Raw genomic sequence first — 57,671 nt, 5'->3', positions numbered from 1 at the left:
TTTGTGAGTCTCGTCATTTCTCCGACTTTTATTTCCAAATACATGAAACTGCTCTAAATAAATATTTCTCAACCCTGTTCTTTCTTCCAGAATTCTCTGAGCAGCATCTTCCAAATCCTCATCCATGTTTATAAATCCACCTGGAAGAGCATAGTAATTGGTGTTTTTATACTTCAAAAGTAAGACTTTAAGCTGGTTATTATGGAAGCCCAACGTCACACAATCAATCGAAACACTTGGCAAAAGGCGTGGTTTACTCTCCCAATATTCTTTAAGGTCAGTATTTTTAGTCATAAGAGTTTAGGTTTATACAAAAATAAAGAATTATTTGTAATATTCAAAGAAAGCACCTATCATTGTATCAAATTGGTACAATAACTATATCACCTAAAATCCAACAAATCCTTTAAAAAAGCCTATTTGTCGAGTACTTTAGATGATGTGCCGATTTCTGTATTTTCAAAAAAATCTTATTTGCATTTTTGTTTATTCAAACATCTTCAACCATTTACTCCGAACACATGAATCTAAGTTTACCCTATCTAAAGAAAATGAAACAAATCAAAAAAGCCTTGCCGTGCATCTTTGCGGCACTCACTGCCATAAGCAGCTTCGAAGTAATGGCTCAAAAAGCCCCCGACGAAAATCGCTTTACAAAAGTAGTTTTGGGCGAAAAGCTCGACGAGCCAATGGAAATGACTTTGCTAAAAGACGGACGAGTTTTGTTTGTAGAACGCAAAGGTGCATTGAAACAATACAGTCCAGAAACTGGCGAAATCAAGACCTTGGCAACCATTCCTGTTAATACAAAATATACAAATGCAAAAGGCGTAAAACGTGAGGCAGAAGAAGGTTTGATGGGTTTGATTCATGACCCCAATTTTGAGCAAAATCACTGGATTTATATGTATTATGCAGACCCTGACGTAAACCAGCACGTATTGGCTCGTTGGGAATTGCGTGGTGAAGAACTCGTGGCAAGCTCAAAAAAAATAATTTTGAATGTGCCAACCCAACGTGAAGAATGTTGCCACACTGGCGGTGGAATGGTTTTCGATAAAGTAGGAAATCTTTATTTGACTGTAGGTAATAACACTTCAAACAGTGGAACTCCAGGCTACGCAAACCTTGATGAAAGAAAAGGTTGGGAATATTGGGACGACCAACGTGGAGCAGGAAATACAAACAGCTTAACGGGAAAGATTTTAAGAATTAAGCCAGAAGCCGATGCAACTTACTCAATTCCAAAAGGAAATCTATACGAAACTTTGCCAAACAATGGCGATGGTTTAGTAAAAAAAGAAATCTACACAATGGGACACCGCAACCCGTGGAGACCTACGATTGATAGCAAAACTGGCTATTTATATTGGGGAGAAGTTGGCCCAGATGCTTCGGTTGACTCGGAGCAAGGCCCACGTGGATATGACGAATTTAACCAAGCTCGTAAAGCAAGCAACTTCGGTTGGCCATATTTCATCGGTGATAACAAAGCCTATGCTGATTGGGATTTTGAAACGGGCAAACCTCGTCCAAACTCTACTTATGACCCAGCAAAACCTGTTAATGATTCGCCAAACAACACTGGTCTAAAAAACCTTCCTCCTGCTCAAAAAGCATTCATTTGGTATCCGTATGGTATTTCCGAAGAATTTCCGTTGGTTGGAAGTTCGGGGCGTAGTGCAACGGGTGGACCAGTTTTCCACAAAGCCGATTTCCCTACTGGAAAAAGAGTTTTCCCTGACTATTACGAAGGGAAATGGTTAATTGTTGAGTTTATGCGTGGCTGGATTATGTCAGTAACGATGGACGAAAACGGCGACTATAAATCAATGGAACGTTTTATGCCAAATACTGATTTCGGTAGTGCCATTGACATGGATTTTGCACCAGATGGAGATTTATATGTGCTTGAATATGGCTCAGCTTGGTTTAGAGGTAACGACAATGCCAAACTGGTAAAAGTAGAATATAATGGCGGTAATCGTATGCCTAAAGTAGTGGCTAAAGCCGATAATCTGACAGGTTCTGCACCATTGAAAGTCAATCTTTCATCGGCTGGTACAAACGACCCAGATGGGGATAAACTGACATACTTATGGGAAGTAAAAAGCAAAGCAGGCAAAAAAGTTTTCAAAACTGAAAATGCAACTGTATTGCTTGATAAAGCAGGAATTTATGATGTAACGTTGAGCGTAAAAGATGGCAAAGGTGAAGAAAACAGCGAATCGCTCGAAATAAAAGTTGGAAACGAACCGCCAGCAGTAGCTTTTAATATCAAAAAAGGAAACAAAACTTTCTATTTCCCAAATAAACCAATCGACTATGACGTGACGGTTTCAGATAAAGAAGATGGTAGCTTGACAAACGGAAAAATCAAACCAGACCAAGTAGCCGTAAGTATTGATTATATGCCAATTGGCTACGATAAAATCGAGGCTTCACAAAATCACCGTGGCGTTGATGCAGTAGCATTTGCTTCTATGGGCGAGCGTCTGATGGCCAAAAGCGACTGTAAATCTTGCCATATTGTTGATGTAAAATCAGTTGGGCCGAGCTTAAAAGATGTAGCAAATAAATATAAAGGCGATAGCAAAGCAGTTGAATACCTTTCAAAGAAAATCATCAATGGTGGTGGTGGTGTTTGGGGCGACCACGTAATGGCGGCTCACCCACAAATTTCGACAGCCGAAGCAAATATCATGGTTGATTATATCTTGAATATCAACGAGCCAAAAACGGCTAAATCAATGCCAACACAAGGTAGTTATTCTACCAAAATACCTGACGGTCAGAAATCAAACGGAACGTATATTTTGCGTGCAGCTTATAAAGACAAAGGCACGAAAGTGATGAAATCGTTAGCTACCGAAGATGTAGTTGTCTTGAAAAACCCAACATTGAACCCAGAATTAGCCGATAAATCGAAAGGAACACAGTTGGTAATTACCCCAGGACGCTCTTTCTCAATGGTTGGTGATAAATCTTATTTGGGTTATACAAATGTTGATTTAACAGGCATCAACGAAATTGAAGTTACTGCTCAAGCACAAACACGTGTAGGTGCAGCAGGTGGTGTTATCGAACTTCATCTCGACTCGCCAACGGGTGCTTTGATTGGAACAAGCGATAAAATTGAACCAAGAGAAATGCGAATGGGACCGCCACCAGCTCAACCAGCAGCCTCGACAACTGGCGTTCCAGCCGCTGGAACGCCAGCCACAACACCACCAGCTCGTCCGAACATGAATAGCAAACTAAAAATAAGCGTTCCTCAAAATGCAGGTCAACACGATGTGTATTTGGTTTTCAGAAATGATAAAGCAAAAGATACGCAAATCGTAATGGCTGTATCGGCAATTGAGTTTAAAGCCAGCGAATAATAAACCCTAAGATAAATACAGTACCGAGAATTGGGCCTAAAAACCCAATTCTCATTTTTCAAGCCTCCTCCTCCCACCCTTCCAAAGCAAAAATTACGAACAAAACTTTAATTACTAACAATAATGATGCAAAACAGACGAGAATTCCTTAAAAACACAGGAGCTTTAGCACTTGGTGGTTTGATGCTACCAAACTTAGCTGATGCTTTTATTGACCCTAAAAAAGTAAAAAACTTTGGTGTTCAACTCTTTACCACAATGTCAGTAATCGACAAAGACGTTGAAGGAACTTTAAAACAAATTGCCGATATCGGTTATAAAGAAATCGAATCGGCATTTAGCATGAAAGGTGGTTTTTATGGCATGAAACCTAAAGAATTTGCCAAATTAGTTTCAGATTTAGGAATGTCGTGGCAAGCACACCATGTGAATGGAGCTCCATTCAACCGTCCAGCACCACGCCCGTCGGCGGATGGAAGCCCATCACCAGCTCGTCCAGCTATGCCACCGATGAAAAACTTACTCAATAACACACAAGAAATTGTTGATGAAGTAGCCGAAGGTGGAGCAAAATATTTGGTTTGTGCCAGTATTCCTGTCAATAAAATGGAGGAGATAAAGCTTTCGCTCGAAATTCTTCAAAAGGCAGGCGAAGCTGCCAAGAAAGCAGGCCTAACTTTTGTTTTCCATAATCACACAGCCGAGTTTGAAACCATTGAAGGTCAACGCCCTTTCGATATGATGGCTTCGCAAATTAGTGCCGATTTACTTAAATTTGAACTTGACCTTGCTTGGGCAACCAAAGCAGGTGTAAATATTCCGGAATTATTCCAAAAACACCCAGGTCGTTTCCCTCTTTTCCACATCAAAGATTTGAATAAAGAAACTCAACGACCAGTAGAAGTTGGCACTGGATATATCGACTTTAAGCCAATTTTTGCAGCAGCCAAAACTGCAGGTGTAAAACATTATTTCGTAGAGCAAGACGGAGCTCCATCTCCAGTAAATAACCTTACAACCAGCTTCAATAATTTGAAGAAAATTGTAGCGTAATTTTATATAACGTATTATCTCCCCTCCTTTTTTCAAGGAGGGGAGACCGACGCTCGGTGGCAAAATTCTGACAAAGTCGAATTTTGACGGGGTGGTTTATTCTTAGTTCAAAACTTTTAAACTAACTCTACGCTAATTAATCAGGCACCCCTCCTTGAAAAAAGGAGGGAAAATATAGACTCAAAAATCTCCATCTATTCACCCTATAAAAAATATCAAAATGAAATCAAATCGTAGAAATTTCATTCAAAAATTAGGTCTAAGTGCGACTGGCTTGGGTACCGTAGGCTTAGGCCTTGGTTCTACACTTACTTCTGAAGCTAAGGGTTTTAAACCTAAAGAGAAAGAAGACGAACAAGTGCTTTTTGTTGGTGATAATATTGCGGTTGCCAACACTCAATATGGTAAAGTAAGAGGTTATATTTTGCGAGGAATCCATACATTTCTGGGAATTCCTTATGGAGCAGATACTTCGGGCGAAAACCGTTTTATGCCTCCCCAAAAACCAAAACCTTGGACGGATATAAAACCAGCAGTTTGGTGGGGAAATTCTGCTCCACAAATCATGGAAAAACGCTACGCCAACGAGTACGCTTCGTTTGTTGACCACTGGAACTATGATGATGTAAGTGAAGATTGTTTGAGAATCAACGTCTGGACACCAGCACTTGACTCGAAAAAACGTCCTGTAATTGTATGGCTACACGGAGGTGGATTTGTAAACGGAAACGGCATTGAGCAAGATGGTTACCACGGCGAAAATATCAGTCGTTTGGGCGATGTAGTTTTCTGTTCGCTTAATCATCGTTTGGGAGCTTTGGGCTTTACAAACTTAGCCAAAGCAGGTGGTGATAAATTAGCTGCTTCAGGCAATGTAGGTATGCTCGATATTGTGGCAGCTCTCGAATGGGTTCGTAATAATATTGCCAATTTTGGTGGCGATGCTGGCAATGTAACCATTATAGGGCAATCGGGAGGTGGTGCAAAAGTTTGTACGCTTACTGCCATGCCATCAGCAAAAGGCTTATTCCATAAAGCGGTAGCATTGAGTGGTTCTTCGCTCAATGGTTTATCGAAAGAATATTCTGAAAAACTGGGCGAAATGGTACTAAAAGAAGCGGGTTTAGGTCTGGATGAAATAGGTAAATTACAGCAAATTCCGTGGAGAGAGTACATTGAAATTGCCAATCGTGCTGCCACCAAAATGGCCGATGAAGCCAAACGCATGAATCTTGCTCGTGGAGGTTTTGCTCCAGTTGCCGACGGGCGTTTCTTAGATGAAGGTACATTTTATGCAAGCAATTCGCACTTTTCGGCCGATGTACCTATGATTATCTGTACCACTTTCAATGAGCAATCTCCGAGTAGAGTTGATTCTTCACTCGAAAATATTGCCCTTAATGATGTAAAAGAAAAACTCAAGTCTCGTTTTGGCGAAAAAACTGGTGAAATTGTAGATAGTTACGCCAAGGTTTTCCCTGATAAAAAACCTGTGGAAATTTGGTCAATGGTAATGAGTAATCGCAAAGGTGCAATTGCCACAGCCGATGCAAAAGCCAAACAAAAAGCACCTGTGTATTTAGCATGGTTTGGTTTCCAACCTCCACTCTTTGATGGTCGTATGCGAGCATTCCACTGCGATGATATTTGTTTTTGGTTCTATAACACCGATCTTATGCTTACTCACACAGGCGGTGGAGCAAGACCAAGAAGACTTTCAGAAAAAATGGCAAAATCATTCTTGAACTTTGTTCGCACAGGAAATCCAAATGGTGGAGGATTGCCAAATTGGGCAAGATATACTTCCGAAAAAGGTGAAACCATGATTCTGAATGATGAATGTATTTTGAAAAATGACCCTGACCGTGAAGCAAGAAAGGCTTTGAGTTAGGATAAATCTTAGTAAATTCTATCAAATTATTCATTGCCGTCTGCTTTAGCTGACGGCAATGAATTAAATAAATGAATTAAAAAATTAAACATAATTATTAAAAAAACTGTATTTAGCATAAAATACCGACAATAAATCTACTATATTTGATTTTTATTCAACCTCATATTACTATACAATGAAACGTTTTCTTTGGCTATTTTTATTGATAGGCTCTTTCGCTACTTATGCCCAGCAAGGAACTATTAAAGAAAGCCTAAAAATCAAAAGTAGCACCCTCGGCAAAGATGTTGAGTACAGCATTTATTTGCCTGCCGACTACGACAAAACCAATCGTCAATATCCAGTTCTTTATCTACTTCACGGCTACACTGATGACGAAACTGGTTGGACTCAATTTGGCCAAACTCCAGAAATTGCCGACCGCACCATCAACAGTGGCGAAGCTCCACCAATGATTATCGTCATGCCAGATGCTGGTGTGAGTTGGTACATGAATACTTTCGATGGCAAAACCAAATTTGAAGATTTCTTTATCAAAGAATTTATTCCTTACATCGAATCAAACTATAGAATTCGTGCAAAAAAAGAGTTTAGAGCAGTAGCTGGCCTTTCGATGGGAGGTCTCGGAACGCTGCTTTATGCAACCAAACACCCCGATATGTTTGTAGCGGCAGCTCCACTTAGTGCTGCTATCTGGACTGATGAAGAAGTTGTTACACAAAATGCTGATATTAATCGCTGGAATAACGTTTTTGGTGATTTATATGGCAAAGACTTAAAAGGGAAAGAGCGTCTGACCGACCATTACTACAAAAATGCTCCAATAAAAATCGTAGAAACAGCCAATACTGATGATTTGAAGAAAGTAAAATTCTACATTGATTGTGGCGATGATGATTTCTTAATAAAAGGCAATATGGCACTTCATGCCATGATGATTGACAAGAAAATTCCGCACGAATTTAGAGTACGTGATGGCGGGCATACTTGGTCATACTGGCGTACTGCATTGCCCGAAGTTCTGAAGTTTGTAGGAGACACCTTTCACCGATAAATCTAACTTTGGATGATATAATAAGTTCATATAACCTAATTCTAAAATTCACTCATTCAATCACCCTATCATTACAAAACAAAACTTATATATATGAATCGTAGAGAAGCCATACAGAGAGTAACTTACCTACTGGGGGGAGTTTTATCAGCACCATTAATGGCAGGTGCTATGGGAGAAGTGCTCAACACTGGCGAAAGTGTTGCTGTAACAGCCGACCAAACAGCTTTATTGGCCGAAGTTGCCGATATTATTATTCCAACTACTGGCACACCAGGAGCAAAAGCAGCTGGTGTTGAGAAGTTTATTGTGCGTGTCATGCGTGATTGCTACGAAAAAGCCGACCAAGAAAAATTCTACGCTGGTTTAGCAAAACTTGATGCCGATAGCCAAGCCAAATTCGGTAAAGGTTTTGTAGCCTTGCCTCTCGACCAAAAAAACGAGATGGTCAAACAAAGTACAGTTGATAATAAAGCATTCTTCTTGACTATGAAAGGCTTAACCGTAACGGGCTATTTTACCTCAGAAATCGGAGCAACGCAAGCATTAGAATATCTCCCAATTCCAGGTAAATTCGAGGCTTGTATTCCTATCAAACCAGGACAAAAAGCTTGGGCAATATAATTAGATAAGAGATTCGAGATAGGAGATTTGAGAGTAAAAACTCCGCAATTTATCATGTCTCGTATCTCAAATCCAGTATCTCACATCTATCATCTCAAATAAAAACAATGGCAAACTTAAATATAGATTTAATCAAAGACCAAACTTACGATGCCATCGTAATTGGCTCGGGAATTTCGGGCGGATGGGCAGCTAAAGAACTGACAGAGAAAGGAATGCGAGTATTGATGCTCGAAAAAGGCCGCCAACTCGACCACGTAACAGGCTACGAAAATGCAATGAAAGCTCCGTGGGAAACCCAATACAACGGTCGCCTAACAATTGCTCAAAAAGAAAGTCACCCAAAACTCGCTCGTGATTATCCGTACAACGAAATGACCGAAAAGTATTGGATGAATGACTCTGATGCATTATACAAAGAAGTAAAGCGTTTCGACTGGTATAGACCAAATATTGTTGGAGGAAAATCAATCATGTGGGGGCGTCAATCATATCGTTTGAGCGACCTTGATTTTGAAGCAAACTTAAAGGAAGGTATTGCCATTGACTGGCCAATTCGCTACAAAGACGTTGCTCCTTGGTATTCTTATGTTGAAAAATTTGCAGGTATTTCGGGCGAAAAACTTGGCTTACCGCATTTACCTGATAGTGAGTTTTTGCCCCCAATGGAAATGTATTGCGTTGAAAAAGAAGTACGCAAACGTATCGAAAAAAACTTCCCAGGACGTGTAATGACCATCGGACGTGTAGCTAACCTATCGGAAGCTCGTAAAGAGCAACTCGGTGTTGGTCGTGCAGGATGTCAGTACCGAAACAAATGTTCATTAGGCTGTCCTTATGGTGCATATTTCAGTACACAATCTTGTACATTGCCTCCTGCTGCAAAAACTGGTCGCCTAACACTTCGCCCCGACTCTGCTGTTAAAGAAATTTTATTCAACGAAAAAACTCAGAAAGCCACAGGCGTTCGCATCGTTGATACCCAAACGATGGATGTTCGTGAGTTTTATTCAAAAATTATCTTTGTTTGTGGTAGCACAATTGGCTCAACGGCCTTGATGCTCAACTCTACTTCTAACCGTTTTCCGAATGGTTTTGGTAATGATTCTGGGCAATTAGGTCATAATTTGATGGACCACCATTTCAAGATTGGTGCTTCGGGTATATGGGAAGGAGATTTGGATAAATATTCGTATGGCCGTCGTGCCAACGGAATCTACGTGCCACGTTACCGCAATATTGGTTCTGATAAACGTGATTATTTACGTGGATTTGGCTACCAAGGTGGTGCAGGTTCGGGTCGTCAAGGCTGGCAACGAAATGTAGCCGAATTAGGCTTTGGAGCAGATTTTAAAGAAGAACTCACAAAACCAGGCCCGTGGACAATGGGCTTGAGTGGCTTCGGTGAAACACTTCCATACTACGAAAACCACATGTATCTTGATAAAAACGAAAAAGATAAGTGGGGAATTCCGTTAGTAGTTTTTGATGCCGAATTGAAAGAAAACGAGAAGAAAATGCGTGTTGATATGCAAAACGATGCGATTGAAATGCTCGAATCGGCAGGTGTGAAAAACGTAAGGGGCAATAATGCTGGCTCATTTTTGGGTATGGCCATTCACGAAATGGGAACAGCCCGCATGGGTCGTGACCCTAAAACTTCGGTCTTGAATGGCAATAACCAAGTTTGGGCAGCGAAAAACGTTTTCGTAACTGATGGCTCGGCAATGGTTTCGGCTTCTTGCGTAAATCCTTCACTTACATATATGGCACTCACCGCTCGTGCGGCCGATTTTGCAGTAAAAGAGTTGAAGAAAAAGAATTTGTAATAGATTCTTCTAATATTTTAAGGAAGCCTTCGCTTTGAGCGAAGGCTTCCTTTTGTTTTGGACATTAGTAAGTTAAAAGTTAAATTTGAGATAATTTCATAATCAAAAATCACACGCATGAAGTTTTTTAAGATAGTAAGTTATTTTTCATTTATTAGTTTATTATTCACGCTAAGCTGTAAAAAGCAATCAGAAGGAGAAAAATTGGCTCAAACTTATTGTGCTTCGTGCCACCTTTTTCCAGAACCAAACTTACTCGATAAAAATACTTGGAAGAATAATGTCTTGCCAGTAATGGCTCAACAACTGGGCTTACAAATTGTCAACGGCGAAGCATACCCAGATATTCAGAAAGGTGATAATGGAAAATTTGAGAGCGTAGCCAGTATCACGCCCGAAGAATGGGCAAAAATTGTGGCTTTTTATGGAGAAAATGCTCCCGAAAAATTACCCAGCCAAGGTCGTGAAGCAGTTTCTGCTATCACTAACTTGTTTTCAGTAAAACCCATTGCTATTCCTCAAAGTAGCTTTCCATCGCTTACTTACATAAAAATTGATAGTGCAAATCAGCAAATCTATGCTGCCAGTGATTCGATGTTGAGTATTTTTGATAAGAAAACCGCCACTATCTTAGCTCAAAAAGTAAAACAAACCATTGTTAACATTGATTTTGGAAATACGCTTCAGAAGGCAGGAAATCGAGCTGGTTTCTTGACAAATATCGGCATCTTAAACCCAAATGATTTAGCCAAAGGCTCGATTCATAGCTTTGATTTTGATGGGAAGACCAATTTCAAAAATACAAGAATACTTCTTGAAAATCTTACTCGTCCCGTACAAAGTATTTCTATTGATTTAGATAAAGATGGACTCATCGACCAGCTCATTTGTGGCTATGGAAATAAAAACGGATCTTTAGTTTGGAATAAAAACGTAGGTAGTAACAAATTTCAAGAGCAAATAATCAGACCGTTTCCAGGTGCCATAAAAGCATATATTGATGATGTAAACAAAGATGGTTTGCCTGATATTTGGGTGCTTTTTGCTCAAGCACAAGAAGGTATTTTTCTGTTTACGAATAAGGGAAGAGGGTCGGGAGGCGTTCCTCTTTTCGATACTAAAGAGATTTTACGTTTCTCGCCTGTTCATGGTTCATCTTTTTTTGAATTGGTTGATTTGAACAAAGATGGCTACAAAGATATTCTCTACACCAGTGGCGATAATGCCGATTATACCACGCACGTACTCAAGCCTTATCACGGCGTTTATGGCTATTTGAATGATGGCAAAAACAACTATAAACAAGTATTTTTCTACCCAATCAATGGCTGTTTTAAAGCATTAGCTCGTGATTTTGATAAAGATGGAGATTTAGATATTGCTACGATTGCTTATTTTCCTGACTTTAAAAACCAGCCAAAAGAAGGCTTTGTTTACCTCGAAAACAAAGGAAAATTTGCTTTTTCGGCTACATCAATAAAAGAAGTAAATGCAGGAAATTGGCTCGTAATGGACGCCGCCGACCTCGATGCAGATGGTGATGAAGATATTGTACTGGGCAATTTCGACCGCAAAAAACGTGGAGCAATAAACGAATCTAAAAAAGATACTGCGGTATTGGTTTTGATGAATAGGTTGAAGTAAAAAAATTGTAGGAACGTCCAAATTGGACGTTCCTACGGGCGGTCTATCAAGTAAATATTTTCATCAAGCCAATAACTCCTTCGCATAAGCTATACATTTAGCAACTTCTTTCACGGCATTTGAGCCTTCTGGAATTTCGTATTCTAACTCAACCGTTGCTGGAAACTTGTATTTCTTAGTTTTCATCAAAGTCAAAATTTCTCTGAGTGGTGTATCGCCTTTGCCCCATGCCAAGTTTCCTTTGCCATCAGCCGTGCGGTCTTTGATGTGCATACTCGTAATGCGGTCATGTTTTGCTTCGATTAATGCCAATAATGACTCTTTTGTATTCTTTCCACCTACTGCAATATAATGTCCACAATCAAGGTTGAGCGAGTTATACGGTGATTGGCTCAGGGCTTCGTCCCAAAGTGTATCTGTTGCCTGTAAGTGAGCATGATATCCCACATAAACCTTATGTTTTGAACCAAAATCTCCCAAACGCTTGGTTTGAGCCGAGTCAGTTGGCAATTCTAAAGTTACCGATGTTGCTCCAAGAGCTTTGGCAGCCTTCATACCATATTCAATTTCAGCATCTGAGTTATTAACGCCAAAAGCATTGGGTTTGAAAGCATAAATCGTTACGCCAGCGTCATTAAATTTCTTACGAACTTCTTTAAACTTATCCATCGAGGCAGTTGCACGCCATGCAGCAACACTTTTATTATATTCAGCCATTTGAGCTTTTTGCTCTTCTGTCATTTGTGGGCGTTGTGGTGGTTGGCCAGCAGTTTGGCGTGGCGGAGGCCCCATTCTAAACGGATTCGGATTTTTAGGTTTCCCTGCAAAATCTTCGGCAGGGTCGCCCATCATTTCGATAGCACTAACACCAGAATCAATACAAAACTGCAATAATTGGTCAATATCGTGCGGCATACTTCTAAATGAGTATGTAATCGCTCCAATCTGTACGCCATTAAATTTTGAATTAGGTTTATCGAGCCAATTAGTAGAGCGTTTGTTCAACACCAAGCCAAGTGTGGCCATCGGTGCAATTGCCATGAAATCACGGCGAGAAAGTTGATTTTTCATAGTAAAGTTATAAGTTTTGAATAGATAGTAGAAACAAAAACTGCTGCAAGTCTAATGACTTACAGCAGCAAGGTAATTTTTTATTTCAAATTTGATAAAAATTCTACCACATCACGAATTTCTCGTTTTGAAAGTAAACTGCCCATTGGCGGCATACTCGATGGCATATTTTCTCGTTTGGCAATGCGTGAAACTGGAATCACCAAAGGCTCAGCATCGGAAGTAGTGATTACTAATTCTTCGGCATTTTCTTTGGCGAGTGTTCCTGTTACCTCTTGACCGTCTTTTAGTTTTAACGAAACTGTTCCGTAACCAGGCGAAAGTCTCGCACTTGGCTCAATGAGTGCTTGCAAGATTTGCTCACGGCTCAATGTACCACCGATTTTAGATAAGTTTGGTCCAACCGACGCACCTTCACCACTCATATTGTGGCAACGTACACACTGAGCCGTAGAATTATTATTAAAAATATTGCGTCCGATGTTTCGGTTTCCACCAAAAAGAGATTCCATGTACTCGTCCATCGGCGATGCACCTGGCTTAATGGCCGCAATTTTGGTTTTAAGTGCATCCGAACCCGAAGCCTCAACTGCCTCTTTCAGTTCCAACGAAACATTTGGCGATAATTGTTTTTCTTTCAATTGGTCAATCAAGCCCGATAAAACTTCTTGTGTTTTATCAATCGTTAATTTACCCAAAACCATCAAAATTTGTTGTTGCTCTCTAATGCTTCCTTTCGTAAAAATTGTCTTCACAAGTTCAGGCAAGCTCTCTTTTGTTACATTATTGTTGTTCAATAGACTCAAAGCTACAGTTCGTACGCTTTCATCTTTATCGTCCATTCCTTTCTTGATTGCGGCTTCTAAATCTGAATATTTGAGTTTATTTAAGGCAGGTAAGATAGCCGCTCTTACTTTGGCATTATCAGAGGTATTGTAGATATTAGCCAATTCGTTGTTGTATTCGGTAATATTCAACTCTGCCAATAAACCAGCCATCGTAACGAGCGTTTCGGCATTGGTTTCTTTCAAGAAATTGCCGATAAATGGCTGAATTTTAGTTTTCACCAAAGCTCCATCACGCACCAAAATGCCACGATAGCGACCATCAACTCTATCCAAAACCGATGGATTTCCCCAAGTTCCGAGCGTAGCCAATGCCTCAGCTTTGATATTATCTTTAATATCGGTGCGAGTAGAGAAAGCAATCAATAAATCAAGTTCTTTTGGCGAACCCACACGCAAAGCCGCATTGATGGCACGGCGAAGCAATGGTTCTGATGTAAAACGAGTTTCGGCCAAAGTTGCTGCCAACGCAGGTAAGGCCGCAGGAATTGATAAATCGTCGTTGATTCCACGAGCCGCTTCGGCTACGATGTATTCGTCTTTATCATTTAAGAAAAGAGCGATGTTATCGTTTTTCATTCTGCGTAAAACCAAAACTGCTGCTGTGCGAAGTGCTTTACTTGGGTTATTAGCCAAAGCCACGATTGGCTCAACTTTTCCGATGCGAGAAAGTGCCAAAACTGCCGCATGACGTAAGTAAACGTCTTCGTCATTATTAGCGTCGAGCATCTGAATCAAAGGAGCAACGGCATCTTGGTAAGCAATTCTACCTAAAGCCTCGGCTGCATAAAACTGAATTCTTGGATTTTTACTTTTCAATAAAGGCACTAATTCACTACCTGTGTTTTCGAGTTTTACATCTCCGATGATTTTTGCCGCTTGAGCGATAATTTCCTCATCTTTATCTTTCAATAAGGGCAATAATGGCGAAGCAAAAGTTTTGTTTTGACGAGTCAATTGTCCAACTCCCCAAATGCCATGAATACGAGCAAGCTGACTGTTTGTTTGGGCAATGGCTTTGGTGAATTGAGCAAAGCCTTTTTGTCCACGACTTGCGAGTTCAAACTGTGCTTTTTGACGGACACGCATATCTACATTTGAAAGTTGGTCGTAGAGTGCAGCATCGGTTTGAGCTGTATAATCAAGCTGAATGAGGCGTTTTGTTTCTTTTCTGAGTGCTTCAAGGTCATTTTTTTCTTTCGTTACATCCAATTTCCAAACTCTACCGTAGTTTTTCGTGTCCCAACCATTAATCCAGTCGGCCGCGTATAATGCACCATCTGGACCAAATTTGATACCCGTTGGTAAGATTCCACTTACTACGTCTTTTTCGCCATCAAGCACAAACGATGCACCTTTTGGTTTTAAGCCAAACGACCAAATATGCGAGCGAGTTGGAGTTCCTACAAACTCAACCAAGAAATATTTATTTTTCCAATCAGACCCCAAAGCAGTACCAGGGTTATAAACCATACCAGTCGGGCCATTATGATAATTCATGATTGGCGGAATGATATAAGCCGCTTGCCCATCCCAACGTGGTTTAGATAGTTTTTCATCCATCCAAACATTAAACTTATTGTTTTTGGGATCGGTATATTTTCCGTATTGCCAGTTCGAACGCCAGCCAGCATCTGAGCCTTCTACTACGTGAACCAAACGTTCGCTTTCGCCAGGGTGGTCGCCATCATTATCCGACGAAATCAAGTTTCCGTATTCATCAAAAACAAACTCGTGGGTATTGCGTAAACCAGCTGCAAAAATCTCAAAATCGCTACCATCAGGATTTGAACGAGCAATAATTCCTGAGTTTGGATGCTCAAACTTTTTACCATCAGCAGTTGTAATATTGGCACCAATATCGCCAATATTCCAGTAAATTCGTCCATCTGGGCCTTCGGTCACGCCTGACATTCCATGTCCACTGAAACCGATATGCACACCATAACCATGGCTAATTGATGTTTTCTTATCAAAAATACCATCACCGTTCGTATCTTTCACTCGCCACAAGTCAGGAGCAATGCCGATAAACATTTCTGTGCCACGCACTAAAAGTCCGCCCGCTACATCGGTAACTTCCTCAAAAAAGTCATTCAACACTCGCATTGATTTATCGGCAATTCCGTCGCCGTTTGTGTCTTCCAAACGCCAAACCTCATCTTTTTCAATAGCCAAATCACGCCAATCGTGGCTTCCATCTTCGTTTAAGTCTTTAAGCCATTCATTTTCTTTGCTGCGTTCGGGAGCGAAAGTTTTACGCAAAAATGCACGACGGTCTTCAACAGTTTGGAGTCCGATTGATTCGGTCATCCAGTCACGGTGTCCACGAATATCAAATTCGGAGTTTTTTTGGCGATTCGTACGAATCAGATATACTCTTCCTTGGTCATCAATCGACATTGCAACGGGGTCAGGTGCGAGCGAATCCGATGCCCAGAGGGTCATTTCTATGCCATCAATTACTTTAGCTGATGTTTTCTCACGAATTTCTTTAGCTTTAGAAATTGCCTTAGTAGGGTCTTCGTTGATAACCAAAGGAGTTTCTTTTTTCCCAAATTTAGCACAAGAGACAATCAGAATTGTAGATGCTGAAGCCCAAATAAGTTTGCTTTTTAGGAGTTTTCTTAGAATCATAGTTTTTATCGGTTGGATAGTATTGAGATAAAATTGAACTCTAAAAATAAGCAATTCGCTTCACATTGGCATTCTGTAAATAAATGTTTTTTTAGATATTTTTACATACATGAAGCAAGTTTATAACTAATATATTGAAAAGTAGTAGTAATTTCGAGAAAACAAACGTTTGCACAAATCAAATTAATAAATTAATCAAAAAAAGCCTATTTATTAATTTTTTTTAATTTATAGAAAGATTCAACTTGTTTTTATTAAAAAATATCATTTACTTTAAAGAATCAATTAAATTATTGCCTATAAAGTAAAAAACATTATGGTAATTAATACCATAAGTATTTAAAAATTCATAAATTGCTTGTCAATTTACCAAAACTAAACCTATTATTACCTAAACTATTATGTTAACATCTAAGAACGAAGCTCTTGCAGAAATGGAAGTAGAAGGAAACAGCCGTGAGTCTGTTGTAGATATCAAGAAGAATAAACAGAAGAAAGGCATTTTACATGACCTCTATTTCAACAACAAAAATACTATTGCAGAGCTTTCTAATTCGCTGCACATTAGTATCCCTTCTATCACAGCCTTAGTCGATGAGCTTGTTGAAGAAAAGTGGATTTCAGAAACTGGATTCGCTATCTCAAAGCAAGGACGCCGCCCTGCCATTTATGGCATCAACCCTCATAAAAATTTTGTACTAACACTCGATATCAATACCCATGATACTCGGATTGCGGTACTTAATCTGAAAAATGAAATCGTTTTTTCGCAAGTATTTGATTTACAGCTAAAAAATAACCCTTCATTTCTCGAAACACTTTTTCATTTGGTTGATAAAATCGTAGAGCAAAAAGTATCAAAAGGGAAGGAGATTATTGCTCTTGGCGTTTCGATTCCAGGCTTAGTTAATAAAAAAACAGGTATCAATTATACCTATAAAAGCCTCAATAACGAGAATACTTCACTCGGAAAACTCATCGAAAACCATTTTAATTTACCAACTTTTGTTATTAATGACTCAAAAGCAACTGCTTTTGGTGAATATCACTTTGGTTTGGCAAAAGGTAAATCTCACGTTCTTTCGGTGAATGTTGACTGGGGTATTGGCTTAGGAATTGTACTGAACGGAGAAATTTTTGATGGAGCGTCGGGCTTTGCTGGTGAGTTAGGACACATACAGGTAAATCCAGATGGTGTACTTTGTAGCTGCGGTAAAGTTGGCTGTCTGGACACGATTACATCTGCATCTTCACTGCTAAAAAGCATTAAAGAAGGCCTTAGAAATGGTCATGTTTCAAAACTGGGCGAATATAAAGACTCACTCGAAAATATTAACCTCGAAATGGTAATTGACGCCGCCCAACAAGGCGACGGCTTCGCAATCGACATCATTCATAATATCGGTCTTGAACTCGGAAAAGGACTTTCGATTGCCGTGCATTTATTTAATCCGCAAATCATTATTATTGATGGCGTTTTATCAAAAGCCCAAAAACTCATCGTTAATCCAATCGAACATGCTATTAACAAATACTGTTTGACAGATTTCAAAGAAGATTTAAGCATCGAAATTTCGCAACTCAGCGAAGATGCCAAAATCTTTGGTGTACATGCCTACGTTGTAGAATCTCTTTTAAAAACAGCCTAATTGGTAAATTAGTATACCGAGTTACTTGTGCATTAGTTACTGGTGTAAACTTGCAAAAAAAACTAATACATTGCGAAGCAAATAACCTATTTACCAGTAAATAATAACCAGTTCACTAATAACATAACTAATACCCAAATAACAAATCAACAAACTATGCAATCAAGAAGAAACTTTTTACATTGGTCGGTACTGAGTTTGCCGTTTTTATCTGTTAGTCAAGCATTTGCAAAAAAATTTGTTGCTCCACAAAAGCCAATCGTTGTTTCGACTTGGGATAGTGGCTTGCCCGTAAATGCAGTAGCATGGAAGATTTTACGAGAAAAAAATGGCCGTGCCTTAGATGCCGTTGAAGCAGGAGCAAATTCGATTGAAGATACTATCAACTGCTGCGTAGGCTTAGGTGGAAATCCCGACCGTGATGGAAAAGTAACGCTCGATGCTTGTATCATGGACGAACACGCCAACTGTGGTGCAGTTGCTTATTTACAACGCATCAAACACCCGATTTCGGTTGCTCGTAAGGTAATGGAACTCACGCCACACGTATTTTTGGTGGGTGAGGGAGCACAGCAATTTGCATTAGCCAATGGCTTTAAATTAGAACCCGATAAACTCTCGGCCGATGCTGAAAAAACATACAAAGATTGGCTTAAAAAGTCTGAATATAAGCCAGTTATGAATATAGAGCAACAACAAAGTAAGGGACAAAAGAAAGAAGGACATGGACCTTTTGCTCCAAATAAATTTGAAGATGGCTCTTTCAATCACGATACGATGGGAACGATTGCTTTAGATGCTTCGGGAAATCTTTCGGGAGCTTGTACCACGAGTGGAATGGGCTTCAAAATGAAAGGTCGTTTGGGCGATTCGCCAATCATCGGTGCTGGGCTTTTTGTTGATAATGAAATCGGGGCAGCCGTATCGTCGGGGCAAGGCGAAGAAGTAATACGCATTGCGGGTACACACTTAGTGGTAGAAATGATGCGAATGGGCAAATCGCCCGAAGAAGCATGCAAAGGTGCGATTGAGCGTTTGGTAAAAATCAACCCTGAAAAAGCCAAAAACTTCCAAGTAGGTTTTATTGCCATCAATAAAGCAGGCGAATACGGTGCTTATTCTATCAATCCAGGGTTTAGTTACTCAGTTACGGCCAGCGATGAAGGCGGAAAAGTATTTATGGCTACAAGTCATTATAAATAGTCCGTAGTTTTCAATGGGTAGTTTCCAGCCTAAAAACCTATAACAGAATGAAAAAAACAGTAATTTCTCTATTATTCTTGCTGATAAATTCTTCATTTTTATTTGCCCAAAACAATGAAACTGGCGAACAACATCGAGCTTATTGGAGTAAATTACTGTATAAAATCTCCTACCCTGTTGTGCATAATTTAGCCCAAGAAACTTTGGTTAAAAATATGCCCACCGAAACTGGGCCGAATGCCTACAAAAGAGAATTTCCTGTATCGCACTTAGAGGCCGTTGGACGAACCGTTGCGGGGATTGCACCGTGGTTGGCCCTCGAAGATGATGATACCGAAGAAGGAAAACTCCGCAAAACCTTGCGTGAAGAATTGCTCAAAGGCTTGAAAAATATGGTCAATCCGCAAAGTGCTGATTATCTAAATTTCAGAAAAGATATGCAGCCTTTGGTTGATGCGGCTTTCTTGGCACAGGGATTTCTACGAGCAAAAACTAAACTCTGGGACCCACTCGATGATGTAACAAAAAAGCGTTTTGTAGAAGAATTCAAATCGCTCCGCAATCGTAAGGCGTATTATAGCAATTGGCTATTATTTTCGGCCATGACTGAGGTATTTCTACTAAAAATTGGAGAAGACTACGACCCTGCTCGCATTGATTACGCCCTCAAAAAGATACCTGAATGGTATTTTGGCGACGGCATCTATGGCGATGGGCCGAGTTTTGCGATGGATTATTATAATTCGTTTGTCATTCACCCAATGCTTGTAGAAGTTTTGCAGGTGATGGTCGAAAACCAACTCGCCAAGAAAGAAGAGTATGATTTGGCCATGAAACGCATGATTCGCTACGCCGAACATCAAGAAAGATTCATTTCTCCCGAAGGTACTTATCCACCCATCGGGCGTTCGATAGCCTATCGAGTTGGAGCATTTCATGTGCTTGCTTTGGTGGCTTTAAACAATAATCTATCAAGCTATATTCAACCCGCTCAAGTGCGTTGTGCTTTGACAAAAGTAATGCAAAATCAGTTTGAAGCCGAAGGCACTTTCGATGCCAAAGGTTGGCTACAATTGGGTTTTGCAGGCCACCAAACCGATATTGCTGAGCCTTATATCTCGACTGGTAGTTTGTATCTCTGCACTTTCGGATTTTTACCACTCGGCTTGCCAGCCACTCACCCATTTTGGACTTCTCCTGCTGCTGAATGGACATCAAAAAAAGCATGGAGTGGAAAACCATTTAAAAAAGATGGGCATGTGGATTGATTTTTTTCAAAAATAACTTCACATATTTTTTATCTACGTAAATAGAACGCGTAGTATATATGTTACTTTGCATCAACATCAAACACAAGTAGATATATTCAGAAATTTATATAAGTCTTGACTCATGTAATGAAATTGGTTTTATTAAGTTTTTGTTATAGATTTGAGAAAACGAAATAAGAAAAAATGAGAGCAGCAACTAAAGAAAAACCCTATTTTTTCAAGAAAATCAAAACTTATACGGCGGAAGAAATTTTGGCAGCAGGTGGCACAACTGCATTTGCCAAACAAACTGGCTATAACCCAAAAGAATTGTATCATTTGGAAGGCGAACCACTTCCTGACGAAGATTACAAAAAAGCGATTAAAATGCTCAGAAAATGAACCTTCTATTAGATACAAACATCATTCTTTCAATAGTAAGGGATAAATCAGGACATAAGATTTTGGAATATCTAAATCCTAATGAGGAATCTATTTATATTTCGTTTGTCAATGTTGCGGAGATACACTCAATTGCATTTCAGAATAAGTGGGGTTACAATAAAATACAAATATTAGAGTCTTTTTTCACTAAAGTCAGAGTTATTGACATTAGTGATTTGCTTTTACCTTCATACATTGGCATTGATGCGTACAGCCAGCGTAATCACCCAGATTACGACCAGTACTCATTTAAAACTCCTCGAAATATGGGCAAAAATGATTTATGGATTGCCGCAACAGCCTCAATTTTAAATCTAAAACTCATTACTACTGATGGTGATTTCGACCATTTAGATGGTTCGTTTCTAACTTTGCAAAAGATATTACCTGCTGAAATACAGCATTACCTTAAAGACTAAATATTCAACACTAAAAGGCTTTGATAAACCACTTTTCATGGCAATAGTTTCAAAGCGTCAGAAAAACAACTTCGGTCAAAGTAGCCTTTAAATTATTATGATAACTAAATAGTGTTTTCGTCAAATGCCCATTCAACCCACCGAAATAAAGGAAATTTTCCAACAAATCAAGCACTTACGAGTAGGTGTGATTGGCGATTTTGCCGTTGATTTTTACTACGGAATCAATCAACGAACCCAAGAGTTTTCAGTTGAAACTGGCAAAGAAGTTTTTTGGGGAAACAAGCCCAAAACATCGCTCGGTGCTGCTGGAAATGTAGTGCAAAATTTGGCCGCTTTGGGCGTAGAAAATCTACACGTTTTTGGCTGTGTGGGTGATGATATTTACGGTCGAGAAATGCAACATTTATTTCAAAAACTGAATGTTGATACCGCAAATCTCAAAACAATTCAGAGTGGTTGGGATACTTGTACTTATACGAAACCGATGTCGGTCAATGGTGAAGAAAATCGGTTGGATTTTGGCACTCATAACACTCTTTCGGAAGCCATTTTTGATGAAATTTTGCAAGCAATCGAATCTGCACTACCTACCCTTAATGTACTGATTATCAATCAGCAATTTCCAAACCCATTACTTACACCTCAACGCATTCAGCGATTAAATGATATTTTATCAAAGTTCTCGAATTGCCTTTTTGTAGCCGATTTACGGGCTTTCGGACTTCATATAAAACATAGTATTTTAAAAGTAAATACCGAAGAATTAGCTCGATTAGTAGGCATTTCAACCATCGAAGAAGCTGACGAAATAGCTTGCATTGCACATGCCAAAATACTACTTGAAAAAATAGGTAGCTCACTCGTAATCACTCGTGGCGAACACGGTATTTCATACATCAGTCCAACCGAAACACAAAGCATAAAAGCATTACAACTAAACACCGAACTTGATACCGTTGGTGCGGGCGACACAGTTGTAGCCGCATTTTCGGCCAGCAAAGGAACAGGGGCAAGCATCACACAATCGCTTGAAATTGCTAACTTAGCCGCTGCCGTTACAGTACAGAAATTACAACAGACTGGCACGGCTACTTTGGATGAGATTATAAATTTAATGTGAAATAAAGCCATTGTTTATTTTGCATTATACATTTTATATTATCAATTATACATTAAGTACTATTCAACCTCAATAAAAAACTATTCAACATGAATCCTTCTCATGCCCGAGAGCTGCGAGACGAAATCGTCGCTTACCTCAACAATGGCCTTTTACCTTTCTGGATTTCTCGCACCGTTGACAACGAATACGGTGGTTTTCTAACCCATTTCGATGAATTTGGCAATGATTCGGGCGAAGACGAAAAATCTTTGATTGCTCAATCTCGTTCGGTTTTCACCTATTCTTCGGCACATCGTGCGGGTTATGGTGATGGAAAATTGGCCGAAATGGCTCGCCACGGTGTTGATTTTCTACTCAATAAAATGTGGGACGAAGAACACGGCGGTTTTTACTGGATGATGAACCGCAAAGGCGAAGTAGTTATTGATGAGAAAATCGTTTACGGTCATAGTTTTGCTATTTATAGTCTGAGCGAATACACTCTCGCTACTGGCGACCCTCGTGGCCAAGAATATGCCGAAAAAGTATTCGATTTGCTCCAAAAACACGTAGTCGATACCCATTACGGTGGCTATTGGGAAATGTTCCATCGAAACTGGGATTTGAAAGGTGCTGGCCCAGCAGGTGGCGACCGCAAAACGCTCGATGCTCACATGCACCTGATGGAAGCCTTCACTACACTCTATGAATGCACGGGCAAGCAAGTACACAGACGTAAACTATTAGAATCAATCGAATTGCTGACCAAGAAAATCATGCACCCGCAATACGGCACTGGAATTCCGCAATTTTGGGCTGATTGGACAGTTGCTCCTCAAATTAAATTCGACATCGTTTGGGGTTGGGACAGATTTAGTGAAGACGGACAAAAAGCCGCTGCCGAAGATAACACCAGCTATGGCCACAATGCCGAGTTTGCATGGCTGTTGATGCACGCCCTCGATATTCTGAAATTACCTTATGATACGCATCACGACCAAATACAGAAATCATTTAGCCATTCGGTTGATAATGGCGTTGACTGGGAATTTGGTGGCGTTTATGTAGAAGGTTCGCACGCTGGAGAAGTTTATGACCGAGAAAAAGAGTTTTGGCAACAAGCCGAAATGCTTATCGGAATGTTGGATGCTTACCGATACCTAAAAGACGAAAAATATTGGGATGCTTACGTAAATATTCATCGTTTTGTATTTGATAAAATGATTAATCATAAATTGGGCGAATGGTGGCCGTTAATGACCCGCCAAGGTGAACCAATTTGGCGACACATGAGCCATTCATGGAAAATCAATTATCACGATGTGCGAGCAATGGTGCAATCGGTTGTGAGGTTGAATAAGCTATTGGAAGAATAAGTTTATTTCATGTGTAAGCAACAAATAAATATCACTCAAAAAGCATTTAGAATTGATTGAAGTTAGTACCTTCGGGGCATTCAATCTCACATATTGGTTCTAACTACATTTCTTAGAAAAATTAAAATCAATATGTGATTCTAATAGCTATGAATCTAAAAAGAGTCGTCTTCTTCTTATATTTCATCATTATATCGCTTGATATTTATGGTCAAATAAACAATCATTATTGGGTGGTTTGTATATTTAAAGCTCTCGAAATGCCTTTGCTTGTATATTATTACTATCAATCAAGACTTCCTAAAATAGATATCTTAGACAAGCTCTTACTACTATCGCTTTGTATATCATTCGTAGGTATTTGGGTAAGTTTTTTATTTAATCGCAATGCAATTATCATCAATTTCGTAACAATTATTTATATTATTGAAGGACAAATCAATCTTTTTATTCTTTCAAAATTGAATAGATATTTAGGCACAAATAATGAAAACGATTTATGGAGAATCGGTGTATCACTCGTGCTTGCAATAGGTTTTATCTATGTGCTTTTCCCACGATTTGCCACACTTACTCAAGTTTTAGTATTAATTGTAATGATTCAATTAGCTCTTATGAGTATTTATGGATTATTTAAAAAAGGCATTCATATTAACATTTCATTAAGCATTGTTACTATTATTGTATCAAATATTCTATCTGTAAGTGGCGTTTTTCTAAGACCTATTCCTTACGACTATCTATGGATTATGGGGCTTGTTTATATTTCAAAAATCCTGTTTGTAGAAGGGGTTCTTAAAACGCTGAAATCTATCAACAAGTAATGAAAAATATTCTTGCTCAGTCCATGAAGGTAAAACCAAACTAATTATTTAATTTACCGACTTTAATTGAGAAGGCTTTCGCCTATCGAAAGGCTAATTTATTCAACCAAAAACTCACAAAAAAATGAATTCTAATTCATCTCGCCGATCGGCACTCAAAAATATTATTGGCGGAACAGCCGTGGCATTTTCTCCGATGACATTCAGCGAAGTATTTGCCGCCAACGAAAAAGCACTCGGTGCCGACCTCAACGGCAAAATCAATCACTCGGTTTGTCGTTGGTGTTACTCTAAAGTTGATTTGGAAGACCTTTGCAAAGCAGCCGTTGCGATGGGAATCAAATCAATCGAGCTACAAGGCCCCGAAGAATGGCCAATTTTGAAGAAATACGGTCTGACTTGTGCCATGCCGTGGGGTGCAGGAAAAGGCATTAATGATGGTTTTAATGACCTCAAACTACACGATGAGTTGGTAAAAAGCTACGAAGAAATCTTCCCGAAATTAAAAGAAGCAGGTTTGGATAAAGTTATCTGTTTTTCGGGAAATCGTAGAGGAATGTCAGACGAGCAAGGACTCGAAAACTGTGCAATTGGCTTAAAAAGATTAATGCCTTCGGCCGAAAAATATGGCATTACCGTAACGATGGAATTGCTCAATAGCAAAGTAAACCACAAAGATTATATGTGCGATACTACCAAATGGGGAATTGCCTTATGCGATAAAGTTGGCTCAGATAGATTTAAGTTGCTTTATGATATTTACCACATGCAAATCATGGAAGGCGACGTAATTGCAACGATTAAAAAATCTCACAAATATTTCTCGCACTACCATACTGGCGGTGTACCAGGTCGTGCCGAAATTGATGATACACAAGAGCTAAATTACCCAGCCATCATGCGTGCAATCGTAGAAACTGGCTACAAAGGTTTTGTTGGACAAGAATTCGTACCAAAACGCCCAGATGCCCTCGCATCGCTCAAACAAGGCGTTACGATTTGTGATATCGCTTAATAGTCCACGGTCAATAGTCGATAGACCACAGTTGTTAGTTTGAAATCAATACTGATTACTGTCGTCCATCGACTATCGTCCATTGACTAACTTATATCTTCGTAAACTTAATATTCAGCTTCTTCTCAATTTCCTTAATCATCTTTAGGTCGTCACGAGTTACGAAGGCAATCGAAATACCTCGTTTGCCCGCACGAGCCGTACGGCCGCTTCGGTGCGTATAATATTCCATTTGGTCAGGTAATTGATAATGAGCCACGTAGGCCAATGCTTCAATATCAATTCCACGAGCAGCAATATCAGTCGCTACCAAAATCTGTACTTTTTTGTTTTTGAAAGCCCGCATTACTTTCTCACGGTCACGCTGCTCCAAGTCTCCATGAATGGCTTCCGCCGCAAAATGTTTACCTATCAGTTTTCTCGTAACTACCTCAACATCAGCCTTTGTTCGACAGAAAACAATGCCTCGTGCCGCCCCTTGCGACTGCAAGAATTGCACTAAATAATCAAATTTTTGGTTGAGTTCACAGATAAAAAACTGATGCTCAATCAGCCCGTTGACGACTTCAGTTTTGCTTACTTGAATAGTCTGCGTATCGGGCGACATATACTTCATAATCAACCAACGAAGGTCGTCGGGCAAGGTTGCCGAGAACAACCACGTATTGCTATTTTTATGAACTTTATTCAAGATTTTGTCTAAATCATCCTTGAAACCCATGCTTAGCATTTCGTCGGCTTCGTCTAAAATTACGGTTCGGACGTGGGTTAAATCAACGACTTCTCTGGCCAATAAATCAGTCAAACGCCCTGGAGTTGCAACCAAAATTTGGGTTGGACGTTGAAGATTGCGAATCTGAATATCTATTTTTTCGCCACCATACACCGCTTCCGAGAAAACCTTATCAGTGTATTTGGTCATCTTGAAAATTTGCTTGGCTATTTGCTGACAAAGCTCACGTGTAGGCGACAAAATCAAAGCCTGAATGTGCTTATCGTTGGGTCTGATTCGCTGCAAAAGTGGAATACCAAAGGCAACAGTTTTTCCTGTACCCGTTTGGGCTTGACCGATAAAGTCAGATGTATTTTTAAGCAAAAACGGAATTGCTTTTGCTTGAATTTCGGTAGGTTTCGTGATTTTCATTTCGGCCAAAGCCTTAATCAAATTCTCCGAAACACCGATTTGTTTGAATGTTTCCAAAACTCTTTTGTATTATTTGAGCTACAAAGGTACGGAAAATAAGGCTATGATGGAATTTACATCGAAAATCAATAGTTCAAATTATTTCATTGGCTTTTTTGCAACAAAACCTTAACTTTACCAAACCTTCAACCTTACAAAATCGACAAACTATGAAACACATTTTTTTGCTTTTAATGGGCATCAATTTAAGCTTTGCCCAAATCCTGCAACCTTCACAACTTCCTCTTTATCAAGAAGTTAAACTTACTACTGATTGGTTAATTTCAAAGCAAAATTTTAAGGCTGAAATCTATCAAACGAGTGGCGGAAAAGACATTATTTTATCGAATGGTTTATTGAAACGCCAAATCCGAATTTCGCCCAATGCCGCCACGATAGACTTCAAAAATCTACGTACCAACGAGCAATTCGTCCGCTCAGTTCGCCCCGAAGCCCGCATCACGATTGACGGAAAAACTTATAATATTGGCGGACTTTACGGCCAAAAAGAACACGCTTATTTGCTCACCGAATGGATTGATAAATTAGAAAGCAATTCACAGGATTTTCAGTATAAAACTTTTAAAATCAACCCTTTAACTCCGCACGTAAATTTCAAACCTCGCACGTGGGCGATGAACCAACAAAACCCCAAAGGCAAAGAATTGGAATTAATTTTTGAGTCAAATTTACCAGAATTGAAAGGAGTTTCGGTATCCGTTCACTACGAGATTTTTGATAATATACCAACGATTTGTAAATGGGTAAGTGTTGAAAACAAGGGCGATAAATCGCTGAAAATCAACCAACTGGTTAATGAAATATTGGCAACGCCCGAAGAAGAATCAGCTGTGGTGGGCAGCCCCGAGCAGATGAAAAAACCACAACGGATTTATATCGAAAACAACTACGCTTTCAATAATGCCATGCGTTATGAGCTATCCGACCAAGCGACGCACTGGAAAGTTGATTCGAGTTATACTTCGCAGGTAAACTATAATTTTCAAACTCCTTGTGTGCTGGAGGTTTACCCAAGTTTTGGTATTGGTTTTGAGCTTTTGCCCAATCAAACTTATAAGTCGATTCGGACTTATGAATTGCTGTTGGATAATTATGACCGTGAGCGAAACGGACTCGCCCGCCGCCGAATGTACGCCACGCTTTTTCCGTACACAACTCAAAATCCGATTTTCATGCACCTTGTCAGTACCGACCCAGTGAAAGTAAAAGCCACGATTGACCAATGTGCCGAAACTGGCTACGAAATGGTGATTCTGAGTTTTGGTAGTGGCTTAAACATGGAAGATGCAAGTGTCGAAAACATCAAAAAATTTAAAGAATTAGCCGATTATGCTCATAGTAAAGGTGTATTGTTGGGTGGATACTCACTTTTTAGTAGCCGCAGAATTGATGACGAAAACGATGTGATTGACCCAAAAACAGGCTTGCCCGATAAAGGTGCTTTCTTTGGAAATGCTCCGTGTTTGGCCAGTCAATGGGGAATCAATTACCTGAATAGTCTAAAGAAATTTATCACCGAAACGGGCTTCGATTTACTCGAACACGATGGTCCTTACCCTGGTGATGTTTGTGCTTCGACCAAACACCCTGGCCACAAAGGACTGGAAGATTCGCAGTGGGTGCAGATGGAAATGCAAAAAGGATTTTATCGCTGGCTCAATGAGCGGGGCGTTTACATCAATGCTCCCGATTGGTATTTTCTGGATGGTTCGCACAAAATTGCGTTGGGCTATCGAGAAGTGAATTTTTCGCTTTCTCGTGAGCAACAAAAAATCTTGAATCGACAAAACATCTTTGATGGAACTTGGGAAAAAACGCCTTCGATGGGCTGGGGATTTGTGCCACTCACCAAGTATCAAGGTGGCGGAGCAGAGGCAGTTTTAGAGCCATTGAGCGAGCATTTGAAAGATTATGAACAACTAATGGTGCAATATTACGGTGCGGGTGTACAAGCCTGTTATCGTGGGCCACGCCTCTACGATACCGAAGAAACCAAGCAAACGGTCAAGAAAACGATTGATTGGTATAAAAAATACCGCCCAATTCTAAACTCCGACCTTATTCATCTACGTCGCCCCGATGGCCGAGATTGGGACGGAATTATGCACGTGAATCCAAATCTAAAAGAGAAAGGTTTTGTGATGCTTTACAACCCATTGAAAGCAAGTATTTCTCGAAAAATCAATTTACAGCTTTACAATACTGGGCTTTCAGACAAAGTTTTGGTGCGAGAAAAAGAAGGAAAAAGCAAGGGTTATATACTCAACCGTAGCTATGAAATTGAAGTTGATGTAACGATTCCCGCTGAGGGTTTTACTTGGTTGGTGTTGGAGTGAAAAGATGGTTTAGAAAACAAAATTGTTATATTTGTTAAATCAACATCTTATCAATCAAAACTATGAACAAACTAATTTTAATCGCTTGCTTTTTTGCTCTATTGATGGTCGAAACAAAAGCTCAAAAAATGCGTGGAATCGACAAAAGTCCGATGGATATGGCGTATTATCCTGATAATTTTGCCCATGACCGCAAATTTGCTCCAAAACTCATCGGCGATATGCCCGCCATTGTGCGTGTAACTTACAGCCGACCTGCCAAAAAAGAGCGTGAGGTTTTTGGGACTAAAATTGTGCCGTATGGCGAAGTTTGGCGTTTGGGAGCAAACGAATCGACCGAAATAAAGTTTTATCAAGACGTGACGATTCAAGGTAAAAAAGTAAAAGCTGGAACTTACTCGCTTTTTGCGATTCCGACGGCTACCGAATGGACAATTATTCTGAACAAAGACCTTGATTTTTGGGGAGCATATAGCTACAACAAAGACAACGATGTGCTGCGTGTGAGCGTACCCACCAAGAAAACCGACGAGGTTATAGAAAACTTCTCAATTCAGTGCGTCAAAGGCAGCAACGATAAAGAAACTATTATGAAAATGGCATGGGACACAACTATGGTTGAAGTACCAATTTCTTTCTAATCTGACAAAAATATGAATATTTCACGCAAAAATGCTCTAAAATCAATCGCTGGGGCATTGATAACGCTACCAGTTTTTGGTAAAAAACAAGCAGAAAAAGACTTTTTGGAATTTAAAAAAGAATTTTCGGAAGCTTGGAAAAGTTCGCTCGATTATACGCTCAAGTTATATAATCAGATGCCCGAAGATAAATTCGACTTTAGATATACGCCTGAATCGTTTTCATTTCGTACGCAATTTGTGCATTGTATTACTTTCAATACAGCTCAGATTTGTGGCCGATTAAACATCCCCAATCCACACGATGCCAAGGAAAAGAAAGCTGGTTTTTGGAAGACTCTGACCAAAGCCGAACTCGAAACCGAAATCAAAGATTTTTATGCTTGGGTAGAAAAAACTTTGTTTGAAACAAAGCCCGAAAAACTCCTACAACTCGAAAGCTTTGCAGGTGGAAAAATTCCAATTTGGCGAATATTCTATGCCCTCGAAAATCACATTATTCATCATCGTGGACAAGTTGTTTGTTATCTACGCCTAAATGGTATAACTCCGATTGGGTATATTGGTTGGTGATATTTTTAGAGAATAAATCAGCTAATCGTCTCTTAAAACTAAATGATTAATTTTACGGTTTATAAATAAAGATTACTGGCAAAAGCCGAGATTCTCAACGATGAAACTCGGCTTTTTACTTAAACCGACGTATGGAAAAGTATCTAAAAATCATTCAAGGAGCCTATTCTGGCTATTTCAATTATTTTATCAACGAAATTCTCAATCCGAGTTGGCACAACTATTTTTATTGGTTGGTGGGAGCTTCGTTGGCTATTTGGGTACTCGAAATCATGTTTCCGTGGCGAAAAAACCAGCCTTTGATTCGTGAACATTTTTGGTTGGATGCTTTCTATTTATTGTGGAATTATTTTCTTTTTTCGCTCATTGCCTACAATGCACTTTCGATGGTGGGCGTGCAAGCATTCAAAGATTTTCTCGGGCTTTTTGGCATTACTAATATTGTAGCAATCAATATCGAACAACTACCCTTTTGGTCAAAGATTCTTATTATTTTCGTCTTACGAGACTTCATGCAATGGGCTATTCATCGCTTATTGCATACCGTTGGCTGGATGTGGGAATTCCATAAAGTACACCACAGCACCGAACACATGGGTTTTGCGGCCCTCCTACGCTACCACTGGATGGAGAACGTGATTTATCGCAGCCTCGAATACATTCCGCTGGCAATGGTTGGCGTTGGATTAACCGATTTTTTTATTGTGCATATCTTCACGCTCGTCACAGGTCAGCTCGGTCATGCCAATCTCAAAATCAATCTTGGCCCGCTCAAATACCTACTCAATGGCCCACAAATGCACCTTTGGCACCACGCCAAATATATGCCTGCCAGCCACCCAAATGGTTTCAATTATGGCATAACATTAAGTATTTGGGACTATATTTTTGGAACAAATTATTGGCCTTCTGATGACGAAAACTTGCCCGTTGGCTTACCCGAAGAAGAGAATTTTCCGCATGATTTTGTGGGGCAGAATGTTAGACCTTTTCAACGGATTTTCGGCAAAAAATAAACAATTCTATGGTATTAAATTTTACTATCGTTGATGTTTTTGCCGAAGAAAAATATCAAGGAAATCAATTAGCAGTTTTTGAAAATGCCGATGGCTTGAGCGATGAAATGATGCTCAAAATTGCTCGTGAAATTAATTTTCAAGAAACTACTTTTATCATTGCTGAAGAGGAAAAAAACGGTGGATTTGATGTAAGGATTTTTACGCCCGAATACGAAGTTCCGTTTGCAGGCCACCCAACTTTGGGAACAGCTTTTGTTTTATTAAATTCGCCACAAAATACTGATAAACAAAATATTACCCTAAATTTAAAAATCGGACAAGTACCTGTAACCAAAGAAAATGAAACGCTTTGGCTGGAGGTAAAAAATCCTGTTTTTGGTAATAATTTTACTTCAGAAATAGCTAATTTATTTGGTTTAAAACCAGAAGATATTGACAAAACGTCTCCTATTGAAGTTGTTTCAACTGGACTTCCATATCTTATACTTCCTCTTAAAAACCTTGATGCAATTCAACGCATCAGATTCAACGATGAGCAAGTAAAAAACTGGTTGCTTGAAAATCATCTATATAAAACCAATGCCCCCGATGAACTAACAACGGCTTTTTTTGCTTTCACTCGTGCAACCAAAAAGGCTGAGAACCAGCTTCATGCAAGAATGTTTTGCTACGAAAACGGAAAGATTATTGAAGATGCCGCCACAGGCAGTGCCAACTCATGTCTGCTTGCCTATTTGCTCAAATACCAAGCAAACAAAATCAGTTACCGAGTAGAGCAAGGCTACGAAATAGGGCGTCCATCGCTTATCCAAATCAAGGGTGAATTAAACGAAAAACAAGATTTCAGTTTGAAAGTTGGTGGAAAAACAAAGTTGGTTGCACAAGGCAAATGGTTTGTTTGAAAGAAAATTCTTTCCGACTTTTGCAGTAAATTACTAACCAAAGCTATGGCAAACGACTCACGAGGAGGAAAAAATACATTTCGCACTAAAAATACAAAAGCACCAGAATCAGCACCCAAAAAGCAAACCAGCAATTGGAAAAGCAAGCTAAAATATTGGGCTATAAAAATAACGCTCTACTTTTTTGCCATTTCGATTGGCTTAGTAGTGTTGTATAAATTTGTGCCAGTACCCATTACCTCAACCATGATTGCCCGAAAAATGGAGGCTATTGCCGATGGCCGAGACAGCGAAATTTACTACGATTGGGTATCCTACGCCAATATGTCGAAAGAAGCACCTTTGGCCGTGGTAGCTGCCGAAGACCAACTTTTCCCCGACCACAACGGTTTCGATTTTGAAGCTATGAGCAATGCTTTTAGCAAAAACCTCAAAGGTAAAAAATTGCGTGGTGCAAGTACGCTCTCACAGCAAGTCGCCAAAAACGTATTCCTTTGGCAGTCAAGAAGTTATATCCGAAAAATATTTGAAGTTTACTTCACAGTTTTGATAGAATTGATTTGGGGAAAAGAACGAATCTTGGAAGTTTACCTCAATGTAGCCGAAATGGGAAGCATGACTTTTGGCGTTGAAGAAGCCTCGAAAAGATATTTTAATACAAATGCCAAGAATCTAACCCGTCAGCAAGCTGCTCGAATTGCGGCCGTTTTGCCGAGTCCAATCAAATGGTCAGCGGCAAAACCTGGACCTTATGTCAACCGACGTACGGCCGCTATTGCTCGTCAAATGCGTGCATTGGGTGGCGTGGCTTATATCAATGATTTGAGAAGTTTTTAAATTCTTCAAAACCTATAAGTCCGTCTTTTCAAACCTTATAGGTTTAATTAGTTTCACCCCCACTCCATTCTCGGCAAAGGACTAACCTCTTGGCTCGAAAAATCACCTTTTAGATATTTGAAATGTGCCGCCATTGCAATCATGCCTGCATTATCGGTACAATATTGAAAATCGGGGATATACACATTCCAACCTTCCTTCTCGCCCATTTCGTGTAAAGTTTTTCTTAGTCCCGAATTGGCCGAAACTCCACCCGCAATTGCCACCTCTTTAATGTTCAGTTCACGTGCCGCACGGCGTAGTTTTTGTAGCACCATTCGCACCAACGTATGCTGCACACTGGCACAAATATCATTCAAATTTTCGGCTACAAAGTTTGGGTTCTCGGCAACTTTCTTCTTCAAAAAGTACAAAATCGAAGTTTTTATCCCACTAAACGAAAAGTTATACTGTGGCATTTCAGACAAAGGAAATTCATACGCCAACGGGTTTCCCAGCTTAGCGTGTTTATCTACCAGCGGGCCACCAGGGTAAGGAAGACCGAGCAATTTAGCGGTTTTATCGAAGGCTTCACCAACGGCATCGTCCTGTGTTTCGCCCAAAACCTCCATTGTAGCATGGTCTTTGATAAGTACAATCTGGGTGTGTCCACCACTGACTGTCAAACACAAAAATGGAAAGGCTGGACGAGGCTCATCAATGAAGTGAGCCAGCACGTGAGCTTGCATGTGATTGACCTCAATCAAGGGAATTTCGAGAGCTAAAGCCATTGCTTTTGCAAAGGATGTTCCGACCAACAAAGAGCCTAAAAGACCCGGTCCACGAGTAAAAGCTATGGCATTTAGGTCTTTTTTTGTTATATTCGCAGCTTGTATGGCCTTGTCAACCACTCTAACGATGTGTTGTTGGTGAGCTCGGGAGGCAAGCTCAGGTACAACGCCTCCATAAAGTTCATGAATTAGCTGTCCAGCTACAATGTTGGAGCAGATTTTACCGTTAGAAATAACAGCGGCCGACGTATCGTCGCACGAAGATTCGATAGCTAAAATATTCATAGTCCACGGTCAACAGACAACAGTCCACAGACCTAATTTTTTGAAATAAAACACAAAATTAGCACTATTTGTAACACAATTCTCCGAATTGTGCTTAAATAAATTGAAACGAAGCAAGTTAGAAACTTGCTCTACCAAATGGGTAAAGTTATAAAAATAATCACTCTCACGCTTATTTCTCTTATCGTTGTTGCGATGATGAGTGGCTTGTTAGTGTTTACGCCCGTACCCAAAACTTTACTTATTCTGATTGCTCTTTTATTGGGTAGCATGGTTTGGGGTTATTACTCAAAACGAGCCATTACAACGATTCTGCTGCAATTATTATTGGGTTTTGGACTGGTATTTTACGCCATGCAATTGCCCCAATTTCAGACCACTACTTTACAAAAAGCCACTGAGTTATTATCTAAAAAATTAGGTTCAAAAGTAACCATCGAAAAAGCCAGAATGACTTGGTTTGATGAAATTACGCTCGAAAATATCACGATTTATGACCACAAAAACCGTGAAATGATTTTCGTGAAAGAGCTTTATGTCAACTGCAAAACAAATTTTGATTTCAGTTGGGAAAAGATTCTGACCTTCGATAATAACCTCGATTACGTGATGATTCGTAATCCGAGAGTAAAACTTATTTACGAACCCGACGGCGATTTGAATATTGACAAATGGCTTGCCCGAATCGAAGAATTAACCGCTCCGAGCGATACCACTCACCGATTAAAAGGAGAACACAATACGCCATTTACTATTGATGAAGCCTATATTCAAGATGGTACTTTCACTCTGGCCGACCCCGAAGAAGCACGTTTCCCAAAAGAAGAATTTGACTATAATAACTTCACGGTCAACAACTTACAGGGAAACATCAAAAACTTCTTCATCATGGGCGATACGATTACGTTTGGCCTAAAAAATATGCAAGGAGTAGAACGCCGTAGCGACCTCATAATCAAGCAGTTAAACACCAATTTCTTCTATTCTCGTAAATCAATGCGGTTGAATGATTTATATGCAAAAATCAATAATTCGACCCTCCGAAATTCGGTTGTATTCAATTATGACAGTCCACGAGACTTTGGTGATTTCAACGAAAAAGTAGTAATGATTGGCAATTTGAAAGATTGCGAAATTGATGCACAAGACCTCGGCCGATTTGCAACCGATATGTACGCTTATCGAGAAAATTACCTACTCAATGGCGATTTCAAAGGAACGGTTCATGATTTTAAAGTAAAAGGTTTTAATCTAAAATTTGGTAAAAATAGCTTTCTTGATGGCGATATTGCCTTCAAGCATTTACCCGATTTATACAAAGCCGATATGGATTTGAATTGGCGAATGAGCCAAATAGATGCTATTGATGCTCGCCAATACGTGGGCGATTCACTTTACAATTCGCAAGTAAATAAATTTGGAATCGTCAATTTTGCGGGAACTTTCAAAGGTGTTTATAACGATTTTGCAACCGATGCGACATTCAAATCAGCCATGGGAAATGTGGCAGGAAATATCAAAATGAAACTTCCTGATAATGGGGCTTTACCAACGTATGATGGTTCATTGACGGTTGAAAATTTTGAATTAGGCAAATTGGTCGAAGAATCTGATTTTCTGCAAAAACTCTCGTTTGCTGGAAAAATCAAAGGAAAAGGGTTTACTATAAAAGATGCGGCGTTGGATTTCGATGGAAAAGTTGACCGAATTTGGTTTAATGGCTACGACTTTAAAAATATCTACGTCGATGGCAAAATGAGCCAGTCGCTTTTTGATGGAAAAGTAAGCGTAAAAGACACAAACTTGGCCTTCAATGTAAGCGGAAAAGTAGATTTTGCGAAAGCTTTGAATAAATTTGATATTCACGGAATTGTGCAAAATGCGAATCTGCGACCGCTCGGGTATTCAAAAAATGACGTAAAGCTTCGCTCCGAAATTAACCTCAATTTTCAAGGAAACGAATTGGATAATTGGCTCGGCGAAGCAAAATTATTGAATACAGTTTTGCAGTATGACAAACGCCAACTGGGTATCGACTCGCTTTTTGTTACTTCCGAGTTATCAGATAATTCTCGAAAAATAAGTTTGCTATCTGAGTTTTTCAATGTTGATATTTCAGGAAAATTTACACCGAGCAAAGTCATTGCGGATGTCACTCGTTTATCGAAAGAATATACTCAATATTTCTACGACAAAGAGCAAACTCGCCTTGATTATTATGCCCAGTTGCCTTATGCCGATGTGGCGAATAAATACGAGTTAGATTATAAAGTAACTTTCAAGAAATCCGAACCATTTTTTGCTTATTTCTACCCCGATATTTATGTTTCGCATGGCACAGAATTAAGCGGAAATCTGAATATTAGAAATACGGCTGAGTTATCTTTAGCAGGAAAAATCGACACGCTTCGCTACGGAACTTTGGCTTTTTATGGCAACGACCTTGATTTTAATACTTCCAAAGAAGCCACTTCTCCAAAGATTTTGACCTCTTTGATTTTCAATTCGGCAACTCAAAAGTTGGGAGATATGACCCCGACCGAAAAAATTGAAGTTGCTGGAATGTGGGGACAAGGAAATGTGATTGAATTTGATGGACGAATCAGACAACAAAATAGTACAAACAAAGCTCAGATTTTTGGAAAATTGGCGTTTTTATCAGAAGGGTTCGATATTACTTTCAACCCCAAAAACACCAAACTCGACCTTCTGGGTAGCCAATGGATGTTGGGTAAAAATAACTTAATTAACATCCAAAACGATGATATTTGCTTCCAAGATTTAGCATTATCGAACCAAAATCAAAGTATTTCGTTGAATGGTTCGTTTTCACCCGATTCTACGGTCGAATCGTTTATTGATATTCGTGATTTTGACTTACAAACCCTCAAACCCCTTTCTGACCTTGATCTCAAAGGAATCGTAAATGGCAAACTTACAATGCGAGATATTTACGATGATGCTATTGTGACAAGTAGTTTTGGTATTGATGAGCTGATTTACAAGAACATTTTGATTGGTACAATTGCAAGCGAAGCCCTTTGGGATAACCTGAAACAACGCCTCAATATTAACGGAAATATTATCAGAATTAATAACGAAATCTTTAGAGTTTCGGGAACTTACGACCCGAAAGACGACCGCAACCCACTCAATCTAAAAGCGACTTTGAAGAAAACCAATTTGGAGATTTTTGAATCGTTTGTCGATGATATTTTCTCGAATATTGGTGGTTATGCGAGCGGTACACTTACCGTAAGAGGAACAGCAAATGACCCAATCATCAGAGGTGGAGTGGATTTCGAGAAAGGGGTTTTACGCATCAATGCCCTAAACTCTTATTTGTATTTCGACGACCAACTGAATTTCAACGAAGAAGGTTTTGTAGCCGCAAAAGGCTTTAAGGTGAGAGATGCTGCTCAAAATGGCAATATTGCGGAGTTAGAAGGTGGTATTTTTAATGGAGGTGGTGGCAATTTCATGTTGGGAATTCATGCTTACATGAAAGACCGTGATGGTTTTAAAATTATGAATACGAGCATCCGAGACAACGAAGATTTCTACGGAACGGGTATCACAACTGGTGATTTGCACATCACGGGTGATTTGAATAATGTGAATATTTCGGCTAACCTGACGAGCAAAAAAGGCACAAAAATCACAATTCCGCTTGATGGCGAAACAACCGTAAATACCGAAGAACAAGGCATTACTTTTGTGAGTAAAAACACGCAGAAAAATTCGGATAAAGTTGTAAAGAAAGATACGGTTATAAGAACCGAAGGCGGACTAAAAATGGCTTTCAATTTCACAATAACGCCCGATGCCGAATGTATCGTAATCTTTGACCGCACCAATCAAGACCAACTCAATGCCATTGGAAATGGCAATATTAGCATCGAATATGATACTCGTGGCGGTTTCACGATGTCGGGGCCATATACAATTAAGAGCGGTAAATATGATTTTAGTTTACAGAATATCTCAAAACTAAGAAAATTTGATATTTCGGAAGGTAGCAGAATTTTGTGGTCAGGCGACCCTTACGATGCCGATATAAATATAGGAGCGAGTTATACGGCCAATGTTTCATTAAATGGTATCGCCACCAGCACAGCGGCTAATTCTTCTGAATTAAATACACTTTATCCAGTTGTGGCTTCGATTATGCTTACCGATAAGCTGATGAAACCAACGACTAAATTTGACATTAAGTTTAATCAACGTCGAATCCCGCTTAACCTGCAACCGCAAGTAATTGCTTTTGAACAACGCTTGCATGACGATGAACAACTAATGAATAATAACTTCGTGGGTATTACAGCTCTAAACCGACTTTTCAACGACAATAGCTTTAGAGATGCCCTCGATTCGCAACTTTTATTAGATAATGTTAGTGGAATTTTGACAAATCAACTCGGAAATATTGCTTCAAAAATTGACCCTAATTTAGAAGTTGCGGTGCAGTTTGGCAGAGGAAACTTGAATAATCTTCGCCAAAGTTTGATTAATAATACCCAACTTAATTTCTCGTATAAATTCGGAAATAATATCAAAGTAAGTCTCAATAATACCATTCTCCAAAATGAAGGTCAGACTACCAACAACTATTTTTATGGCGGCGAAGTAGAGTGGCTGTTGAGCCAAGATGGTTCGTGGAGATTGAAGGCTTATAGCCGAAGTGTACCGAATTACTACTACAATTTCAATAGCAACGTTTCGGTCAATGGCGTGAGTTTACAGCATACTCGCAGTTTTAATACTATCTTCAAAAAGAAAGAAATCAAAGATTTACCGATGGGTATTTCGAGCAAAAAAACAGAAAGTAAACTCGTCAGTCAAAGTAAGCCTTAACTTACTCAAGAGGTTTGTAATAAACTATCGAAAGGCGTGGTTGCATCTTGTACATCGTAGTTTCTACTCCCTCATAGATATTTTCGTTGGTTGAAACCAAATAATGTCCTTCAATAATATCAACCAACGTTAGCAAAGGCGAATAGAAGGTAATACCTATTTCGTGAGCATTTTTATCTTTTACGTTAGAATCTATAATATCAAGTTGGTAGTTTTGAAAAGGCAAATAATTATTTCCCAGCACATCGGGCATTGGGTAAGTTAGTCCCTTCCATTGTAAAAGATACGGGTGAGCCGCCATGCTTACCAAAAAATGTAATTGCTCGGCTTTTTCGTTTCTACTTACTAATTGTTTGAAAGTCGTCCACGGATTTTCTGCATCATTGTATAGTTGCGATTGCATCAAAAACTCTTGGTAGGTGCTATCCCAAACGTATTTTTCCCAACGAGATTGCGAGTCTTTTGTTATAACTATTCTGAAAGCGAGTCTTATTTGTGCTTTTGCCATTTTGGTTATTGATAAACTTTACTACTATCTTAGTGGACAACTATAAAAGAAATGATGGAGAAATTGTTTCCCCATCATTCTCAACTCTTTATTACTAATCAAAATCAAATCAAGCTTTTACGTAAATTGTGTGTGTAAGCACATAACCTGCCGAAACGCTGCCAGTGACAGTTGACATTTCGTTGGTTACACCATCACCAAATACATTATCTTTTGCATTTGAAGTATCAGCCTGGCCTTTACTTGCATACACACCTTGAGCATAAACCACTTTGCTTACATCTTCTGGGAAAGCTATTTGTGTTACCAACAAAGATGTACCTGAGCTATTATACACGTGTACGTGAATGTGCGGAGCTCGGCTCGAATACCAACCTGGGTAAATACTTGTCCAAGCAGCCATACCATTGGTATCGGTTGTTTGGCGACCACGTAAGAAATTCACGGAAGTATAATTGGTTGACTGCATCTGAGTGCCACCATATTGTGAGTAATTTCCAGCGGCATCACAATGCCAAATATCAACAATTGCTCCTTTGATTACGGCACAACTGGCATTAACATTTCGGATGTAAACTTTAATAGTAAGTGGCGTACCTGTTCGGTCTGAAACAATATTGGTAGTTGCATAAGATGCTGGTGACTTTGTAGGAAAAGGCCCTTCGGTTTCAGAATTTGTTACCGAACAACTCGACGGCGTAACCGTTGGGTCTGAACTAATAGTTGTACCAGTAGTCGTTGTATCAGCAACCACTTCATCTTTCGAGCAAGCACTTAATGCTGGAATAACCGCAAATAAACCCAATGAGCCTAAGCCTCTTTTGATAAAATCTTCTCTTTTCATTTTGTTAGAATTTTACTAGGTAATGTTTTGAGCGAACACGCCAAATCTTTGTATCAGAAAACTGCCTTTGTTTCTTTAAGACGTTGGTCGATGTGCAAAAGTTGTTTGAAAATCGTAGTTTGAGGTAAAGAGGGGAATTTCTGCGGTAAACTAAGCGGGTATCTCAAAAATCAAAAGCATGGCATCGTTTGAAAGTGCTTCAAACTCAATTTCTTCGGCATTCCAAATGGCCAAACCATCACGAGCTTCCATGAGTTTATTATCGACCTCAAAAGCTCCTTCAATCACAAAAACATAAAGGCAATTACACGCATTTTTTATTTGATAAATCCCTTCTTCTCGGCTATCGTATTTACCAAAATAACCAAAAGCATTTTGTTGAACTGATGAAAAAATAAGTAAAAGTTCATTCTGTTTTTCAAGGTCAATAGTAGCCGAAGTAGTTGAAGCAACGATGGCGTTTTCTTGCTCAATCCAAATTTCAAGGTAGTTTATCAGTTCACTTTCATACGGATTTAGCACTTCATATTCCTTCTCTGCTTCGGCCGAAAAAATTTGCAATTTTCCTGCCTCCAAAAAATCGTGATAGCCCACACTATTCTTAAATTCGATTCCTCCGACTAATGGCAAAATCAATACTTCAGTTGGTTTTTCGACCTGCATTTTCATACCACAGCCAGCCGCCAGAGTATTATCATTTAAAACCCTTAGTTTTCCGATATGTTCTTTATTTGGGTCTTGAAAACTGCCAAAATTGAACGAATGAAAACTCCGAAACCAAGACAACTCGGTTTTGCCCCGTTGGGCTGAAAGAAATATTTTTGCTTCGTTTTGTGTCATAGCATGGTAGGACAAGTTTTCAACTTGTCAAATCTGTAAGTGTCTTATATAATATATAAAGTGAGTTATAAAATCTACTGTTCAGAGAACAGCCAACACTGCTACGAAGTCGAAGACTTCGCAGAGCGAATATTCTACATTATTTTCCAAAATTCTCAAAGAAAGCCTTTTCGTAGCTTACACCAATCGGAATTTCTTCTTCACCAATTGTAAGTATTTTGTTTCGTACATTTTCTATACGGCTAAAAGGTACGATAAATGACCGATGCACCCGCACGAAATCTTTTGCAGGGAGTTTTTCAAGCATATTTTTCATGGTCATTCGAGCTACGATGGGTCGGGCCACGTCTGGTTTATTGGCTACGATATGAATTTTCAAGTAATCGTCTAAACCTTCGATAAACAGAATATCGGTCAACGGAATTTTATGCAAACGATAATCAGCCCTGACATACAGATATGACGGGGTTTCGGCATCGTTGGGTTGCTGAATCTTGAAATACTCGTTGGCTTTATTTGCTCCTTGCAGAAAACGCTCAAACGTAAAGGGTTTCAGCAGATAATCAATGGCATTCAGATTAAAACCTTCAACAGCGTATTCGCTATACGCAGTCGTAAAAATAACCATCGAGCTTTGTGTTATATTCCGAAACAACTCAATACCCGTCATGGATGGCATATTAATGTCCAGAAACAACAAGTCAACAGGGTATTCTTCCAAATATCTGAGGGCTTCTTTGGGCTTATGAAAGGTTTTTTCTAAGCTGATAAAATCAACTTTCTCACAGAAACTTTCTATCACTTTCAGAGCAAGAAGTTCGTCGTCGATGGCTATGGCTTTTATCATTTGTTGGTTATTGGAAAACTGGGGAATTTGTTACTGGTAAAAATCATTTTACTCCTGTTCAATTACAAAACAATCGAAAGTTCTACCAGATAATCTTTTTCAGTATCGTAAATGGATAATTTATGCCGTTTCGGATAGAGCAATTCGAGGCGATTGCGGGTATTTTCTACGCCCAAACCACTTTTATTTTCTTCCGAAATATGTACGGCTACTTTCTTATTAAAAACATTCAAAAACAATTCTTCGTCAGTAATATCAATCTTGATTTTTATGACCGAATCTTCTTCGGCATTAATGCCGTGCTTGAAGGCATTTTCAATAAACGAAATCAGAATCAACGGAGCAATTTGTTTGCCGTTGGTGGTGCCATTTATCGAAAATTCAAGCGAAATTGATTCACCAAAGCGGATTTTCTGTAAATCTATGTAGTTTTTTATGTAAACAATTTCTTTTTCGAGCGACACAAAAGTGGTTGTGGCTTCGCTCAAAACGTATCGCATCATGCCCGAAAGCTTCACGACTGCCGTAGGCGTTTCGTCAGATTTCATGATGGCCAGCGAGTAAATGCTATTGAGTGTATTGAACAAAAAATGCGGATTGATTTGAGCCTTTAGATAAGATAATTCGGCGTTCATTTTTTCTCGTTCGGTTTCTCGCCAACGGCTACTCACTCGCAAAATCAAGGAGAAAAATACCACCACCAAAAATGGAAATATTTTCTGGTTGACATCAATAAATACATCGCCTTCGGGTTGATTATGAAGTGGTTCTCCATGCGGTGGTGGTGAAGGTCTTTCGCCAGACTCAAACATGGGCGGTGGCGGCATTGTTTTACTGGTCATCTGATGCGGTGAACGACTCAGAAACTCATTCTGACCAATAATGAAACTTCCCGACCGCCTAAATGCTAAATAGACTAAAACGATGGCAAAAAAGTATAGAACGTACCTTTTTGAAAAATATAGCCTCGGAACAAGAACGTAGTAATTGAAGTAAAAAATGAGTATCAATAAGCCGTAACCCAAAAACTCTCGCCCCGCTAAAGGATTGAAAAACAAATCGGATTTGCCCTGAAAAAACGGAATAAACGCCAACGATAAAAAGCCAACGATAGCTGCTATGTGAATCAATATTTGGCGAGTTTGGTCTTTCATCTGTCTTTAATTTGGGTGTAAATTAAAAGATTTCGGACGAGAATTCGACAAATATTGAGGAGAAGACTACTTTTTTGTCGGAGAATATTTATTCTCTAAATAGTTTTTTATCGGCATAAAATGTACCGAAAGGCACAAACGAAGCCAAAAATGCCAAAACAGCTTTCTTAAACGGCCATTTGTATTGAATAACTACCAAAGCTAAAAGCACCACATAGGCAATGAAAAGCACACCGTGGGCCATACCCACAAAATAGTTTGGTTTAGGAAAACCCAACATATACTTGAGTGGCATCGTAATTCCGAAAAGTATAAACGAACATCCTTCTAAAAAAGCTACAACTCTGAATTTATCTAAAGTGGTTTTAAACATAAATCTTTGGTTTTTGACAAAGATACGAGATTTGCGAATTGAGCGTTGAGATTTTCTCGGAAGGTGAACATTTTATCTTTTTTTTTGTTAGCTAAACTGTGGGGTGAAGTTAAAATTTGCCCTAACAAACACTTAAACCATCGAAAATAAATAGCATGATTGCCATCATAATAGGTACTAACCGTCAAAACTCGCTTTCAAAAAAAGTAGGAATCAATTACCAAAATCTTTTAAAATCGCTCGGTCAAGAAAGTCAGATTGTTGATTTAGCTGAACTCCCAGCCGATTTTGCCTTTTCAGCATTATATCAAAATTCGGGTAAAAACGAGGCTTTCAATGAGTTTCAAAAAATAGTTGACGAAACCAAAAAATTTGTATTTATTGTACCCGAATACAACGGTTCGTTTCCAGGAGTTTTGAAAACTTTCTTCGATGGCCTACGCTATCCTGATAGTTTTAATCATAAAAAAGCTGCTTTGGTAGGAATCTCGGCAGGAATGTTAGGAAATGCTGTTGGACTCGGACATTTGAATGATATTTTGAGTTATATGGGAACTGATGTAATGGGTTTACGCATGAAATTTGGCAACATGAAATCCCATTTCAACGGCGAAGAATTTACATTTGAAGTATATCGAAATTTCCTCGACAAACAAGCAAAGGCTTTGATAGCATTTTAATTTATACTGACCGAACGGCACGCTGATTATTACTGATTTTTTATCTGTTTTATCAGCGTTGCTTGCATCCGTGTCATCAGCGTGCCATTTTAAAACAACTAACCAACATGCAAGCACCGCCACCGTGGAAACTCAAAGGAAATGGTTATATATTCATTTATCATTTCCCGAAATCATTCGTAGAAAAATACGGATTCTTGGCTGATTATCAAGCAAGTAGATTCAATGGTGATTTTGTAGGGACGATTATGTTAGTTGATTATGAAACTTCAGAAGTTGGCCCGTACCGAGAATTACTTTTTGTACCAGGAAGGTTGAAATTTGGAAAGAAAAAGATTTTTTCGATTTCAAAAATCTATGTTTCAAGTCAAGAAAGTGTGGATAATGGTCGAAAAAACTGGGGAATTCCGAAAGAATTAGCCGATTTTGCCATTACGAAACCTAATGAGCAGGAAACCGTTTTTGAGGTGAGTATTTCGGGCAAAACTTTTTTTAAAGTTAGTCTGACCAACGGCTCGTTTAAATTTCCGATTAGTACAAAATTCTTCCCGCTAAAATTAGCCCAAAAACAAAACACTGACCTTTACATCACGAACTCACCCGCCAAGGGCTCGTCTACTTTTGCCAAGTTGGTTTCTGCCGAAGTCGATGCCACATTTTTTCCTGATATTTCACAATTAAAACCACTAAGCGTTTTGTCGGTAAGTAATTTTGAAATGATTTTTCCGCACCCAGAAATTCAAAGCAATTATTTTGAATAGTCTGCCCAAGGTAGTTTTTAGGTTTATCGACGAAAATTCAATAAATTTGAATAAATTCCTTTAGCTCAATGATTTCGGTAGTATTAGTAGATGATGAAACAGAATGTTTAGATGTTTTGGAAGCCGACCTCCAAAGGCTTTGTCCTGACTTTCAGATTCTTCAAAAATTCGATAATCCGCTTGAGGCACTTCAATTCATCAACCAAAACCATATTGATGCCCTTTTTCTTGATATTTCTATGCCACTTCTCAATGGCTTTGATTTGCTCAAGCAAGTACCAAACATTGACTTTGACGTAGTTTTTGTAACAGCCTACGATAATTTTGCTTTGAAAGCCTTTGAGTTTTGTGCCGTAGATTATTTAGTAAAACCTACCACCAAAGAAAGCATTATTCGAGCAGCCGACAGAATACGCAGTAAGCACAAAAACCTGAATATGAAGCAAAATATTGCTCTTTTGCTGGCCAATATGCAAAAAGATTTACAAAAACGGCAGCAAGTGGCCATTCCAACTTTCGAGGGTTTGGAATTTGTGAATATGCAGCAGATTTCATACGCCAAAGCTGATGGCAATTACACCACTATTGTGCTGCAAAACCAAGAGAAAATAATGATTTCGAAGACCCTCAAGGAGTTTGAAGGTATCTTGAATGACTCTACTTTTGCACGAATCCATAACTCGTATTTGGTGAATCTCGAACACGTCAGAAAATACATCAAGGGCGATACAGGTTCGGTGGTTTTGAACGATGGCACTACCTTGCAGGTTTCGAGAGCCAATAAAACTAAATTGATGAGCATGGTAAAATTTGGTGCATGAAAAAAAGCATTTTCATACTACTTTTCTGTGGAATTTTTCTCCCTACATTTGCTCAAAAGGCAATCGAAATAGATAGTAGTTTACAGAAAAAAGAAATTATTGATTTATCTGACCAAACGCTTTTTTTGCTGGATTCGACCAAGCAAAAAACACTTGATGAGATAAAAAAAAGTCGATTTCAGGACTTTCAAAAAATTCCCGATTTTAATCATATTTCCAGATATTTGGCTAACGTTTGGTTAAAATTTCGACTAAAAAACAATTCACAAACCGATACGCTAAAAGCACTTTTTTCGGCAGGAAGCAGCTTTCAAACTTTGCTTTATACGATTGATAATCAATACATTATCAATCAACAAACCACTAATAAACTATTCCCCGACCAACAACGTCCTTTCAGATTTGATGGACAGTATTTACCCATCATTATTCCGCCTAAAGCAAGATATGACTTTTATGTTGAAATCAGTTGGTTTTCGTTGAAAAAAATCCGAATCCAACCCACCATAGTTACCTACGAATGGGAGGCAAAAAAGAAAGAAGTCGACCTGTACGACAACCGTTTTGCGATTGGCTGCAATTATGCCCTTATCGGAATCTTACTGTTTTTGGCTTTATTTACATTCCTACAATATTTGCTCAACCGACAACGCTATATTTTATATTATTCGCTTTACCTTTTTGCCATGTCGGCTTTTGTAGCTTGGGGATTTGAGCATTCTTCTTATGGTTTTTTTCTGTTGAAATATTCTTCTTTGTTACTGATTTTGCTCCGACAAAACTTTTATGTGTTGGTGGCTCAGTTCTGTTATTTTTTGTTTATCGGTGAGTTTTTGGCCTCTACACACACGCACCCACGCATCGGCAAACTCAATAATTTTTTGCTCAAAAGCATTGGTATTTTGATTGTTTTAGAAGTACTTTTTACGCTCATTTTGCAGCGGTATGACTGGGAAATTTACCTCAGTATCTTCACACAAGTCTTCTTATCAGTTTTTGGGGCTTTGATGCTGTTTTATGTTTATCAAATCAAGACCAAACTGGCTTTTTATATCAAAATTGGTAGTACTTTTTTGCTTTTGGGAGGTATTTTTGGATTTATTTCGAGTTGGATGAACTGGGTTCCGCAAAGCTCCGATTTGCTCGACCACTACCCAAATGTGTATTTTAATGCGTGTATCTTGCTCGAAATTTTGTTTTTCTCGATGGGTTTGGCCTATAAAGCTACCGAAGTTATTCATCAAAAAAACGATTTGGAACAAGCTGTTTCGCTTTCCGAACTCAATACGCTTCGCTTACAAATAAACCCACATTTTTTGTTCAATAGCCTTAATTCTATCAAGAGTTATATCATTAAAAATAAAACCGATGAAGCGGCAGATTATCTGACCGACTTCTCAACGCTCATTCGGTCGATTTTGCAGAAATCAAAAGAGCAAATTGTCTCGCTCAAAGAAGAACTCGATACGATTTTGCTTTATACAAAACTCGAACAGCTACGTTTTCAGAAAAAGTTTGATTTTATTTTTGAAATTTCGCCCGAAATCAACACCGAAAGTGTGATGATACCTGCTTTGCTGCTGCAACCTTATATCGAAAATGCTATTAAGCACGGTTTGGCAAACAAGAAAGAAAAAGGAACTTTAAGTCTGATTATCAATGACTTAGGGGAAAGTATTGAGATTTTGATTAATGATGATGGTATTGGAAGAAAGCACGCCTCTGAATTAAAAAGTAATTCTGACGGACACCAATCAATGGGTTTGAAAATTAATGAAGAACGCCTAAAACTCCTCAACAAAATCCATGATTGGAATATCCGATGCCACATCATGGATAAATTTGATTCTGAAAATAAGCCCATCGGCACAAAAATTATCCTCATAATTCCGAAATAAGTCTTACCAATTTTCATCAATTTCGTGCAAGTTATCAACTCGCAGCCACCAGTTACTCATTGTGGCTTGTGGATATTTGTAGGTTTTAAGAGTTTTGGGTAAATCTTAAAATTCTGAAACCATGAAAAAAATATTATTCTTTCTCTTTTTCACACAATCGCTCATAGCACAAGTTACTACACTTCCCAACTCAATAGGCATTGGTACTGGCATTAATTCGAGCATTCCGCTACACATTAATAAAAATGGTGAACTTGCCAGATTTCAAGGAACAAGCCCATATATCTCACTATTTGATGGCCTCAATATGAATGGCTATCTACAAGCCATCAATAATACATTTGAGATAGGTTCTAAAAACAATTATGATTTGAATTTCTTTACAGGTGATGCTCAAAGATTGAAGATTTTTGGCGATGGGACGGGTATTACAGCTTATTCGAGATTTAATATGGGTGCTGGTATGAATCTGGTTGGAGCCATGCGAATGGCAGGAAACACTGGTGCTTTAGGAGATGTACTGATGTCGCTCGGCAACGGAACACCCGTATGGAGTAGTGTAAGCCAAAACCCGCAGGTTGGGTTTTCGGCTTATCTAAACACGAATAAAACATTATTAAATGCAACCGAGTATGTGATAGATAATTTTATTGAACACTTTGATGATGGAGGTAATTTTAATCCTACAAATGGGCAGTTTACAGTACCTTCTGCTGGATTATATCAGTTTTTATTAAATCCCTTATTGAGTCACGGCACGGTTGCTTCGGGGATTCCTGTCACGGTACGGTTACAAGTCAATAATAACTTCCGCTTTCAAACTTCATCCTTGGTTGACATCAGTTCAAGTTATGGCAATGGCTTAAATTCAACGTTCATTGTAAAACTTAATCAAGGAGATGTTGTTACTTTCTCTTTGATTCAAAACTCTGGTAGTAGTCAAACACTTGCTGCTTACAGTGCAAACTTACTATTTTCGGGATATAAAGTTTACTGAAGACATGAAAAAAATACTTTTTTTACTGCTCATTTCATTGAATACTTTCGCCCAAACCTTCACCGCTGAAACTGGCTACTTATATCTCGGTGACAAAGAAACCGAAATGAGTGGCGGACTCGAAATCAAATCGGGAGTTATCAAGAAAAACGATAAAATTGATATTTATGCTCCTACGGGCAGAAAATTTACGGCTACGATTGTAAAAATTTCGGGCGAAAATCGACAAGAAGTAAATCAGATAAAAGCGGGCGAATACGGCTATTTTGATTTGAAATTTACAGAAAATCCATCTACAGGCAAAGATTATGTGAATAAAGGTTTCAAGGTATATCCTGCTGGTTTTCAAGCAAATACAGGAGCGATGAAAGCCGAAGCAGATGCCAAACTCTCGACAAGTGTCAATTTCAAATCAACACTTGATGGCAAAGCATTTCGTGGAAAAGTAACTTATAAAGGTGCTTCGTTGTGGCGAAAAGGTGTGAAAAATTTTGCTTATAATAAACCCTATTTGCAACTTCAATTTGCCTGCGTTGATGCTCCCGATACTCGAACGCTAACTATTCAAGTTTTCAATCCGAAAGAATCAACCGCAAGCTATACGGCCAAAGATATGGAAGTGAATTTCTCGGGAACAGTCGATGGAAATTCGGCCAACACCACCATTTTTGGTTTTGTCAATGGAAAAGCTACGCCCAATTTCACGCTTGAAATTACGAAGTGGCAAGCATCAGGCAATAAAGCGATAATTTCGGGCAAAATAAATGGCGAATTACCCGAAGTCAAGATTTTGGGGCGTTCGACCAAAGTGAATCGTTTTGAGAATGGTGTTTTTGAAAACATTGAAGTTGAAATCTTCAACGATCAAGCCGATTTGAAAGAAATGATAAAAGCCGCAGGTGGCGGTGGCTTATTGAAAAACTAATGGAAAATCCGCAACGAAGTCTGGAGAATAAAACTTCGTTGCGGACTTTCAGCAAACAAAACTATCATTTATCTATTCGAGTAGAAACTTTATCGACAATAAACCACCAATCGTTTATTTTGATGAGATTGAAATAATCAACAAACAAAAACTTTGGTGTTTCGATTTCGGTTTTAGCATTGGCAATATTTCCCTGAAAATCAATGAGTTTGATTCTCGCCTCAACGCCATTCTCTTTGGCATGAGGTTTAAAACCGCTCAAATATTGCGTACGGTCAACATTCCGAAAAACCCCATCTCGATATACTTTCAAGTGGCACGAAGCGTGCATGGCTTTTCCGACTTTTGATGTGTCGCCCGTCATCCAGCCATCAAAATAGGTATTAATGGTTGTTTCTATTCCTTGACGCTCGGTGGTTTGGGCGTTTACCCCAAAAATTGCTAAACAGATCAAGGCAATTGTAATAGTAGCTTTTTTCATAATAATTGTTTTTAAACTTTGATGCGATACTTTTCTAACAACGTACAATAAGCCTTTTTTTATTTAAGAGCCTAACATTATTAAATTTTAACTCAGATGCTTGCTCGCCCAAATCAACAATACATTCTTTTCTTTCGGAAGCTCTAACTTGTTTATGATATTAGTTCGATGCCCTTCGACAGTTTTTTCTGAGATAAACAACATTTCGGCTATCAGCTTCGAGGTTTTTTGTTGAGCAATTAGTTCGAGAATCTTCTTTTCGGTAAACGTTAGTTTATTCAAAACATCGTTTTCTGATGAATTATCAATCAATAAATCGTTTTCGAGGTTTTTACTGATATACTGATTGCCTTTTTTTACGGCCTCCAAACACAACTGTAGATCTTCTTGAGCATTTTCTTTCAGAATATAGCCCGATACTTCAAATTGATTTGCCTTCTTGAAAACCGTCATTTCTTTGTGCATGGTCAGCAAAATCACTTTGGTTTTGAGCTTCTGACGATACACTTTTTCGAGTACTTCGAGACCGTCCATACCAGGCATATTTATATCTAAAATAGCAATATTAGGCTGATGCGTATTAATCAGATTATAAGCCGTAATGCCATTTGAACAAATATCTTCTACTTTATAGCCCAGTGATTCTACAAAACCTTTTGTTCCCATGAGTGTAAACGGATGATCATCGGCAATGAGGATTCTCATAATTTTCTTGGAATATTTATCGTAATAATTGTGCCTTCTAATGAAGAACTAATGTTTGCTTCGCCACCTATCACACGGCTACGCTCAATGATATTATGCAAGCCAAATGCTTTCCCACTATTAAGTGCTTGCTTCACATCAAAGCCTTTACCGTTATCTCTAATTTCAATTAATATTTTATCTTTTTCTTCCAAAACTGTTATTTTGGCTGCGTGGGCTTTGGCATATTTGATGATATTTGTGAGTGCTTCTTGGATAATTCTATAAATCTGCAACTCATCGGCAGAAGTGAGAACCCCTGTATATAGCATATCAGTACTAATAAAGAAATTATTCTGGTTCTGAATTCGCTCAACTAATTGCTCAACATTAGGCACAAGTCCAATCTTATCAAACATCACAGGATGAAGATTTCGACTAATGCCACGAATATCGTTGATGATAGTATCTATCTTTTTGTTTACGACCGACAAATCTTGGCTAAAAATAGACTTCAAATTGAGTAATTCGTGACTAATACTATCGTGCAAATCGCTGGCAATTCGTTTTCGTTCATCTTCGGTATTTTCAAGGAGTTGTTTCGTAAAATTCATACTATTTGTTTTTTCTTGTCTCAGAAGTTTTTGTCTTTGCCACGAATAATAGGCAAAAACAGCTAATAATAAGCCACTTAGCGATGCTACTAATAAGGCAATGTATGTATTTTTTTGAGTTATTTCTTGTTGTTGAAGGATAATTTGCTGTTCTTTTTTCTCGACTTGGTACTTTCTATCAAGTTCTTTTACCTTAGTCCTCATCTTAATGTTTGTAATACTATCACTTGCCGTTTCCAATAAGGATTGATACTCGTATGCCCTTTCATAATTTTTCTTTTGAACGGCATCATCTTTCAAAATTTGGTAATAAATACACAATCGAACAAAATCTTTGTTTTTTTTGATTTCGGGAATTAAACTTTCGTATTGCTTTATGTTTGGAGAACCAAGTCCTTTCGCTGCCTCATAATCGGCTAATGCTAATTCATAATGTTCCTTCGCATTTAAGAAAGTGGTACGCTGATAAATGTCTTTATATTCACTTAAAATTTGTTGAGCCTCTTTTAGCTTTTTTTGTTGTGAAAGTTGAGAAACTTTGTAGCTGTATATCAAGATCTTATTTTCTTTACTAACATTAAGTTGATTCGCAAATACCACAGCGGAATCTACAAACGCAAAAAAATTAGGATGCTTCATTTCATTATATAGAGAGAGCCTACTTAAACACGTGCCGATTATTGAGTTAGTATCTTTGCTCAACAATGCCAATTTATAGGCTTTTGAGTTCAATTTCAAGGCTTCATCATAGTCTCTTGAAACCCGAAGCATTCCACCAACGGCATCAAGGGCATCGGCTTGTCGGGCGGTGTCTCCAACCATTTCAAACTCTCTTTGTGCTTTTAAACCCGCCTCAATACTCTTATCATGCTGCCCGATATTCATATAAATTATCGAAAGCATGTAAAGACAATTGCCCTTATAGAAAGTTGTATAATAATCGGTCGGTTCAACTAAGCCTTTATTTAAAAAAGAAATTGCACTATCAGTACTGCCTTTTTCATAATATTGACTTCCAATGTGGAAATACAAATTAGAAAGATACCTAACCGATATTTGCTTTTCGTAAGTTTTTAAAAATTGAAGTTGCGTATTAATAAACTCCTGATTGAGTTCATAATTTACATAATATGTTTCGCCCACAATGGCCAATATTCGAGCGGCTGAATCAATTTCTCCTTTTTTGATATGCTTTTCAATCCTTACTGCATAAGTTTTTACATAGTTTTTATCTGCTAATTTTTTACCATCTTTTAAATAGGTTTCTACAGTATCTGATTTTTCTTCGGGAGGTTTACTATAAACCACGGACTGGCTTTTATTGCCCGACTGGCATGATAATGCTATCACCAAGAAGCAAAACAGCAGATATTGTACATAGTTTCTGGGCATCGACAAACTCAAATTTTAATAATACGGTGGTAAAAGTATAAAAAACTCCGATGCGATTTATATCTCTTTCAAAAAACAGGGGTTTCCCCTTGTATCAAGCAGAGGTCTATAATTTTAACTTTGCAAAGTGAAAACTTCTTAAATGAAAGAGTAAAATACTTATCAAAAGGTGTTTTTTGTGTTTCGCATTTTACTTAGTTTTACGAGCCTAATTACAAAACCACAATGAAACCACATTTTTTGAGCAAAAGACTGCTTTTTTTAAGCTGTTTTTTCTTGAGTACATTTGTTTTTGGTCAAACAGCTCACTATGATTTGGCCCTTATCCGAAAACACTTGACCACCGCCGATGGTCTAAGTGATAGCCATGTGAATTCAACATTCATCGACTCACAAAATAAAGTATGGCTGCTAACCAACAACAAAATTGGCTTACTGGAAAATGGCAAAATAAAAAACTTTGAATTTGCAAATGCCTATTCAAACAAGGGCTTCAACACTGCCATAGAAGATGCCGAAGGTAATTTTTGGCTAACCGAAAACTTTGAATGGTATTATCCATTTAATGTGCAGCGTTGTGTTATCTTCAATCCTATCAATAAATCATCAATTTCGGTTGAAAAATACATTCATAAAAATATAGCTATTCACTCGGTCATAGCTGACCACAACCGACAAATTTATATCAGTACTAAAACTGGACAAATCTATCGTTTTGATTCGAAAAGCAAACATCTCCAATTACTCGTAACTCTATCAAAAACACCAATAAAACTGCTTTATGCAGGCACAAAAGGCATTATTGCGGGTATCGAACAAGATTCCCGAAAGGACGCACAACTCATGCAACTCAATTCGGAGGGTAAGATTATGAGCCAAGAAAACCTCCAAAGCAAGTTCGTAAGGTCAATTTTAGAATTCGATAATCACTTATTTTATGTACTTACTGGCGAAGGCTTTCTTGAATTGAAAGCATTCGGTAGTAGGCTCGTCAAACGCTTTGCGGTTTCAAAAGACAGTTATTTATCCAATATTATTTACGATAAAAACAAAGATTTTCTTGTCGTAAATCAGGGGAATGCTCTTGATTTTTTCAACAAAGATTTGGTTCTATTGAAAAAAGAAAAATTCGACTTTTTAGTGCATGATGTAGTCAGCGATAACAAAGGAAACTTGTTTCTGACAACCAACAATGGTGTACATATAATCCGATTGATTGAGCAAAAGATTAAGACGTTTTTGAAGAATAACCAACCCGATAAAATCAACGACAATTATTCTTGTAGAGCGATTCTGAAAATAGACCAAGAAAATCTGTTGGTAAATACTAACAAAAGAAGACAAATAATTAACCTAAAAACGGGTACAATAAGAGCTTTACACGATTTCAGTAACCAAACAGGAACTGATTATCGTTTTGTGTTATCGGTTTTGAAAGATACAGATGGTGATTTATTATTTGGTGAAAATGCCTTAGTAAAAACCGATTTAAAACAAAACAAAGACATTACACTATGCCGCTTAGACAGCACCAAAATTTGGTCGATTGCCCAATACAAAGGTGGTTTTCTTTTAGGGCTCGAAAAGAAAGGAATCATTTATTTCGATAAAAAAAGCAAACAAACAAAACAATACACTAAAATTGACCCAACCCTAAAAAACTCAATCATCTATGATTTTTTTGTGGTTAACGAAAACGACGTTTTCATAGCTTCGGAGGCTGGTTTGTATCGGTTCAGAAATAACGAGATTTTTGAGAAAGTAAAGTTCCCGAAAGAAACTAATACTCAAATGACTTGTTTTTCGATAAAAAAAGACAAAAAACAAGCCAATCAACTATTAATTGCCAGCATCAGCGGCATCTGGATTTATGATTTGGTGAAACATTCGGTTAGCCCCTTTATTCAAGACCTTGACTTTCAGCGTAGAAAATACTTATCGGCTTATCGCACCAATAATGGCGTTTGGGCAAGTTCAGACGATGGTATTTGGCACTTCGACGATAAGGGCATTTTACTGAAAATATATACAGAAACCGACGGCCTCACCACCAAAGAATGTAACCGATTATCGCACCATCAAGACGATGATGACATTTTATATTTTGGTGGAATAAACGGCCTAAATATGCTTAATCCAGTTGATTTTTCGAGTAAAAAAGAAAAACAATTTGATATAAAAATAGATGCCATTTACACATTTGAGGGGCTTTCTAAAAACCGAGAATTGAATAATTATGATAGCTCAATCTTAGACCTAAGCCGCAATGAAAGTAACGTAGAATTAATTCTTTCGTACGAAGATTTCAAGTATGATTGTACCAAGAAATATTATTATCGAAGTGACAAATCGGTTATGAGCGAGTGGCTACCACTCACCGATCGAACCTTATTGCTCAATAATATAGACCACGGAACAACCAATGTAGAAATCAGGGTTGTTAGCTGCGATAATTTTACGGAAGCTCGTATTCAAAAACTAACTATCAATCGCCAAAAACCTTTATATCTGGAGTGGTATTTTTTTCCAATCATCTCAGTTTTTATAGGACTTTTAGTTTGGGGAGTTATCAAGTATTCGACGTATCAGCTTCGTATGCGAAACGAACTTTTACAAAAGAAAGTTAATGAGCAAACGCACTCACTCAAAGAAAGTTTGACACTCAAAGAAACCCTTCTTTCGCTTTTGGTGCATGATGTGCGTTACCCTATTCAGAGTTTTTATGATATATCCAAGAAACTGGCATACCTTACCCAAAAAAATGACCAAGAAAGGCTTTTTCAACTCGGAAAAGAAACCGAAAACAAAAGTAGAAAAGTCTTGTGGCTCATTGACGAGCTGGTCTATTGGGTGAAAAGTACCAATAAAAACTGGGAGTTGAACCTATCAGAGCGAAATCTGGGGGAGCTTCTAATACAAATATTTGATATTTATGCAGATGAATTGAAAGAAAAATCGCTGACTTTTGAAATCATCAATGCCAATACGAATGCAAAAATAGATTATGGTTTATTGGTGATTATCCTCAGAAATTTACTCTTCAATTCAATAGTTCATTCAAAGCCGCAGTCTCAAATCAGGATTTTAATTTCTGAAACAAAAAACAGCTTTTTTTTAGAAATCGAAAACCAAAAAGGGAATGAAAACCGTATGTTACACGAAGGCTTAGGACTTGGTCTAACTTTACTGCTTCCACTTTTAGAAAAAGCAAGTATAAAATTAAACAACCTCGAAAGTGAAGAAACCTTTACAGCCAAACTGCAACTCAACAAAACTACCTAAACACGAATGAAAGACTACTACTGCTTAGTATTGGAAGATACACTCAGCGACCAATTGGCGATTGAGATGGTTTTAGACCAATTTCCTGAGATTCATCCCACTTATGCCAATACGCCAAGAGGTTTTTTGCAGGAACTATCAAAGCAAAAATATCACATTTTTATTGTTGATATAATGCTTCAAGATAAGCTCACAGGCATTGATTTGATTCACTCAATATCTGATACTTCGGCCTGGGTCATTATTTCAAGTTCGATGGATAGTAAAGATTATTATGAGCAGTATAAATCATTGAAATTCAATAAGTTTTTTATCAAAAAGCCTATTGATGAATTTATATTTAAGACCAATCTTGAATCATTTTTGTTTTCAAGACAAGAAGAAAAAATGATTGGTGCCGAAGAATATCATATCATGCTCAAGCAAGGAAACTATGTTTATAGAGTAGCTTACAACGAAATTATTCTTATCGAAACCGCCGACCACGCTACTACGGTTTATACCGAAAAAAGCAAATATACTACTTACACATCTCTGAAAACATTTGAAGATTTATTAAAAGAATTTTATTTTGAAAAAGTAAATCGAAATTCGTTGGTAAACATGACTGCCGTGAAGCGAATCAATATCAAAGAAAATTACCTTGAAATTGATAAACATCAGGTTCAAATAAGCCGAAGCAATCGACAGTCGTTTATTGATCGATTTATTGATAGAGCTGTGTAGGGCAAGATGGACTTAATAGGCTTTCTAATAACGAGTTACTGGCTAACCAGTGGCTGTCTTTGTATTGCCTAAACCAACCAATCACGTAGTAAATAGTTCCATTCACGTAATAAAATCTACCATTCACGGTGTAGAAGCTTTAAGAGTATTGTTTTGTCTCAAATTGTTGAGAACCTTTGTATTTACGAAGCTCCCAACGAAATTGCATGAAACAATTTAACTGTTTGGTGTTAGAGGATTCTCTAAGCGACCAATTATCTATCGAGATGATTCTCAATCAGTTTCCAGAAATTGAAACACTCTATATAAGCAACTCCAAGGACTTCTTGAACGAAGTCTCCAAAAGGCCATATACACTTATCATTGTTGATATAAAACTACAAGAATCAATAACAGGTATCGACCTAATACAGTACCTGAAAGATGCCTCCACTTGGGTTATTATTTGTAGTGCCTACGAAAGTAAAGTCTATTATAATCAATACAAATCACTGAATTTTACAAAGTTTTATGTGCAGAAACCAGTCGATGAGTTTATCTTCAAAACCCATATTGAATCATTTCTGTTTTCAAAAAAACACGCATGAAATCTCAGTTTTTAACCTTATATACTACATTAATTCATTTTATAAGAGACAAATTTTACCCTTTATGTATCATCAATTTACTTTTTAAAAATTTGTATAATCGTAACCCAAAAATAAAATAATGCACTAACATATAAATTAGTACATTATTCATCTAAAATTCAACATCTACCTTCTTGCAAAAGCATCAACAGTTAACCACTCAATAAAAAGAAGACCTTTAAACCGAATCTTTCATTTAGATTAGTGCAAAAAAAACATTATTTACCCTAATTTTATAGAAAAAACCTATTTAGATTTATGCAAAGCAAATCTCTATTCTACTTACTCTTATTTTGTTTCCCTTTTCTTGCCATATCGCAGGAAGAAAGGGAAAACCCACTCGAAAGAGCCAATTTTGAGTATGAAATGACCAAAGACCCAAAAACGGGAGTTGTACCAAGGCAAGAACTCGAAAAATCACGTGACATCATGAGCAAGATGATAAAACTGATGGCTCCAATACCAAATATATCTT

47 protein-coding genes (2 of these 47 running past the window's edge) are annotated in these 57,671 nt (G+C 38.4%); 33 read left to right on the top strand and 14 right to left on the bottom strand.

Going from position 1 to position 57,671, the window contains the following annotated elements; genetic code table 11:
* Nucleotides 1–294, bottom strand: the beginning of a protein-coding gene (locus ABR854_RS06460) for an NUDIX hydrolase (protein WP_350264561.1). 435 nt of this gene lie to the left of the window's left edge; only the first 294 of its 729 coding nucleotides appear in the window; it begins with the start codon at nucleotides 292–294; the stop codon falls past the left edge of the window.
* Nucleotides 295–551: 257 nt separating this feature from the next.
* On the opposite strand from ABR854_RS06460, the gene ABR854_RS06455 reads away from it, so the two are divergent.
* From ABR854_RS06455 to ABR854_RS06425, 7 genes are all read left to right on the top strand, one after another.
* Complete coding sequence (locus ABR854_RS06455) at nucleotides 552–3,383, top strand: PQQ-dependent sugar dehydrogenase (RefSeq protein WP_350264560.1); 2,832 nt, start codon at nucleotides 552–554, stop codon at nucleotides 3,381–3,383.
* A 123-nt stretch (nucleotides 3,384–3,506) separates the two neighbouring features.
* Complete coding sequence (locus ABR854_RS06450) at nucleotides 3,507–4,436, top strand: sugar phosphate isomerase/epimerase family protein (protein WP_350264559.1); 930 nt, start codon at nucleotides 3,507–3,509, stop codon at nucleotides 4,434–4,436.
* A 220-nt stretch (nucleotides 4,437–4,656) separates the two neighbouring features.
* On the top strand, nucleotides 4,657–6,327 hold the full coding sequence (locus tag ABR854_RS06445; protein ID WP_350264558.1) for a carboxylesterase/lipase family protein: 1,671 nt from the start codon (nucleotides 4,657–4,659) through the stop codon (nucleotides 6,325–6,327).
* Nucleotides 6,328–6,505: 178 nt separating this feature from the next.
* Nucleotides 6,506–7,384, top strand: coding sequence for an alpha/beta hydrolase (locus ABR854_RS06440; RefSeq protein ID WP_350264557.1), 879 nt, complete (start codon nucleotides 6,506–6,508; stop codon nucleotides 7,382–7,384).
* 93 nt (nucleotides 7,385–7,477) lie between these two features.
* Nucleotides 7,478–8,008 (top strand): gluconate 2-dehydrogenase subunit 3 family protein, encoded by a 531-nt coding sequence (locus tag ABR854_RS06435; RefSeq protein ID WP_350264556.1) that lies wholly within the window; start codon nucleotides 7,478–7,480, stop codon nucleotides 8,006–8,008.
* A gap of 107 nt (nucleotides 8,009–8,115) precedes the next feature.
* Nucleotides 8,116–9,837 (top strand): GMC oxidoreductase, encoded by a 1,722-nt coding sequence (locus tag ABR854_RS06430; protein WP_350264555.1) that lies wholly within the window; start codon nucleotides 8,116–8,118, stop codon nucleotides 9,835–9,837.
* 117 nt (nucleotides 9,838–9,954) lie between these two features.
* On the top strand, nucleotides 9,955–11,481 hold the full coding sequence (locus tag ABR854_RS06425) for an FG-GAP repeat domain-containing protein (protein WP_350264554.1): 1,527 nt from the start codon (nucleotides 9,955–9,957) through the stop codon (nucleotides 11,479–11,481).
* Between the two features lie 63 nt (nucleotides 11,482–11,544).
* Here the strand turns inward: ABR854_RS06425 and ABR854_RS06420 are convergent, their stop codons facing one another.
* On the bottom strand, nucleotides 11,545–12,552 hold the full coding sequence (locus ABR854_RS06420; RefSeq protein WP_350264553.1) for a sugar phosphate isomerase/epimerase family protein: 1,008 nt from the start codon (nucleotides 12,550–12,552) through the stop codon (nucleotides 11,545–11,547).
* Nucleotides 12,553–12,632: 80 nt separating this feature from the next.
* Nucleotides 12,633–16,034, bottom strand: coding sequence for a DUF7133 domain-containing protein (locus ABR854_RS06415; protein WP_350264552.1), 3,402 nt, complete (start codon nucleotides 16,032–16,034; stop codon nucleotides 12,633–12,635).
* Between the two features lie 401 nt (nucleotides 16,035–16,435).
* Here ABR854_RS06415 and ABR854_RS06410 point away from each other — a divergent pair, with 401 nt between their 5' ends.
* The 9 genes from ABR854_RS06410 to ABR854_RS06370 all read left to right on the top strand — a co-directional run bounded on the left by ABR854_RS06410 (nucleotide 16,436) and on the right by ABR854_RS06370 (nucleotide 25,319).
* The gene (locus tag ABR854_RS06410; RefSeq protein WP_350264551.1) at nucleotides 16,436–17,683 is read left to right on the top strand and encodes an ROK family transcriptional regulator; all 1,248 of its coding nucleotides are present in this window, start codon (nucleotides 16,436–16,438) and stop codon (nucleotides 17,681–17,683) included.
* Between the two features lie 156 nt (nucleotides 17,684–17,839).
* On the top strand, nucleotides 17,840–18,886 hold the full coding sequence (locus ABR854_RS06405) for an isoaspartyl peptidase/L-asparaginase family protein (protein ID WP_350264550.1): 1,047 nt from the start codon (nucleotides 17,840–17,842) through the stop codon (nucleotides 18,884–18,886).
* A gap of 47 nt (nucleotides 18,887–18,933) precedes the next feature.
* Nucleotides 18,934–20,154 carry a DUF2264 domain-containing protein gene (locus ABR854_RS06400; protein WP_350264548.1) on the top strand — a complete coding sequence of 407 codons (1,221 nt, stop codon included), beginning with the start codon at nucleotides 18,934–18,936 and terminating at the stop codon, nucleotides 20,152–20,154.
* 186 nt (nucleotides 20,155–20,340) lie between these two features.
* Complete coding sequence (locus tag ABR854_RS06395) at nucleotides 20,341–20,538, top strand: hypothetical protein (protein ID WP_350264547.1); 198 nt, start codon at nucleotides 20,341–20,343, stop codon at nucleotides 20,536–20,538.
* Nucleotides 20,535–20,999: a type II toxin-antitoxin system VapC family toxin gene (locus tag ABR854_RS06390; protein ID WP_350264546.1), complete on the top strand. Its 465-nt coding sequence runs from the start codon at nucleotides 20,535–20,537 to the stop codon at nucleotides 20,997–20,999. Before ABR854_RS06395 ends, ABR854_RS06390 begins: the two co-directional genes overlap by 4 nt.
* A gap of 124 nt (nucleotides 21,000–21,123) precedes the next feature.
* Nucleotides 21,124–22,122 carry a bifunctional heptose 7-phosphate kinase/heptose 1-phosphate adenyltransferase gene (locus ABR854_RS06385; protein WP_350264545.1) on the top strand — a complete coding sequence of 333 codons (999 nt, stop codon included), beginning with the start codon at nucleotides 21,124–21,126 and terminating at the stop codon, nucleotides 22,120–22,122.
* Between the two features lie 89 nt (nucleotides 22,123–22,211).
* The gene (locus tag ABR854_RS06380) at nucleotides 22,212–23,480 is read left to right on the top strand and encodes an AGE family epimerase/isomerase (protein WP_350264544.1); all 1,269 of its coding nucleotides are present in this window, start codon (nucleotides 22,212–22,214) and stop codon (nucleotides 23,478–23,480) included.
* 260 nt (nucleotides 23,481–23,740) lie between these two features.
* The gene (locus ABR854_RS06375; RefSeq protein WP_502881182.1) at nucleotides 23,741–24,304 is read left to right on the top strand and encodes a hypothetical protein; all 564 of its coding nucleotides are present in this window, start codon (nucleotides 23,741–23,743) and stop codon (nucleotides 24,302–24,304) included.
* Between the two features lie 124 nt (nucleotides 24,305–24,428).
* Entirely contained in the window at nucleotides 24,429–25,319 is an 891-nt protein-coding gene (locus tag ABR854_RS06370) for a hydroxypyruvate isomerase family protein (RefSeq protein WP_350264542.1), read from the top strand.
* Between the two features lie 91 nt (nucleotides 25,320–25,410).
* On the opposite strand, the gene ABR854_RS06365 is transcribed toward ABR854_RS06370, so the two are convergent.
* Nucleotides 25,411–26,520, bottom strand: coding sequence for a DEAD/DEAH box helicase (locus ABR854_RS06365; protein ID WP_350264541.1), 1,110 nt, complete (start codon nucleotides 26,518–26,520; stop codon nucleotides 25,411–25,413).
* A gap of 152 nt (nucleotides 26,521–26,672) precedes the next feature.
* Here ABR854_RS06365 and ABR854_RS06360 point away from each other — a divergent pair, with 152 nt between their 5' ends.
* The 6 genes from ABR854_RS06360 to mtgA all read left to right on the top strand — a co-directional run bounded on the left by ABR854_RS06360 (nucleotide 26,673) and on the right by mtgA (nucleotide 32,831).
* Nucleotides 26,673–28,859, top strand: coding sequence for an alpha-galactosidase (locus ABR854_RS06360; RefSeq protein WP_350264540.1), 2,187 nt, complete (start codon nucleotides 26,673–26,675; stop codon nucleotides 28,857–28,859).
* 62 nt (nucleotides 28,860–28,921) lie between these two features.
* Nucleotides 28,922–29,500, top strand: a complete 579-nt coding sequence (locus ABR854_RS06355; protein ID WP_350264539.1) for a DUF2911 domain-containing protein — start codon at nucleotides 28,922–28,924, stop codon at nucleotides 29,498–29,500.
* 12 nt (nucleotides 29,501–29,512) lie between these two features.
* The gene (locus ABR854_RS06350; RefSeq protein ID WP_350264538.1) at nucleotides 29,513–30,073 is read left to right on the top strand and encodes a DinB family protein; all 561 of its coding nucleotides are present in this window, start codon (nucleotides 29,513–29,515) and stop codon (nucleotides 30,071–30,073) included.
* Between the two features lie 131 nt (nucleotides 30,074–30,204).
* Nucleotides 30,205–31,089, top strand: coding sequence for a sterol desaturase family protein (locus ABR854_RS06345; protein WP_350264537.1), 885 nt, complete (start codon nucleotides 30,205–30,207; stop codon nucleotides 31,087–31,089).
* An 8-nt stretch (nucleotides 31,090–31,097) separates the two neighbouring features.
* A complete protein-coding gene (locus tag ABR854_RS06340) occupies nucleotides 31,098–31,994 on the top strand; it encodes a PhzF family phenazine biosynthesis protein (RefSeq protein WP_350264536.1) in 897 nt (298 codons plus the stop codon).
* A 45-nt stretch (nucleotides 31,995–32,039) separates the two neighbouring features.
* A complete protein-coding gene (gene mtgA, locus ABR854_RS06335; RefSeq protein WP_350264535.1) occupies nucleotides 32,040–32,831 on the top strand; it encodes a monofunctional biosynthetic peptidoglycan transglycosylase in 792 nt (263 codons plus the stop codon).
* Between the two features lie 53 nt (nucleotides 32,832–32,884).
* Here the strand turns inward: mtgA and tsaD are convergent, their stop codons facing one another.
* Nucleotides 32,885–33,886 (bottom strand): tRNA (adenosine(37)-N6)-threonylcarbamoyltransferase complex transferase subunit TsaD, encoded by a 1,002-nt coding sequence (gene tsaD, locus ABR854_RS06330; protein ID WP_350264534.1) that lies wholly within the window; start codon nucleotides 33,884–33,886, stop codon nucleotides 32,885–32,887.
* Between the two features lie 138 nt (nucleotides 33,887–34,024).
* On the opposite strand from tsaD, the gene ABR854_RS06325 reads away from it, so the two are divergent.
* Nucleotides 34,025–38,740, top strand: a complete 4,716-nt coding sequence (locus tag ABR854_RS06325; protein ID WP_350264533.1) for a translocation/assembly module TamB domain-containing protein — start codon at nucleotides 34,025–34,027, stop codon at nucleotides 38,738–38,740.
* A 1-nt stretch (nucleotide 38,741) separates the two neighbouring features.
* Here ABR854_RS06325 and ABR854_RS06320 read toward each other — a convergent pair whose 3' ends face one another.
* From ABR854_RS06320 to ABR854_RS06295, 6 genes are all read right to left on the bottom strand, one after another.
* Nucleotides 38,742–39,248, bottom strand: a complete 507-nt coding sequence (locus tag ABR854_RS06320; RefSeq protein ID WP_350264532.1) for a hypothetical protein — start codon at nucleotides 39,246–39,248, stop codon at nucleotides 38,742–38,744.
* A 109-nt stretch (nucleotides 39,249–39,357) separates the two neighbouring features.
* On the bottom strand, nucleotides 39,358–40,092 hold the full coding sequence (locus tag ABR854_RS06315) for a dioxygenase family protein (RefSeq protein ID WP_350264531.1): 735 nt from the start codon (nucleotides 40,090–40,092) through the stop codon (nucleotides 39,358–39,360).
* A 150-nt stretch (nucleotides 40,093–40,242) separates the two neighbouring features.
* Nucleotides 40,243–40,932, bottom strand: a complete 690-nt coding sequence (locus tag ABR854_RS06310) for a pirin family protein (RefSeq protein WP_350264530.1) — start codon at nucleotides 40,930–40,932, stop codon at nucleotides 40,243–40,245.
* A gap of 139 nt (nucleotides 40,933–41,071) precedes the next feature.
* Complete coding sequence (locus ABR854_RS06305; protein ID WP_350264529.1) at nucleotides 41,072–41,779, bottom strand: LytR/AlgR family response regulator transcription factor; 708 nt, start codon at nucleotides 41,777–41,779, stop codon at nucleotides 41,072–41,074.
* 62 nt (nucleotides 41,780–41,841) lie between these two features.
* Nucleotides 41,842–42,933, bottom strand: a complete 1,092-nt coding sequence (locus ABR854_RS06300) for a sensor histidine kinase (RefSeq protein ID WP_350264528.1) — start codon at nucleotides 42,931–42,933, stop codon at nucleotides 41,842–41,844.
* Between the two features lie 88 nt (nucleotides 42,934–43,021).
* Entirely contained in the window at nucleotides 43,022–43,306 is a 285-nt protein-coding gene (locus ABR854_RS06295) for a DUF3817 domain-containing protein (protein WP_350264527.1), read from the bottom strand.
* A gap of 155 nt (nucleotides 43,307–43,461) precedes the next feature.
* Between ABR854_RS06295 and ABR854_RS06290 the strand changes: the two genes are divergently transcribed.
* The 6 genes from ABR854_RS06290 to ABR854_RS06265 all read left to right on the top strand — a co-directional run bounded on the left by ABR854_RS06290 (nucleotide 43,462) and on the right by ABR854_RS06265 (nucleotide 49,388).
* Nucleotides 43,462–43,986 (top strand): NADPH-dependent FMN reductase, encoded by a 525-nt coding sequence (locus tag ABR854_RS06290; protein WP_350264526.1) that lies wholly within the window; start codon nucleotides 43,462–43,464, stop codon nucleotides 43,984–43,986.
* A gap of 107 nt (nucleotides 43,987–44,093) precedes the next feature.
* Complete coding sequence (locus ABR854_RS06285) at nucleotides 44,094–44,747, top strand: acetoacetate decarboxylase family protein (protein ID WP_350264525.1); 654 nt, start codon at nucleotides 44,094–44,096, stop codon at nucleotides 44,745–44,747.
* A 68-nt stretch (nucleotides 44,748–44,815) separates the two neighbouring features.
* Nucleotides 44,816–45,568 (top strand): LytR/AlgR family response regulator transcription factor, encoded by a 753-nt coding sequence (locus ABR854_RS06280; RefSeq protein WP_350264524.1) that lies wholly within the window; start codon nucleotides 44,816–44,818, stop codon nucleotides 45,566–45,568.
* Nucleotides 45,565–47,466: a histidine kinase gene (locus ABR854_RS06275; RefSeq protein ID WP_350264523.1), complete on the top strand. Its 1,902-nt coding sequence runs from the start codon at nucleotides 45,565–45,567 to the stop codon at nucleotides 47,464–47,466. Before ABR854_RS06280 ends, ABR854_RS06275 begins: the two co-directional genes overlap by 4 nt.
* Nucleotides 47,467–47,587: 121 nt before the next feature.
* Nucleotides 47,588–48,463 carry a C1q-like domain-containing protein gene (locus tag ABR854_RS06270; protein WP_350264522.1) on the top strand — a complete coding sequence of 292 codons (876 nt, stop codon included), beginning with the start codon at nucleotides 47,588–47,590 and terminating at the stop codon, nucleotides 48,461–48,463.
* A 4-nt stretch (nucleotides 48,464–48,467) separates the two neighbouring features.
* The gene (locus tag ABR854_RS06265; RefSeq protein ID WP_350264521.1) at nucleotides 48,468–49,388 is read left to right on the top strand and encodes a hypothetical protein; all 921 of its coding nucleotides are present in this window, start codon (nucleotides 48,468–48,470) and stop codon (nucleotides 49,386–49,388) included.
* A gap of 64 nt (nucleotides 49,389–49,452) precedes the next feature.
* On the opposite strand, the gene ABR854_RS06260 is transcribed toward ABR854_RS06265, so the two are convergent.
* The 3 genes from ABR854_RS06260 to ABR854_RS06250 all read right to left on the bottom strand — a co-directional run bounded on the left by ABR854_RS06260 (nucleotide 49,453) and on the right by ABR854_RS06250 (nucleotide 52,559).
* Nucleotides 49,453–49,869 (bottom strand): nuclear transport factor 2 family protein, encoded by a 417-nt coding sequence (locus ABR854_RS06260; RefSeq protein WP_350264520.1) that lies wholly within the window; start codon nucleotides 49,867–49,869, stop codon nucleotides 49,453–49,455.
* An 87-nt stretch (nucleotides 49,870–49,956) separates the two neighbouring features.
* Nucleotides 49,957–50,574 (bottom strand): response regulator, encoded by a 618-nt coding sequence (locus ABR854_RS06255; protein ID WP_350264519.1) that lies wholly within the window; start codon nucleotides 50,572–50,574, stop codon nucleotides 49,957–49,959.
* Nucleotides 50,571–52,559, bottom strand: a complete 1,989-nt coding sequence (locus ABR854_RS06250) for a tetratricopeptide repeat-containing sensor histidine kinase (RefSeq protein WP_350264518.1) — start codon at nucleotides 52,557–52,559, stop codon at nucleotides 50,571–50,573. The genes ABR854_RS06255 and ABR854_RS06250 overlap by 4 nt, the downstream gene beginning before the upstream one ends.
* 225 nt (nucleotides 52,560–52,784) lie before the next feature.
* On the opposite strand from ABR854_RS06250, the gene ABR854_RS06245 reads away from it, so the two are divergent.
* The 4 genes from ABR854_RS06245 to ABR854_RS06230 all read left to right on the top strand — a co-directional run.
* Nucleotides 52,785–55,841, top strand: coding sequence for a ligand-binding sensor domain-containing protein (locus ABR854_RS06245; protein WP_350264517.1), 3,057 nt, complete (start codon nucleotides 52,785–52,787; stop codon nucleotides 55,839–55,841).
* Between the two features lie 6 nt (nucleotides 55,842–55,847).
* Nucleotides 55,848–56,567, top strand: a complete 720-nt coding sequence (locus tag ABR854_RS06240) for a LytR/AlgR family response regulator transcription factor (protein ID WP_350264516.1) — start codon at nucleotides 55,848–55,850, stop codon at nucleotides 56,565–56,567.
* A 206-nt stretch (nucleotides 56,568–56,773) separates the two neighbouring features.
* A complete protein-coding gene (locus ABR854_RS06235) occupies nucleotides 56,774–57,154 on the top strand; it encodes a response regulator (protein WP_350264515.1) in 381 nt (126 codons plus the stop codon).
* Nucleotides 57,155–57,454: 300 nt separating this feature from the next.
* A protein-coding gene (locus ABR854_RS06230; protein ID WP_350264514.1) for a 3-coathanger stack domain-containing protein crosses the window boundary here: on the top strand, nucleotides 57,455–57,671 show its beginning. 2,402 nt of this gene lie beyond the right edge of the window; the window shows 217 of its 2,619 coding nt (coding positions 1–217); its start codon is at nucleotides 57,455–57,457; the stop codon falls past the right edge of the window.

The sequence above is a fragment of the Emticicia sp. W12TSBA100-4 genome (assembly GCF_040253585.1).
Classification (GTDB): Bacteria; Bacteroidota; Bacteroidia; order Cytophagales; family Spirosomataceae; genus Emticicia.
The sequence above is the reverse complement of the archived record's forward strand: the minus strand, read 5'-3'. Positions and strand labels throughout refer to the sequence as shown.

Coding starts and splice junctions, on each gene's coding strand:
- ABR854_RS06455 (WP_350264560.1), top strand. CDS start 552: ATGAAACAAATCAAAAAAGCCTTGCCGTGCATCTTTGCGGCACTCACT.
- ABR854_RS06450 (WP_350264559.1), top strand. CDS start 3,507: ATGATGCAAAACAGACGAGAATTCCTTAAAAACACAGGAGCTTTAGCA.
- ABR854_RS06445 (WP_350264558.1), top strand. CDS start 4,657: ATGAAATCAAATCGTAGAAATTTCATTCAAAAATTAGGTCTAAGTGCG.
- ABR854_RS06440 (WP_350264557.1), top strand. CDS start 6,506: ATGAAACGTTTTCTTTGGCTATTTTTATTGATAGGCTCTTTCGCTACT.
- ABR854_RS06435 (WP_350264556.1), top strand. CDS start 7,478: ATGAATCGTAGAGAAGCCATACAGAGAGTAACTTACCTACTGGGGGGA.
- ABR854_RS06430 (WP_350264555.1), top strand. CDS start 8,116: ATGGCAAACTTAAATATAGATTTAATCAAAGACCAAACTTACGATGCC.
- ABR854_RS06425 (WP_350264554.1), top strand. CDS start 9,955: ATGAAGTTTTTTAAGATAGTAAGTTATTTTTCATTTATTAGTTTATTA.
- ABR854_RS06420 (WP_350264553.1), bottom strand. CDS start 12,552: ATGAAAAATCAACTTTCTCGCCGTGATTTCATGGCAATTGCACCGATG.
- ABR854_RS06415 (WP_350264552.1), bottom strand. CDS start 16,034: ATGATTCTAAGAAAACTCCTAAAAAGCAAACTTATTTGGGCTTCAGCA.
- ABR854_RS06410 (WP_350264551.1), top strand. CDS start 16,436: ATGTTAACATCTAAGAACGAAGCTCTTGCAGAAATGGAAGTAGAAGGA.
- ABR854_RS06405 (WP_350264550.1), top strand. CDS start 17,840: ATGCAATCAAGAAGAAACTTTTTACATTGGTCGGTACTGAGTTTGCCG.
- ABR854_RS06400 (WP_350264548.1), top strand. CDS start 18,934: ATGAAAAAAACAGTAATTTCTCTATTATTCTTGCTGATAAATTCTTCA.
- ABR854_RS06395 (WP_350264547.1), top strand. CDS start 20,341: ATGAGAGCAGCAACTAAAGAAAAACCCTATTTTTTCAAGAAAATCAAA.
- ABR854_RS06390 (WP_350264546.1), top strand. CDS start 20,535: ATGAACCTTCTATTAGATACAAACATCATTCTTTCAATAGTAAGGGAT.
- ABR854_RS06385 (WP_350264545.1), top strand. CDS start 21,124: ATGCCCATTCAACCCACCGAAATAAAGGAAATTTTCCAACAAATCAAG.
- ABR854_RS06380 (WP_350264544.1), top strand. CDS start 22,212: ATGAATCCTTCTCATGCCCGAGAGCTGCGAGACGAAATCGTCGCTTAC.
- ABR854_RS06375 (WP_502881182.1), top strand. CDS start 23,741: ATGCCTTTGCTTGTATATTATTACTATCAATCAAGACTTCCTAAAATA.
- ABR854_RS06370 (WP_350264542.1), top strand. CDS start 24,429: ATGAATTCTAATTCATCTCGCCGATCGGCACTCAAAAATATTATTGGC.
- ABR854_RS06360 (WP_350264540.1), top strand. CDS start 26,673: ATGAAACACATTTTTTTGCTTTTAATGGGCATCAATTTAAGCTTTGCC.
- ABR854_RS06355 (WP_350264539.1), top strand. CDS start 28,922: ATGAACAAACTAATTTTAATCGCTTGCTTTTTTGCTCTATTGATGGTC.
- ABR854_RS06350 (WP_350264538.1), top strand. CDS start 29,513: ATGAATATTTCACGCAAAAATGCTCTAAAATCAATCGCTGGGGCATTG.
- ABR854_RS06345 (WP_350264537.1), top strand. CDS start 30,205: ATGGAAAAGTATCTAAAAATCATTCAAGGAGCCTATTCTGGCTATTTC.
- ABR854_RS06340 (WP_350264536.1), top strand. CDS start 31,098: ATGGTATTAAATTTTACTATCGTTGATGTTTTTGCCGAAGAAAAATAT.
- mtgA (WP_350264535.1), top strand. CDS start 32,040: ATGGCAAACGACTCACGAGGAGGAAAAAATACATTTCGCACTAAAAAT.
- tsaD (WP_350264534.1), bottom strand. CDS start 33,886: ATGAATATTTTAGCTATCGAATCTTCGTGCGACGATACGTCGGCCGCT.
- ABR854_RS06325 (WP_350264533.1), top strand. CDS start 34,025: ATGGGTAAAGTTATAAAAATAATCACTCTCACGCTTATTTCTCTTATC.
- ABR854_RS06320 (WP_350264532.1), bottom strand. CDS start 39,248: ATGGCAAAAGCACAAATAAGACTCGCTTTCAGAATAGTTATAACAAAA.
- ABR854_RS06315 (WP_350264531.1), bottom strand. CDS start 40,092: ATGAAAAGAGAAGATTTTATCAAAAGAGGCTTAGGCTCATTGGGTTTA.
- ABR854_RS06310 (WP_350264530.1), bottom strand. CDS start 40,932: ATGACACAAAACGAAGCAAAAATATTTCTTTCAGCCCAACGGGGCAAA.
- ABR854_RS06305 (WP_350264529.1), bottom strand. CDS start 41,779: ATGATAAAAGCCATAGCCATCGACGACGAACTTCTTGCTCTGAAAGTG.
- ABR854_RS06300 (WP_350264528.1), bottom strand. CDS start 42,933: ATGAAAGACCAAACTCGCCAAATATTGATTCACATAGCAGCTATCGTT.
- ABR854_RS06295 (WP_350264527.1), bottom strand. CDS start 43,306: ATGTTTAAAACCACTTTAGATAAATTCAGAGTTGTAGCTTTTTTAGAA.
- ABR854_RS06290 (WP_350264526.1), top strand. CDS start 43,462: ATGATTGCCATCATAATAGGTACTAACCGTCAAAACTCGCTTTCAAAA.
- ABR854_RS06285 (WP_350264525.1), top strand. CDS start 44,094: ATGCAAGCACCGCCACCGTGGAAACTCAAAGGAAATGGTTATATATTC.
- ABR854_RS06280 (WP_350264524.1), top strand. CDS start 44,816: ATGATTTCGGTAGTATTAGTAGATGATGAAACAGAATGTTTAGATGTT.
- ABR854_RS06275 (WP_350264523.1), top strand. CDS start 45,565: ATGAAAAAAAGCATTTTCATACTACTTTTCTGTGGAATTTTTCTCCCT.
- ABR854_RS06270 (WP_350264522.1), top strand. CDS start 47,588: ATGAAAAAAATATTATTCTTTCTCTTTTTCACACAATCGCTCATAGCA.
- ABR854_RS06265 (WP_350264521.1), top strand. CDS start 48,468: ATGAAAAAAATACTTTTTTTACTGCTCATTTCATTGAATACTTTCGCC.
- ABR854_RS06260 (WP_350264520.1), bottom strand. CDS start 49,869: ATGAAAAAAGCTACTATTACAATTGCCTTGATCTGTTTAGCAATTTTT.
- ABR854_RS06255 (WP_350264519.1), bottom strand. CDS start 50,574: ATGAGAATCCTCATTGCCGATGATCATCCGTTTACACTCATGGGAACA.
- ABR854_RS06250 (WP_350264518.1), bottom strand. CDS start 52,559: ATGCCCAGAAACTATGTACAATATCTGCTGTTTTGCTTCTTGGTGATA.
- ABR854_RS06245 (WP_350264517.1), top strand. CDS start 52,785: ATGAAACCACATTTTTTGAGCAAAAGACTGCTTTTTTTAAGCTGTTTT.
- ABR854_RS06240 (WP_350264516.1), top strand. CDS start 55,848: ATGAAAGACTACTACTGCTTAGTATTGGAAGATACACTCAGCGACCAA.
- ABR854_RS06235 (WP_350264515.1), top strand. CDS start 56,774: ATGAAACAATTTAACTGTTTGGTGTTAGAGGATTCTCTAAGCGACCAA.